Here is a 57,671-nt window from a genome sequence, read left to right as displayed (position 1 = left end):
CCGACGTCGCACGCACCGCCAAGGTCTCGAAGGCGCAGGCCGCGCGCGCACTGGGTGGATACGGCGCCGTCAGCGAGCCGGTGCGCACCAAGGTCCTCGCCGCTGCCGAACAGCTGAGCTACCGGCCGAACGCGCTGGCGCGCAGCATGAACACGGGGCGGTCGCAGACCATCGGCGTCGTCATCGGCGACGTGGAGAACCCCTTCTTCGGGCTGGCCACGCGGGGCCTGTCCGACACCCTGCGGCAGAACGGCTACGACGTCGTGCTGGCCAACACCGGCGAGCGCGTCGACGTCGAACAGGACGCCGTCCGCGTCATGCTGGACAAGCGGGTAGACGGCCTGGTCGTCTCACCTGCCAGCTCGCTGCACGTGGACCACCTCTCCGGCGTCCTCGCCTCGGGGCGCCCCATGGTCTTCCTAGACCGCAGCATCCCGCGTCTCGGCGTGGACTCGGTGGAGGTCGACCTCCGCGGCCTCGCCCGGCAGGCGACCCGCGAGCTGATCGAGCTGGGTCACCGGCGCATCGGCTTCCTCTCCGCCGTCGATGCACCGTCGGATACGTACTCGCCGGACATCGAGCTCTCCAATTCGTCCGTCGCCGAGCGGCTGGCGGGCATTGTCGAAGCATGCGGAGAGGCCTCGATCGAGGTGGACCCGGCCTGGATCCGACTGAACCTCCCGACCCCCGATTCGATCAGCGCCGCGACCCGCGCGATGGCCTCCCTCGAAAATGCGCCGACGGCCGTCATCGCCTCCGACAGCATGGTGGGCCTCGAGGTCCTCACCACCCTCCGGGCCGACGCCGTGCGCGTACCGGACGAGGTCTCGTTCCTGATGTTCGACGACATGCCGTGGTCGTCGCTGATCGACCCGCCCATCACGGTCATCTCCCAGCCGGCCTACGACATGGGCGTCCTGGCGGCGCAGACGCTGCTCGCACGCCTGGGGAACCCGCAGATCGAGGCCGCGCGACACGTCCTCGAAGGCCGAGTGGTCCACCGCGAGTCGGTGGCGCGCGTTCCAGTGCCCCGGCCGGCCGGAACTCAGGGCGCCGCGTCCACCACCTGAACCGCGGAGTTCCCGCCCATCGAGTCAGCTCACCCATCCTGCAGTCGCGTTGATGGGATGAGGAACCGGCTCACTCAATTCGCAGTCGTCCTGGTTTTGTCGATCCCCGTCACATCAGAATTTCCCGAGATCGTCGCTCTCATGCCATTGGAGCACGCCCCGGCAGGCCTTTCACGCCCTCTTGCGACACCAGACCTCCGTCGATTTGCCGCAAACGCCCACTATTCAAACGCTAACTAGACACCTTTTGATTGACAGAAATCATAAGTCGCTCTTAGTGTGGCCTACGTCACCCACACCTGAATAGAGAGAGTCCTCCATGCATCGATGTAACTCGAGACCGGCACGGCTGCTCGTCGCCGGGATGACAGCAATGGCCCTATCGGCTGCCGGATTGGCGTCGGCTGCCGTGCCCGCGCTCGGGGTATCGCCTGCCGCGGTCGGACAGACGACCGCAGACGAACCGCCGCAGGAACCCGGCATCACCCTCCGCACCTTCGACCTGCAACAATCCCTCGAGGCACTGTGCACGCTCAAGAGCGGCCAGACGCCCAATGTGGACAAGCTCATGCCCACTGTCGACTGGAGCACGGCCGGGGACTTCGGCCTCGAGGACAACTTCCTGACGCATGCAGTGGGAACGCTCCACGCCCCCGTCGCCGGCGAATACACCATGCGCCTCACGAGCGATGACGGTTCGCGCCTGTCCATCGACGGTTCCGTGGTCGTGGATCATGACGGGTTGCACGGTGAATCATCGAAGGAGGCCACTGTCACCCTGACGGAGGGGCCGCACGAACTGTTCATCGAGCACCTCGAAGCCGGAGGCGGCCAGGCGCTGCGACTCGAATGGATGGTGCCCGGCACGGATTCATTCGTTCTCGTACCCACCGAGGCCCTGTCGACGGAGGCGGGCGTCGTCCGCGTGACGGCACCCGGCACCAAGTACTGCGAAGGCTCCGATGACACCGCGGGCGATGGGCTCGGGCTCGATGCGGTACACCCTTCATTCGAACTCATGGACCTCCGCCCGGAGGGCTTCGAGCCGATGGTGTCCGGCATGGACTGGACCGAGGACGGGGACCTCGCCGTCCTGACGTCGGGTTCCGTCAGTCCTGTGGGCTGGGTCGAGGATCCGGAACCCGGTGAGATCTTCCTGCTCGACAACGCCACCGGCGATACCGACCCGGCGGACATCACCCCCACCAAGGTCGCCACCGATCTGTTCAATCCGATGGGCATCGCCGTCATCGACGATTCGATCTTCGTCTCGGAACGCGATGGCCTGATCGAGCTCACGGACCCGGACGGGGACGGATTCTACGATGACCGTTCGACGCTGGCGGAATGGCCCTTCGGAGAAACGTTCCACGAGTTCGCGTTCGGTCTGCTCCACGACGAGGAGTCCTTCTACGTCAACCTCTCCGTAGCAATAGACTTCGGAGGAGCGACGTCGAATCCGCAGCCCGCGTCCGACCGCGGCACGGCCATCAAGATCGACCGCGAGTCCGGCGAGATCGAGTATGTCGCGGGCGGGCTCCGCACTCCCAACGGAATGGTGTTCGGACCCGACGGGGAGCTCTTCGCCATGGACAACCAGGGCGGGTGGCTGCCCAGTTCCAAGCTCGTCCACGTCGAGGAGGGGCGGTTCTTCAACCACTTCACGACGCCGGCCGGACCCTTCGACGACCAGCCCGTCACCGCTCCGGCGCTCTGGATCCCGCAGAACGACATCGGCAATTCGCCAAGCGAGCCCGTCCTGCTGGAAGAGGGAACGTACACGGGGCAGATGCTCTTCGGAGACGTGACCTACGGCGGCTTGCAGCGAGCTGCCCTCGAGAAAGTCGAAGGGGAGTACCAGGGCGCGGTCTTCCGATTCTCGGCCGGGCTCGAAGCAGGCGTCAACGCAACGTCGATCGGGCCTGACGGGTCCATCTACGTGGGCGGCATCGGGGAGGCCGGCAACTGGAGCGAATCCGGCAAACTGCGGTACGGCCTGCAGAAGCTGGCCCCGACGGATGCCGAGACCTTCGACTTCCTGGACATGAGGGTCCTCGAAGACGGATTCGAGCTGGAGTACACGCAGCCGTTGTCCGACGAGACCGTGCAGAAGATCGCCACAGACGCGGCTGATGCATTCCAGGCAACGCAGTGGAGGTACGTACCGACCCAGCAGTACGGAGGCCCCCGGGTCGACGAGGAGAAGGTGTTCATCACGGACGCCGAAGTCTCTGCGGACCGCAAGAAGGTGCGGGTGACGATGGATGGCCTCAAGCCGGACCGCGTCGTCCACCTCCGTTCACCGCGTTCGTTCACCGACGTCGACGGGCGCGAACTGTGGAACACCGAGGCCTGGTACACGCTCAATGAAATCCCCGGATACGTGTCACCCGCCGATCAGGGTTACCACGAGGCCGAGGAATCCGTCCTGACCGGATCCGCAGGAATCGCGGCCGAGCACAACGGCTATTCGGGTACCGGTTTCATCGCCGGCATTCAGTCCGTCGGCGCGGGCGCCTCCTTCGAGGTGGAAGTCGAGAAGGCGGGCTCGCACCCGGTCAACCTCCGGTACGCCAATGGCCCGCATCCGGTTGAGGGGACGAAGTCGATGTCCCTCTACGTCAATGGCGAGAAGGTCGGCCCGTGGGAGTTGCCGAGCACCGGCGATTGGAAGACGTGGGATGTTGCGACACGCAACGTCGACCTCCAGAAGGGGACGAACACCATCGCCGTGCGGTATGACGACGGCGATGACGGCAACGTGAATCTCGATGTCCTCTCGATGGGAGAGCAGTCCGATCTCTGCACCCCTGTCGAACCCGACGAAGGGTACACCGCCCTCTTCGACGGCACCCTTGCATCGTTCGCCGATTGGAGCCTTGCGGGCGCCGGCTCATTCGGCCGGTACGAGGACTGCTCATTGAGGACATCGGGAGGCATGGGCCTGCTCTGGCACACGGCCGAGGAGTTCGACTCCTACAGCCTCAAACTCGACTGGAAGTTGACCAAGGACGACAACGGCGGAGTGTTCCTCGGGTTCCCGGACCCCGGAAACGATCCCTGGGTCGCAGTCAATGAGGGCTACGAGGTTCAAATCGATGCCAGCGATGAGCCGGACCGCACAACAGGAGCGGTATACACGTTCCAGGGCGCGGACGAAGCAGCCGTGGAGGAAGCGCTCCTGCCGGTCCCGGAGTGGAACTCGTACGACATCCAAGTCGACGGGGAGCAGATTCGGATTCATCTCAATGGCGTGCTGGTGAACGACTTCACGAGTACGGATCCCGAACGTGATCTGGCAGGGTTCATCGGCATTCAGAATCACGGTGCAGGTGAAACCGTTTCCTACCGGAACATCCAGGTCAAACCCCTCGGGGAAGAGGAGCCTGCAGGTGAAGAGGCGGTCCTCGATGTCCAAGTCGCACCGCCGATCGTCAAGAGCGGCAAGGACACCAGGGTCACCGTTCGGCTGGCCAGCGAAGCCGAGACTCCGACGGGCGCAGTGGAAGCAACCCTGGGAGATCAGACGGTTTCTGCCGACGTCGTTCGGGGACGCGCGGTGCTCATTGTGCCGACCGACGATCTGGCAGCAGGCAGTCATGACATAGCCGTCGAGTACCTGGGAGACGAGACCCATGCAGCAGGATCTGCCACAGGGGAGGTGACCGTCCGCTAACGCGACTCGAGTCCTGCGCCAAGACGAAGCGCGCAGTGAAGGCGATTGCCGCCCCTCCGATGCGGAGGGGCGGCAATCGCCTTTTCCCGCGCCCGTCCCAGCACGACGGCCGCGTTGACGGGGTGCGGCCCCGCCTCCGGAAACCGCGATTTCTGCCGACTGGATCCCGCCCGAGTCGGTGGCGCACTGGCTGTCAGGGTTCTCGAGTCGTCGCATATCGCTGCACGGGTCCCTCGAGTAGTCAACCAGTGCTGCGCCGCCGTCTCCAGTCGTCAGCCAGTGCTCTCGAATCGCGAATATCCGCGCTCAGTAACGACTCGCGCGGGAAAATCTCGCCCAGCGACGACTCGCGCACGGACGGACCGGTCTACATCGCCCGGACCAGCCTGCACAGCACGAACTCGTCTTCCCAGCGCAGACCGCCCGCGGCACGGCCAGCCCCCTCAGTCCCCGGGCTACATCCGGTTCTTGGTGCGCCCCGTCGCCGGCGCCGTCCAGGGATCCTCCGGCCACGGGTGCTTCGGGTAGCGCCCCCGCATCTCGGCGCGCACCTGCGCATACGGCCCCGACCAGAACGAGGCTAGGTCGCCCGTCACCGCCAGCGGCCGGCCCGCCGGCGAGAGCAGGTGGAAGAGCACGGGCACGCGCCCGTCGACCAGCGCGGGCGTCTCCGCCCAGCCGAAGCACTCCTGCAGCTTCACCGCGACGACCGGGTGATCGCCCGCAGGGGGCTCACCTGCATCGGGATCCTCAGCACCCTCGCCTTCGACCTGCGGGTACTGCACCCGCGCCGTGTTCCCGCTGGGCACGCGCATCCGCTCTGGTGCGAGCTCGTCGAACCGGGACGCCGCCGGCCACGGCAGCAGGCGTCGCAGCGGGTCGGTCAGGTCGATCCTCCGGGCGTCGGCCCCGCCGGCCAGCCGGTCGATCTCCGGGGCGAGCCACTCGTCGAGCCGCTCCAGCAGGGCCTCCTCCCCCACGTCCGGCCACGGGTCCCCGAGCACGCCGTGCAGCAGGCCCATCCGCCGGCGCAGGGCATCGGCCGCGTCGGAGAACCCGATGACGTCGAGCCCCTCGGCCCGCAGCGCCCGCGCCACGGCCCCGCGGGCCTGCTTTCGGTCCGCCTTCACGGGCGTCGACTCGAGCCGGATCGCGCCCAGCCGGCGTTCGCGCCTCGCCCGCACCCGGCCGCCGTCGAATCCGGCCTCGACCCGGTCGGTGAGCAGGTGGGCGCCGGCGTCCAGGGCCACGTCCTCGGCGATCGGCGCAGCCGCCCGCAGCAGCGCCCGGCTGCCCTGGCGCGCGACCTCGGCGGCGGCGAGCCACTCGTGCCCGGACAGCGCGCTGCCCGGCGCGAGCTGCGCGCGCGTGCCGGAGGCCAGCAGGTACTCGTTCTCGCCGACGCGGCGCGCGATCCACTCCGGGTTCGCCAGCGCCGCCACCCGGCCGGTCTCGTCCCCGCCGGCGGCGCGCCCCGGCTTCTCGGGTACGACGTCGGCGGCGAGCCGGACGAGGCGCCGCACCTCGTCGTCCCAGCGCTTGCGCTCGGGGCCGCGCGAACCGCGCAGGCCGGACAGCGCCCGGGCCAGGTCGCCGCCGGCCGGGCCGATCCCGTAAGCGCGCAGGTCCCCCGCCAGCAGCGCGACCACCTCGGCCGCGGCCCGCAGGCCGACCCGCCCGGCGCCGTCGAACAGGGCGCGTGCCAGGCGCGGGTCGGCCGGGACGGAGGCCAGGCGACGGCCCTCATCGGTAGCGTGCCCGGCCTCGTCGAGGGCGCCGAGTCCGCGCAGCACGAGCTCGGCCTCGCCCAGCGCGGGGGCCGGGGGCGCGTCCGGCAGCGGCAGGTCCCGGCCGCCGGGCGACCCCCAGCAGGCCAGGGTCAGCACGGCCTGCGTCAGGTCGGCCGTCTGGATCTCCGGGGTGATGTAGGCGGGCGCGGCGGCGAAGGTCTTCTCGTCGAAGCAGCGCACCACGGTGCCCGGCCCCTGCCGGGCCGCGCGGCCCGCGCGCTGCTCGCAGGCGGCCCGCGACGCGGAGACCGTGACGAGCCCGCTCATGCCGCGGGCGTCGCGCCGCGGCTCGCGCGAGAGACCGGAATCGATGACGAGCCGCACTCCGGGAACGGTCAGCGAGGATTCGGCCAGCGCGGTCGAGACGACGATGCGCGGGCGGTCCCCGGGGCCGCGGCCGGAGACGGCGCGGTCCTGCTCGGCCGGCGGCAGCTGCCCGTGCAGGGCCAGGATCTCGGCGTCAGGGGCCCGCCGCTCCAACGCGGAGACGACGTGGGAGACCTCGCGGGCGCCGGGCACGAACACCAGCGCGTCGACGCCCGGATCCGCCGCCAGGGCCTCGGCGTGGGCGCCGGCCGCGGTGGCGGCCACGTGGTCCAGGAAGTCGCGGCGCACGCCGCGCTCGTCCAGGCGGTGGCCGGCGCCGGACGGTCCGCGGGAGGCACGGGCCGCCGGTGCCGACGGCATCGGCGCCCAGCGGACCTCGAGCGGGTGCAGCACCGAGGGCGAGTCGACCACGGGGGCCGGGGCGCCGTCGTCGTACCGGCCCAGCAGCGACGCGAAGCGGGGCGCGTCCACGGTCGCGGACATGGCGACGACCCGCAGGTCGCCGTCGGCGCCGCCGCGCAGGGCGTGCACGTCGGCGAGGATGCCGAGCAGCAGGTCGGTCTCGAGGGCGCGTTCGTGCACCTCGTCCATCACGACGGCGGAGACCGACTCGAGGCCCGGGTCCGCCAGCAGGCGGCGCAGCAGGATGCCTGCGGTGACGAACTCGATGCGGGTGGACGCGCTGGTGCGGGACTCGCCGCGGACGCTGTAGCCCGCCAGCTCGCCGACGCGCGTCCCCGTCAGGTGGGCCAGGCGGCGGGCCGCGGCCCGGGCGGCGACCCGGCGCGGCTGGGTGACGACGACGCGGCCCGGGGCGCCGTCGGCTGCCGCCAGCTCGGCCACGAGCGGGGGCACCAGGGTGGTCTTGCCCGTGCCCGGCGGCGCCTGGACGACCGCGCGGGAGGCCGGCCCGGACAGCGCCGAGCGCAGTTCGGCCAGGGACCGCGCGAAGGCGAGTCCCCGGCCGATGTGCTGCAGGTCGAAGCCCTGCACGACGTCTCCGATGCTGCGCTAGAGGATGACGCCGATGGCGTCCTCGAGGTACGGCGCCGGGTCGGCGTCGTCGGAGAGCGCCCACAGGACCCATGCGGAGTGGATCACGGAGATGATCGCGGCGCCCAGGTAGGCGGCGCGCGGCTGCTCGACGCCCGAGCGCTGCAGGTACTCCGAGATGATGCGGCCGCGATCGGACAGGAAGCTGTAGCCGTAGCCGGCGAGCTCGCGGTGCTGGTCCGTCAGGCGCAGGCGGATGCGTGTGACCTCGGCGTCCACGTCCTCGGAGCCGGCCCGGGCGTACTCGCGGAGCGTGTCGAATGCCGACTCGGTGTCCTTGGCCTTCTTGCCCTCGAGCATGGCGGTGGCCTTGGAGCCGACGGGGAGGTTGCCGCCCCAGACGAGGTCGGCCTTCGAGGCGAAGTAGCGGTAGAGGCTCTTGCGGCCGATGCCGGCCGCCTTGGCGACCTGCTCCATGGTCACGGCGTCGTAGCCGAACTCGTCGAACAGGCGCAGCGCGCAGGCTGCCGTCGCATCCGGGTCGATGACGGCGGGGCGGCCGACGTTGCGACGAGGCTTGCCGTCTTTGCGATCGCGGTCCGGGGAGAGGATTGCAAATGGCTTGATGCGGTCTGCCATGTGGGGTGTGTCCCTTCTTGATCTCGCCTCGCGCAGTGCGGAAGCCGCGAGGACTGCAGGTGAAGAGTCGACCGGATTCCGCGCGGACGCGCAATTGACGACTCCCGTTCCTCAAGAGTCGCGATCCCCCGACGTCCCTGTGAGTGTCATTATTGTGCACATTCTGGAGCGTTCGACACAAGCCGGAATCGCACAACGTGTCTTAACGTTACCGTTATGTAACATCGAATTTCACCCGCCCACCTGAATCGTGATAGTGATCCGCGTCACCAGCCCCTCGCCGTGTGCCTCGTAGTGCGGACCCGCGCGATCCCGGCCCGTCACCGGCACTTCACCGGCGCCGCCGCCGCGCCGCCCACAGTGGCCGGCGGCTTCAGCCGGCGCGCGGGGTCCCGCCCCGGGCCTCGGCGCGGTCCGGCGCCGGACGGCGTACTTGCGCGAGTCTTGAGGATTGCGCGGCGCTCGAGGCGGCTGCGGCGGGAGCCCGGGACACAGCAGGAGCCCGGCAGGAGCCCGGGACACAGCAGGAGCCCGGCCGCATCCGCACTGGATTCGACCGGGCTCCTCCGTGGCGCTCCCCCTGGCTCGGGTCGCCGCGCGTGCTCCTAGAGATCCGCCAGAACCGACCCCGGGTTCTCGATCGCGTCGGCAACGTAGCGCAGGAAGCCGCCGGCCACCCCGCCGTCGCACACGCGGTGGTCGAAGGCCAGCGTCAACTCGGTGACCTTGCGGACCGCCAGCTCGCCGTCCACGACCCACGGCTTGTCGATGATCCGGCCCACCCCGAGGATCGCGGCCTCCGGGTAGTTGATGATCGCGGCCGATCCGTCGACGCCGAAGACGCCGTAGTTGTTCAGGGTGAACGTGCCGCGCGTCAGCTCGGTCGGCGTGCACTTGCCGTCGCGGGCGCGGCCCGTCAGCTCCCGCACCTGCGCGTCGAGCTCGCGGGCGCTCAGCGCCTCGGCGCGCTCGATGCTCGGCACCACGAGCCCGCGGTCGGTCTGGGCGGCGAAACCGAGGTTCACGCCGTCGAACCGGACCAGCTCCTGGCCGCCTTCGACGTTCTCCACCCGGGCGTTGAGCTCCGGGTACTTGGCCAGGCCGGCCACCGCGAAGCGCGCGATGAACGCGAGCAGCCCGGGCGCGCCGGCCGGAGCCGACTTCAGCGAGGCGCGCAGCTCGAGCAGCGCCGTCGCGTCCACGTCGACCCACACGGTCGCCTCGGGGATCTCGGTGCGCGAGCGCGTCATCGCGGCCGCGATCGTCTTGCGCACCCCCTTGACCGGGATCCGCTCGGCGATGCCCAGCCCGGTCCGCGCGTCGGCCTCGCCGGATGCCGCACCGGAGTGCGCGGCGGCGGTGCCCGGCACGACGGCGGGGCGCCCCGCCGTCGTCTCCTCTGAGGGCGCCTGCCCGTCGGCGGCCGCGATGGCCGCCTCGACGTCGGCGCGCAGGACCAGGCCGTCGCCGCCGGTGCCGCGCAGGGAGGCGACGCTGAGGCCGTGATAGCGGGCGAGGCGGCGCACGATCGGGTTGATGACGCGCGGGGCGAGACCCGGCTCCGCGTCCGCGGCGGCCACGGGCTCGGCCGGTTCCACGCCCGCCGGCAGGGGGCGCGGGTCGACCGGGTCGCGGTAGGTCTTGGGCATCCGGCGGCGGCCCTTGGCCCCGGCGCCACCCGGGGTGCCGTAGCCGATCAGGACGTTGCCGGACCCGGAGTCGGCCTCCTCCTCGGCCGGCCCCCCGGCCTCGGCGGCCGCCGCCGGGGACGCGCCAGCGCGCTCCTCCTCGCGGTAGGACTGGGCGGCGGCCGGCGCCTCGTTCGGAGCCTCGGGCGCCTGGGCCGCGGGCGCCTGCACGCTCGAGCCCTCGGGCAGCACGGCGATGAGCGGCTTGCCCACCTCCAGGGTCTCGCCCGGCGTCCCGAAGAGCTCCTGGACCACACCGGCGAACGGGCACGGGACCTCGACCGACGACTTCGCGGTCTCGACCTCGGCGATCGGCTGGTCGACGCGCACGGTGTCGCCGACCGCGACGTGCCAGCTGAGCAGGTCGGCCTCGGTCAGGCCCTCCCCCAGGTCGGGGAGCAGAAAGGTCTTGACGGACATGTTCAGGCCTCCCACTGCAGTTCGTCGACGGTGTCGAGGATCCGGTCCACGCTCGGCAGGAAGAACTCCTCGAGCTTCGGGGCCGGGAACGGCACGTCGAATCCGGTCACGCGGAGCACGGGCGCGGCCAGCGAGTGGAAGCACCGCTCCTGGATGCGGGCCACGAGCTCGCTCGCGACCGAGGCGAAGCCGGGCGTCTCCGCCACGACGACGGCCCGTCCGGTCTTGCGCACCGAGGCGGCGACCGTGGCGTCGTCGAGCGGGACGATGGTGCGCAGGTCGACGACCTCGATGCTGCGCCCCTCCTCCGCCGCGGCCTCGGCGGCGGCCATGGCGGTCGAGACCGACGGCCCGTAGGCCACGAGGGTCGCGTCCGTGCCCTCGCGGGCGATCACGGCCTTGCCTTCGGAGCGCGAGGCGGGCGCGCCGCCGTCGTACTCCGCGCGCAGCGCGTCGAGATCGAACCGGTCCTTGGACCAGTACAGCTTCTTCGGCTCGAAGAACACCACCGGGTCGTCCGAGTCGATCGCCTCGCGCAGCATGCGGTAGGCGTCCGCGACCGTCGCCGGCGCGTAGACCTTCAGGCCCGGGGTGTGGGCGTAGTAGGACTCGGAGGAGTCGCAGTGGTGCTCGACGCCGCCGATGCCGCCGGCGTACGGGATGCGGATGACGATCGGCATCTTCAGGGCGCCGCGCGTGCGGTTGTGCATCTTGGCGATGTGGCTGAAGATCTGCTCGAGCGCCGGGTAGGCGAAGGCGTCGAACTGCATCTCGACCACCGGGCGCATCCCGTTCATCGCCATGCCCGCGGCCATGCCGGCGATGCCGGACTCGGCCAGCGGGGTGTCGAAGCAGCGGTGCTCGCCGAAGCGGTCCGTCAGGCCGTCGGTGATGCGGAAGACGCCGCCGAGCGTGCCGATGTCCTCGCCGAACAGCACGACGTCGTCGCTCGCCTCCAGCGCGTCGGCCAGGGCCGTGTTCAGGGCCTTGGCGAACGTCACCGGCTGCGGCTGCGAGGCCTCGGCGTTCTCGGCGGCGCGCTCGGTCGCGCGGGCGGTGGCCGCGCTGACGTTCCCGTTGGCGTCGGAAGAGGTCGTGACGGTCATCGGGTGGCCTCCGTATCGGTTGCGGCGTCGCGGGCCAGCTCGTCGACGAGGCGGGCGCGCTGTTCGTTCAGCTGGGTGGTCGGCTCGGTGAAGACGAACCGGAACAGGTCCTCGGGGTCCGGGGCGACGTCCTCGTTCATCCCGTCGCGCAGGCGGGTGGCCATGGCCTCGGCGGCCTCGGAGATCCGGGCCTCCGCCGCGTCGTCGAGCACCGACTCGCTCTGCAGGTAGGCGCGCATGCGGGTGACCGGGTCCTTGGCCATCCACTCCTGCACCTCGGCGTCCTGGCGGTACCGGGTGGCGTCGTCGGCGTTGGTGTGCGCCTGCATGCGGTACGTGTGGGCCTCGACCAGCAGCGGGCCGTGGCCGTCGCGGGCCAGGCGGACGGCGCGGCGCAGTACGGCCAGCAGGGCCACCAGGTCGTTGCCGTCGACGCGTTCGCCGGCCATGCCGTAGCCGACCGCCTTGTGCGCCAGCGACGGGGCCGCCGTCTGGTGCGCCAGTGGGACCGAGATCGCGTACTGGTTGTTCTGGACGAAAAAGATCACCGGGAGCTTGAACACCGCGGCGAAGTTCAGGGCCTCGTGGAAGTCGCCCTCGCTGGTGGCGCCGTCGCCGCACATCGCCAAGACAACGGTGTCCTCGCCGCGCAGCTTGGCGGCGTGCGCGACGCCTACACCGTGCAGCAGCTGGGTGGTCAGCGGGGTGGACTGGATGCCGACCTTGTACTTCTTGGGGTCGTAGCCGCCGTGCCAGTCGCCGCGGAAGAGCGTCATGGTCTCGACGGGGTCGATGCCCTTGGTCATCACGGCGACGGAGTCGCGGTAGGTCGGGAACATCCAGTCGTCCTCGCCGAGACAGAGGGCCGCTGCCACCTGGCAGGCCTCCTGGCCGTGGCTCGACGGGTAGACCGCCATCCGGCCCTGCCGGACGAGCGCCGAGTTCTGGTCGTTGACCCGGCGGCCGACGACGAGCGCCTCGTAGGCGGCGAGCAGGTCGTCGCCCTCGGGCAGCGGGTACTCGTGGCCCGGGGCGGTGCCCTGCTCGGCCACGGGCCGGATGGCGCCGGTCTCGTCGAGGATCCGGATGGAGCCGTCCGTCGGGAGCAGGTAGTCCTCGACCGAGATCCCGAACTTGCGGGCCGTCTCGTCGAGATAGGCGGCGCGTTCCTCCTCGCGGGCCTCGGCGCCGATCGGTGGCGTTCCCATGTCATCTCCTTCGCTGGCTTGAATGCAATCGAGCCGGCGGGCATGACGCAGGCCACACCGCACGGCGTTCTTGCGATCAAGTATGCGCTCAAGCCACCACTTTGTATCCGGTTTCCGGCCCAAGTTCAGAAGATTGGATACAGGGAAGGTATTCTTGGAGACAGATCGTCACCGTGAGCGGCGTTACAGGAGACGGAGTAGACGACTTGCAGCCCGTTTCACGGCGCCGTCAAGGAGAACCAGCGAAGGAGAGCCATGCAACCGCACCCCGTCCCCCTCGACGCCACGGACGAGCGCATCCTGGCCGAACTCTCCCGCGACGGGCGCCAGTCCGTCACGGCCATCGCACAGAAGGCGCACGTCTCCCGGGCGCACGCGTACTCGCGGATCAACCGCCTCCAGGACGAGGGGGTCATCACCCGCTACACGGCCGTGATCGATCCGGTGAAGGCGGGGCTGACGGCGTCGGCCTACGTGACCCTGAAGCTGCGGCAGCACTCGTGGCGGGAGATGCGCGAACGCCTCAGCGCCATCAAGCAGGTGCACCACATCGGCCTGGTGGGCGGGAACTTCGACGTCATCCTGCTGGTCCGCGGGCGCGACAACGCCGAGTTGCGTCAGGTCATCTTCGATCAGCTGCAGAGCATGCCGGGCGTGCTGGACACGCAGACGTTCCTGGTCTTCGAGGACGTCGACACCCGCTACTAGAGGCGGGGAGCAGGAGAAGGGGGATACACGACGGGGCGGAACGAGCCGAACCAGAGGGGGGTATGGCTGGCTCGCCCGCCCCGTCATGCGGATCCCCTGGCCCGAAACGGGCGGGGGCACGATTTAACGCGCTCCCTAGATACTGGCAAGTAGTTGAAGGCGCACGGGCCCATGCGGCCCCTGTAGCCCCGTATTTCACCCCCGAAATCACCCTTCCGTCCCGTTGAAGAACGGAAAGGGCGGTCGCGTCCCGGCATGTTCCCCGGGACGCGACCGCCCTCCACAACTCCCCCGCCACCGGCACGAACCCGCCGGCAGGAGAACAACCACCGACCCCCTAGGCCGGGGTGATCAGGCCCTTGGCGCCGGCACGGGCCGCCTCGAACCGCTTGGACACATCGGACCAGTTCACGATGTTCCAGAACGCCTTCACGTAGTCGGCCTTCACGTTCACGTAATCCAGGTAGAACGCGTGCTCCCACATGTCCAGCATCAGCAGCGGCGTCGACGCCACCGGCACATTGCCCTGCTGATCGTAGAGCTGCTCGATCACCAGGTTCCCGCCCAGGCCCTCGAACGACAGCAGCGCCCAACCCGAACCCTGCAGGCTCATCGCAGCAGCGGTGAAGTGGCCCCGGAACGCGTCGAACGAGCCGAACGCGTCGTCGATCGCGGCCGCCAGCTCGCCCTCCGGCTTGTCCCCGCCCTCGGGCGAGAGGTTCTGCCAGAAGATCGAGTGGTTCGTGTGGCCGCCCAGGTGGAACGCCAGATCCTTGGAGAGCTTCGGAATCGCACCGAACTCGCCCTTCTCACGTGCCTCGGCCAGCTGCTCCAGTGCAGTGTTGGCACCGGCGACGTACGTCGCGTGGTGCTTCGAGTGGTGCAGCTCCATGATCCGAGCGGAGATGCTCGGCTCCAGCGCCGCGTAATCGTAGTTCAGCTCGGGGAGAGTGTACTTCTCGGTCATGCCCGTTCCTTTCGTCGATCCGCGGCCGCTTCTGCGCCCGCGGCGTGGCGGGACCCGGCTTGCCCGGGCGACCCGCCCACAACTTTGGGTGAAAGCGCCGGGTGCGCCGGCGCCGTCGTTCTGAATGTACCTTCAGACCTTGAATATCAGCCTAGTCAGACCTCGTCCCGAGACTGAATCAATGACGTCTCGGTGAGTCGGTGGAAGGCTCTGTTGTGATAGACCATCGGCTCGCTGTGCTCGCCGCGGAGGATCTCCAGGACCTCGGCCGCGACGAGGATCGAGCTGCCGACCGGCACCCGTTCGATCACCCGGCAGCGCAACGCCCAGGGGGCGTCCTTGAGCACGGGCTCGCCGGTCGCGGCCGGCTCCCAGGTGCCATCGGCGAAGCGCTCGGTGCCCGGGGTCGCGTAAGCCTTGACCGTGTCGATGTGCGCCGCATCCATCAGGTGCACGACGACGGTGTCCGCCGCGGCCACCCGTCCGGCCGAGTGCCCGCCGGACACGGAGAACGAGAGCGCGGGAGGGTCCGCGGAGACCGACGCCACCGACGAGGCCGTGATGCCGACCGGCTCGGGGTCCGCCGCCGTCACGATGGCGACCCCGGCCGGATGGTGGCGGAAGGCGACCCGGAAGAGCTCGTTGGTCACATGCAGAGGGTGCTGGGGCTCGGCGCCTTCCGCCGTCGAGCCTGCTGCGGATTCGGTCGGTGCGGTCATTCACATACCTTCGTTGGTCGGCGTCCGAAGTGTTGTTCGGATACCCCCGACGCTAAAACCTCAACCACAGTTGAGGTCAAGGCGCGGGACGTGGATGTGAGGCGAAGCACACTCCGCTGCCCGGTTGGACGTAGAGCGGTGGCGCCCTCGGGTCCCACCGGATACACGTCCAGCGCTGGTGCGCCCGGCCTGACCGGCTAGACATCCAGCGCTGGTGCGCCCGGCCCCTGTTCGCCGAGCCGGTCGCGGGGGTTCGCCATGGTGCAGCTCGTCAGCGACAGGCAGCCGCAGCCGATGCAGCCGTCGAGCCGGTCTCGCAAGTGCTCGAGGCGGACGATCCGGTCCTCGATCTCGTCCCGCCAGGCCTGCGACATGCGCTGCCAGTCGGCGCGGCTGGGGACGCCGCCGCGGGGCAGCTGGGCGAGTGCGTCGGCGACGGTGCTCAACGGGATTCCGGCCCGCTGGGCGGCCCGGATGACGGCGACGCGGCGGAGGATGGACCGCGGGTAGCGCCGCTGGTTGCCGGAGGTCCGGCGGCTGTGGATCAGGCCCCTGCGCTCGTAGAAGTGCAGCGCGGAGACGGCCAGCCCGCTTCGATCGGCGAGTTGCCCCACGGTCAGTTCGTTCACGTTCGGGTCGCTGACGTTCGAGTCGCCGTCTTTCGAGTCGCTGGCGTTCAGATCGTTCACGTTCCGGTCGTCGATGGTGGCCCCGTCCACTCTCCGCTCCTTTCCGGGCCGAGCAGCTTCGCTGGGGCCCGCCTCGCGCATGGCGCGGGTGTTGCCTTGTGCGGGGACTGCAATGTGCGCTTCCGGCCTGCTGCGGCCCCCTGCGTCTTGCACCCTACTCCCCCGACCCGATCCGGGTGGACGCCGGTCCAGGCAGGGCCGGAGCGGGGCCGCCCGACCGGGCAGGGTGGGCGCGGGCCGGACGGGGCTGGCGCCGGCGGAGGAGGAGCCTGGCCAGAACGGTCAGCTGGACCCGGGTCAGAACGGGCAGGGTTCCATGAAGGCTGCCAGGCTGCGCTCGAGCCGGGCGACGATTTTCTGGAACTCTTCGTCGTCGGCCCGTTGCCGGACCTCGTCAGGCGGGTCGCCAAAGCTAATGGCGGGTTCGACCATGAAAAGCTGAGCCGTGGGCTCGCCGGTGTCCACCTCCCGAGTCCTGGGCGACGGCGGGGCTAGGGGCCAAGCCGCCCAGGGTGCGTCGGGCAGAGTGGTTCGCCGCGTGCCCCAGTAGGTGTCGACGATGAGCGTCCCGTCAGGTTGGAGGTCATAGCCCAGCAGTCCCCACGATTTGAGGCGGTGGCACCGTTTGCAGATGCTGACGAGGTTCTCAAGGGATGTCGGGCCGCCGTCTTGACGCTCGATCACATGGTCGGGCTCGCAGGCCGTGGCCCGCCGTCCGCATCCGGGGACCCTGCAGGTCCTGTCGCGCAGTGCGAGCGCCCGGCGCATGGCCCGGGTGGGCGAGTAGGCCTCCGTGTCGAAGGCGGTGATCGCACCGGTCCACGGGTCCGTGACAACGCGGGTCCACGTGGTGGCCTGCGGCAGGATCGCCTCCAGCTCGCCGAGGCCGAAGGCGCCGAAGCGTTCTGCTTCGGGCAGGTCTGCACCAGGCGCGAGCGGTTCGCCGACTATGGAGCCCTCGCCCTGGCCGGCTGTGAAGCCTTCACCTTCGCCGGCGGTGATTCCTTCGCTTCCGCCCGTTTCGGGTGTTTTCCGCCGGGCGCCGCCCGGGCCAGACATGCCGTTCGGGCCGTTCAGGCCCGGGAACACGGTCGCAGGCACGGTGACGGTGACTGCGGGCTTCACGTTCTGCAGACCCACCGCTTCGGGTCCGGAGAGGAGGATGTCGACGAACGCGTCCGCGCGTACCTGCGCTGAGGTGCGCTCGTCTTCATCCCCGTCAGCGGCATCCCGGTGCTTCTGCAGGGCCGCGAATTCCGCCAATCGGCGGTCGATGGCCTCGGCGGCGACGGTCGGGATGTAGGCGTTGACGTAGCACATGCCGTCCTCGTCGGCGTCGATGGCGACGAACCGGCGGTCGCTCGCCCGGCGGTGGCGTTCGGTGAAGGATTCGTCGAGTTCTTTCTCGATCCGGCGCTTGCCGTACCTCTCGAGCTGTCCGGGGGTCTTGCCGCGGGAGCGCTCGAGCAGGTCGCCGCAGAACGACTGCCGGCGCCGACGGCATTCCCGCCGGCTGGCCTCCACCCGGCGCTCGTACTGCTCGAGCTCGGCCGGATCGTCCGTGACGGGCTCATCGATGCGCTCGGGCTCGATCTTGACCGCGAGGTCCACCATGGACCGCGCGTGGGCGGGCCCCACCACGCCGGCGGCCATCCCGTTCAGAACATCCGGCAGGTCATCCGCGAGCGTGCGCGCACGACCTGCTTCGCGGGCGGCCGTCATCCGGGCGATGCCGCGCACCGACGCGATCTCCTGGGCGACCACCTCGGACGGGGCGTCGTCGACGAGGCGGCCCGAGCCCACCGACTTCCGCATTCCGGGCGAGGACCGCCCGAGCTCATCGAGGTCGGCGGCGAGGCGCTCCCGGGTCGCGTCTTCCAGGGCTGCCGCGGCCTCGAATCCGGCTGCTTCTGCGAACCGGCGCAGCTGCTCGGCGAATTCCAGCAGCCCCGAAGGGCCCAGTGCCGCGACCGCTGCTTCGAGGGCCGGGGCGCCGACGAGGGCGCCCGCGTCACCGGACGCAGCGGGCTCCGCCGCGAGGATCATATCCCCGAGGCGGAGCCTGATTTTCTGCGTCTGGACCATAATTAATTATAGAACGAAGATTCGATCAATGGAATGCCTGAGAAGACCTGATTCGAACTGTTTCCGCGCATCGACGCGCCCGGCAGCAGCGTCCTCACGAGACTCGACGCTACCCTCTGAGACCTACAAAAAGGCCAACAGATGGAGATTCTCAGCTCCCTGCGGCCCCTTCCGGACTGGCTGGCACCGGGCCTCAACTCACGAAGCCGGCTTCGTTCGCGCCGCTGGCATCAGTTCATCGCCACCGGAAAGCGCACGCCCCTGCTTCCGCATGAACCCGTAGGGGAGGTCCTGCCCCGGGCCGCCGGCACCAACGGGTGGCTCCTGCACGGATCGCAGGTGGGCGGCCTCCGCCTGGCCTCCCCCGGACCGGGACTCCTCCCGTCAACGGCCCGTGAACTCCGGCTTCCGCTTCTGCTGGAAGGCAGCGAATCCCTCGGCGTAGTCCTCCGTGTCGCAGAGATCCGCCTGGGCCTGGTTCTCGTCGGCCATCGAGGCCCACAGGCCCAGACGCTGGTCGCGGATCTGCGCCACCAGCTCTTTCGAGGCCCGGAACGCGCCGGTGGCCCCGGACGCGACGCGGGCGACGATCTCGTCGGTGCGCTCGAACAGCTCGTCCGCGGCGAAGGACCGGCTGAACAGCCCCTGCGCCACGGCCTGCTCGCCGCTCATCAGCTCCGCCGTGTAGATGAGATCCAGCGTCCGGTGCGCGCCCAGGCGCTCGGTGAACAGCCAGTGCCCGCCCGAGTCGAGCGTCGCGCCGAGATTCGCGAACGGCGAGCCGATCTTGGCGCTGTCGGCGACATATACGACGTCGGTCGCGATCGCCAGGCCGAGCCCGACGCCGAGGCACGCTCCCTGCACGGCCGCGAACGTCGGCGCAGGGAACGCCGCCATTTTCTCCAGCACCGGCTGCACGGTGCCGCCCAGATACCCGATGACGTCGTCATCGGCCGGGACGACGCCGGAGATGTCCCGGCCCGCGCAGAAGCCGCGCCCCTCCCCCTTGAGCAGCAGCGCCCTGACCTCGCCGCGCTCGGCGGCCGCCGCGGCGTCGTCGTACGCCTGCGACAGCTCGGCGAGAGCCGAGACGTCCAGGGCGTTCATCTTCTCGGGTGCGTTCAGCGTGACGGTCGCGATGCCGTCCGCGATGTTCAGATCGATCACGATGGCTCCAGTGGTTGCGGGTGGGTGCGGGCCGGGAGGTTGAGTCGGGCGATAGTGGACGACGACGGCGGGTGCCGTGCCGGGGCCGGGTCAGGCGTCGAAGTCGACGCTGACGCGGTCCGTCGTCGGGCGGCTCTGGCAGGTGAGGATGTAGCCGGAGTCGACCTCGTCCTCCTCCAGCGCGTAGTTCTCCGCCATCTTGACGTCGCCGCCGGTGATCTTGGCGCGGCACGTGCCGCAGACGCCGCCGGCGCACGCGAACGGGACGTCGGGGCGGACGCGCAGGGCCGCGTTGAGGATGGTCTCGTTCGCCGCGACGGGCGACTTGACCTCGCCCGAGAGGCCGTCGAGACGGAACTCGATCTCGAAGTTGTCGCCGTCGTCGTCCGCCTGGACCGGGCGGCCCACGTGGCCCTCCGGCCGGGTCGGCTTGCCCGTGGTGAACAGCTCGAACCGCACGCGCTCCGGGTCGACGTCCTTGCCGGTCAGGGTGTCGCGGACGAGCTGCACCAGCTCGAACGGCCCGCACAGGAACCACTCGTCGACCTGGTCCGTGCGGATCACGTTCTCCAGCAGCGCGGTCAGCTTCTCGGCATCAATCCGGCCGGAGAGCAGCGGCGAGATGCGCTGCTCGCGGGAGAGCACGTGGTGCAGCGCGAACCGCGACGGGTACCGGTCCTTCAGGTCCGCGAGCTCCTCGAGGAACATCACGTCCATGGCGGCCCGGTTCGCGTAGATCAGGTCGAACCGCGTGTTCTCGTTCGCCGCGAGCACGGTCCGGGCGATCGCCAGCACCGGGGTGATGCCGGAGCCGGCGGCGACGGCCACGAAGGTGTCCTCGGTGTCGGTGTCGATCAGCTCGGGATGATTCAGCCCGGTCATCTGGTGCTTCGAGATGAACGCGCCGGTCGGGCTCATCACGTCGATCTTCGCGCCGGCGGCGAGCTCCTCGTTCGCCCACGTGGAGAAGATCCCGCCGAGGTCCCGCTTGATGGCCACGCGGATCTCCCCGGGCGTCGGCTCGGCGCAGATCGAGTAGCTGCGGCGGATCTCCTGCACCTTGCCCTCGGCATCCGGCAGCTCCTTGCGCAAGGCCACGTACTGCCCGGGCAGGTAGTCGAACTCGCCCTCGAGCGCCTCCGGCACCGCGAACGTCACCTCGATGGCGTCCGCGGTCAGCCGGCGCACCTCGGCGACGTCGAGCGTGTGGAACGCCGCGCGGCGGCGGCTTGTTGCAGTCTCAGTCATGACAGAACCTTGAAGTAGTCGAAGGGCTCCAAACACTCCCGGCACTGGTACAGCGCCTTGCAGGAGGTCGAGCCGAAGCGGGAGAGTTCCTTGGTGTCGAGCGAATGGCAGTGCGGGCACTTCACGGTCATCCCCACGGTGACGCGGCCCTTGTGGCCGGTACCGGTGGGCGGGGCGATGCCGTACGCCTCGAGCTTGGCCTTGCCCGATTCGGTCATCCAGTCCGTGCTCCAAGCGGGCGTGAGTACGAGCTCTACGCGCACCTGGACGCCGTGCTTCGCGAACGCGTTCTCGAGGTCCACCTGGATGGTGCCCATCGCGGGGCAGCCCGAGTAGGTGGGCGTGATGGTGACGACGACGGCGTCGTCGCCCTCGCGTCTCACGTCGCGCAGGATGCCCAGGTCCTCGATCGAGAGCACCGGGATCTCGGGGTCGGTCACCTGCGCGGCGATCGCCCACAGGTCGGTGTCAACGCTCTGTTCTGCCATTCCTCTTCCTTTTCCGGTGGCCTACCAGGTGGCGCCGGGGTGCTTGCGCGCCAGGACCTGCATCTCGGCGAGCAGGTAGCCCAGGTGCTCCGAGTGCTCGCCGTGCCGGCCGCGGGACATCGCGTCGGGCACCTGCGGGACCTCGAGCCCGGCGTCCGCCAGGACGGCGGAGATCTCCTCGTCCCACGCCGAGCGCAGGGTGGAGGGGTGCACGCCGGCGTCGCCGACGTCGTCGTGCAGCTGCTCGTCGGCGAACAGCTCGCCCACGTACGGCCACAGGTCGGCGAGGGCGACGCGCATGCGGCGCGCCGACTCCTCGGTGCCGCGGCCGAGGCGCAGGGTCCACTGGATGGCGTGGTCGCGGTGGTAGTCGACCTCCTTGACGGCCTTCGCGCAGACGGCGGCGATGGTCTGATCGCTGGACTTCGTCAGCTCCGTGTAGAGCAGGTTCTGGTAGACGGCGACCAGCAGCTGGCGGACGATCGTGACGGCGAAGTCGCCGTTCGGCTGCTCGACCAGATGCGCGGAGCGGAACTCCTCCTCCTCGCGCCAGTAGGCGAGCTCGTCCTCGGTCTTGCCGAGGCGCTTGCCGGCGTAGATCAGGAACGAGCGGGCGTGGCCCAGCTGGTCGAGCGCGATGTTGCCGAGCGCGACGTCCTCCTCGATCTCCGGTGCACGCGAGATCCACCAGGACAGGCGCTGGGCGAGGATCAGGGCGTCGTCGCCCAGCTGCAGCGCGTACTCGGCGACGGCGTCCGACGCCGGCCCCTCGCCGGCGACGGCGATGTCCTCCGGGCGCAGCGCGTTGCCCGGGGTGACGCGGGTGGCGGACGCGGTGACGTCGCCGAACGAGGCGAAGTCGTCCTCGATCCCCTCGGTGATGTGGGTGTTCGAAGAACTCACAGGTGCTTCACCCCTTCACTCTTGGTGTAGTAGGTCGCGTGGCGGTAGTCCTTGCCCTTGGGGGACTCGAAGAACTGGTCCTTGGAGTCCGGGTCCGAGGTGATGATGTCCGCCGACTTCACGACCCACAGGGACACTCCCTCGTTGCGGCGCGTGTAGAGGTCGCGGGCGTTGCGGACGGCCATCTCGGCGTCGGGGGCGTGCAGGGATCCGGCGTGCACGTGGGAGAGGCCGCGGGAGGAGCGGACGAAGACCTCGAAGAGGGGCCAGCTGTTGTTCTCGGTCATGGTCAGGCCACCTTCTCTGCTTGTTGTGCCGCGTAGGCCGCGGCTGCTTCGCGCACCCAGGCGCCGTTCTCGTGGGCCTCGCGGCGGCGCGCCAGGCGCTGCACGTTGCACGGCCCGTTGCCGGAGATCACGGCCTTGAACTCGTCCCAGTTCAGCTCCTTGTGGATCCACTGGCCCGACTCCTCGTCGAAGCGCAGCTCGGGATCCGGCAGGGTCAGGCCCAGGACCTTGACCTGCTCGACGATCATGCCGACGAAGCGCTGGCGCAGGTCGTCATTGGTGAAGCGCTTGATGTTCCAGGCCATGGACTGCTGCGAGTTCGGCGAATCCCCGTCCGGCGGGCCGAACATCATCAGGGACGGCTCGTAGAAGCGGTCCACGGCGTCCTGGGCCATCTGCTTCTGCTGGTCGCTGCCGTTCGCGAGCTCGAGCAGGATCTCGAAGCCCTGGCGCTGGTGGAAGGACTCCTCCTTGCAGACGCGGACCATGGCCCGGCCGTAGGGCCCGTACGAGGCGCGGCAGAGCGGCACCTGGTTGGCGATGGCGGCGCCGTCGACGAGCCAGCCGATGGCCCCCATGTCGGCCCAGGTGCGGGCCGGGTAGTTGAAGATCGACGAATACTTGGCACGCCCGGAGAGCAGCTGGTCGTTCAGCTCGTCGCGCGGGGTGCCAAGGGTTTCGGCGGCCGAGTACAGGTACAGGCCGTGCCCGGCCTCGTCCTGGACCTTGGCCATCAGGATCGCCTTGCGCTTCAGGCTCGGGGCGCGCGTGATCCAGTTCGCCTCCGGCTGCATGCCGATGATCTCGGAGTGCGCGTGCTGGGAGATCTGGCGCGTGAGGGTCTTGCGGTAGCCCTCCGGCATCCAGTCCCGCGGCTCGATGCGCGAATCCTTGGCGATGATCTCGTCGAAGTGCGCCTGCCCGGCGCGCTCCGCGTCCGACGGCACGGCCGACAGGTGGGCGCCCTTGCCCTCCGCCGGCGCTGCCGCCTGCTTGGTGTGGTGCTCAGCCATCGTTACCTCACTCGGGATTTATTTACTGACCGTTCGTTCAGGATATGCGGTCGGGGCCGAGTGGTCAACACCACACACCGCCGGGGCGCGAGCGGTACCGGGTCAACGCCGTCGACAGGCGGTGGCGGACCGCGATGCGGGGATTCCGCGGGGCCGGCGGACCCCGCCCGCAGCGGGTCGGCGCGGGTTACGCCATGCCGCTATGGGCGAACACGCGGCGCCCGCCTGCGCGGAATCGACGCTGCTGCAGTTGAATGGGTGCATGAGTGAACCCACGCTGTCCGCCAGCTCTCCCGCCGAGCGCGGTCCGTCCCACGCGGAGCTGGCCGCCGCTGCCGCCACCACGACGACGCCGCACGCCGGCACCGCTCCCCCGCTCGCCAAGAAGGTGCCCGCGGAGCGCACCCACCACGGCGACACCTTCGTCGACGACTACGAGTGGCTGCGCGACAAGGAGAACGCGGAGGTCATCACCCACCTCGAGGCCGAGAACACCTACTCGGAGGCGGTCACGGCCCACCAGCAGCCGCTGCGGGAGAAGATCTTCGCCGAGATCAAGGCCCGCACCGAGGAGACGGACCTCTCCGTCCCGGCCCGCAAGCGCGGCTGGTGGTACTTCACCCGCACCGAGGAGGGCAAGCAGTACTTCGTGCAGTGCCGCGTCGCCGCCGCCGACACCGGCGACCTGCGCGCCGACTGGACCCCGCCGGTGATCGAGAGCGGGACCCCGATCGACGGCGAGGAGGTCCTGCTCGACGGCAACGCCGAAGCCGAGGGCCAGCCGTTCTTCTCCCTCGGCGGCATGGCCGTGTCCGAGGACGGGAACCTGCTCGCCTACGCCGTGGACAACGCCGGCGACGAGCGCTTCACCCTCCGGATCAAGGACCTGCGCACGGGCGAGCTGCTGCCCGACACCGTGGAGAACGTGTTCTACGGGCTCGTCTTCTCGCCGGACGGCGAGCGCATCTACTACACCGTCGTCGACGACACGTGGCGCCCCCACCAGATCAAGATGCACACCCTCGGCACGGAGGCGGGCGACGACGTCGTGCTGTTCGAGGAGGACGACCCCGGGATGTGGACCGGGTTCGACCTCTCGCCCGACCGCACGGAGCTGCTGGTCTCCGTCGGCAACTCCGAGTACGCCGAGACGCACACTCTGGACCTGACGGACCCGGCCGCCCGTCCCCGCCTGCTGCTCTCCCGCGACGAGCACGTCCTGCACGGCATGGACCCGGTGACGATCGACGGGCGGCGGCACTACGTCGTCACGCACAACGGCGGGCCGGCCGTCGAGCGGGCCGTGAACAACATGGTCTCCCTGGTGCCCGGCGCCGAGTTCGAGAAGCCGTTCGCCGAGCAGGCGTGGGCGACGGTGCTCGACCACCGCGACGACGTCAAGATCGAGGGCACGGCCGTGACGCGCACCCACCTGCTGGTGGCGCTGCGCCGGGACACGACCGAGCGCGTGCAGGTGCTGCCGGTGCAGGGCCTGGGCACGGCAGCGCAGGCCGAACCGGTGGAGCCGGGCTTCGACGAGGAGCTCTACACGGCGTCGCTGGCCGGGGCCGACTACGAGTCGCCGATCGTGCGGATCGAGTACACGTCCTTCCTGACGCCGCCGCGCATCTACGACTACGAGCTGGCGACCGGCGCGCTGACCCTCCGCAAGGAGACCCCGGTCCACGGCTACGACGCGTCCGACTACGTCGCCGAGCGCGACTGGGCGGTCGCCGCCGACGGGACCCGGATCCCGGTCACGATCATGCGCCACGCCTCCGTGAAGGCCGACGGCACCAACCCGGCGCTGGTCTACGGGTACGGCAGCTACGAGCTGAGCATGGACCCCGCCTTCGGCATCCCGCGGCTGTCCGTGCTGGACCGCGGCGTGGTCTTCGTGATCGCGCACGTCCGGGGCGGCGGCGAGCTGGGCCGCACCTGGTACGACGACGGCAAGAAGCTCGCGAAGAAGAACTCGTTCACCGACTTCATCACCGTCACCGAGCACGTCGTGAAGGCCGGCTGGGCGGCCCCGAACCGGGTGGCCGCGATGGGCGGGTCCGCCGGCGGGCTCCTGATGGGCGCCGTCGCGAACCTGGCGCCGCAGCTGTACCGCGCGATCGTGGCGCAGGTGCCGTTCGTGGACACGCTGACGTCGATCCTCGACCCGGACCTGCCGCTCTCGGCCCTCGAGTGGGAGGAGTGGGGCAACCCCATCGAGGACGCGGCCGTGTACGAGTACATGAAGTCGTACACTCCGTACCAGAACATCGCCGCGGTGCCGTACCCCAAGATCGCGGCTGTCACGAGCCTGAACGACACCCGCGTCCTCTACGTCGAGCCGGCCAAATGGGTACAGAAGCTGCGCGAGGTCACCACGGGCACGGACCCGATCGTGCTGAAGATCGAGATGGACGGCGGCCACGGCGGCGCCTCGGGCCGCTACGAAGGCTGGAAGGACCGCGCGTGGGACTACGCGTACGTCCTCGACGCCCTGGAGGCGACCGAGAAGCTCTAGGACCGCGGGGATCGGTTTCCCCGGTGACCTGCCACCCCCCAACCCCCGGAATCGACCCCGCGGGGCATGTCAACCATTGGGAGCCCGCACAAGCCGACGGCCCGGCGCCACCACCAGGTGGCGCCGGGCCGTCGGTATTGCGCTCCCCGTCCTCAGAGATTGATGACCGTCTCCGCCAGGAGCACGGCCGCGATGAAGGTCGAGGAGAACGTCACCATCGCGACGATCACGATCTTCCAGTTCAGCGTCTTGAGCGCCTTGACGTCGCGCCCCAGGTTCAGGCCCAGCAGCGCGATCGATGCAAGCCCGACGAACAGCGCATCGAGGTGCCCGGTGGCCGCGACCACGGCCGGGGCGGTGGGCATGAACGGCGCCGAGACGAGCGTCGCCAGCGCCAGGACCCAGACGCTCGGCGGCACCGAGCGGAACTTCCGCGCCAGGAGGAACGCCACTGCGGTCAGTCCGCCGAGGACCAGGATGCCGGCAACGTCAGCCCACCGGAAGGTTCGGGTTCCCACGAAGTTGAGCAGGAGGCCAACGGCCAGCGAGACGCCGAACGCGAAGACCCAGATCCTGGGTTTCATCCTCACCTCCGGATCAACGACGACGGCCGACACGTCCACATCCCGGTCGCGCTGGCGGGCGGCGTCCGCCTTCCTGCCCTTGATCCGGCGTCCCTCGTCGTCCCGGCCGAAGACCTTGGCCCAGAACTTGTAGAGCCGCTGCGCCAACGGCAGCGAGAGGAAGACACCCGCGTAGAAGCCGACCAGGTTGGTCACCAGGTTGGACAGTGCAGCAAGCGCCAGGATCTCCCCCGCGCTCTCCGGGTAGATGATCGACAGTGCGGCGACGCCGCCCATCATCATGGAACCCGATCCGAGCCCCAGTCCCAGCGCCAGCGAACGGGGATCGAAGAATCCGGTGCCGCCCAGCACGCCGGCCAGCAGGGACACGAAGACGGCCCCGAACACGCTGCCGAGCAACCACACGGAGAATACGCCCCGGTAGATGGGGGATTTCACGCCGAACTTCTGCAGGGCGTAGGCCAGGTACGACTCGCGGTCGATCGCCCACGTGGCGCCGATCGCGACGCGCCCGAGGCCCAGCCCGACGGCCACCGGCAGCGCGAGGAGCACGGTGCCGAAGATGTGGCCCACCTCCTGCAGCAGGATGGCGGGACCGATGTCGGTCAATTCGGACAGTGCCGGCCCCACGTTCACGCCGAGGGCGGCGAGGAACAGGACGATGCTGATGTCGAGCAGCACAGAGGAGACCGCCCGGCTCTGGCCCGACAGCGGCTTGAGGCGCTGCACGCCGATCACGGCGCCCATCAGGACCGCCCACAGGATGGGCATGAGGACGATCGCGGCGCTGCCCAGCTCGATCTTGTACGTTCCGAGCAGGATGGCCCCGACGCAGATCGCGGTGGACAGGAGGATCATCGCTCCCCACTGCCGCGCCGTGGGGGTGAACAGTTTCGACCGGGCGCGCGTCGATTCGTCAGCGGCAGCCGCCGCGTCCACCGCTGCAGTGGATTCGTTCTCCATGGTCCGTGCCTCTCGCCGATACTGGCCGTCGAAGGCCAGAACTCCAGATTTGGTATACACGAGTGTAAGCTGGATCACGTCGCCGGACAAGGGTCTTGGGTTGAGATTGCAGGCTCTGCAGCACTCACAAGCCTCAACCGCCTCGCCCCGAACCCCGCGTCAGGCAATTTTGGAATACTAAACTACGGCTCTGGAGGAATCTTGATCACGCAGCTCAGCGCACAGTACATTCTCGGATTCGATGGAACGCAGCACGTGCTGATCACCGACGGGCACGTCGTCGTCCAGGACGACCAGATCCTCTACGTCGGCACCGGCTACGACGGACCCGTCGACGAGCGCCGCGACTACGGGCAGAGCCTGATCGCCCCCGGGCTGATCGACCTCGACGCCCTGACCGACATCGACCACATGATCATCGACTCGTGGCCCTCACCGGAGACGGCCCCGGGGCTGCAGTGGTCCCGGGACTACTTCCAGCACCGCCGGCACGACGTCTTCACCCCGGAGCAGCGGCAGACCGTCCGCCGGTTCGCCCTGGCCCAGCTGGCGCTGCACGGCGTGACGACGTACATGCCGATCGCCTCGGAGATCCACAGCGCCTGGGCCGAGACCTTCGAGGAACTCCAGGGCATGACCGAGACCAGCCTGGAGATCGGTCTGCGCGGGTTCCTGGGACCGGCCTACCGCTCGGGCGTCAACGTCACCGACGAGGACGGCGGGCGGGTGGTGCTCTTCGACGAGGAGGAGGGGCGGCAGGGCTTCGCCGACGCGCTCCGCTACCTCGACTACGCCGCGGAGCTCGACCACCCGCTGGTGACCGGCGTCCTGCTCCCCTGCCGGATCGAGACGCTCTCCGACGAGCTGATGCGCTCCACCGCCCGCGCCGCCGTCGAACGCGACGCGCTGGTCCGCCTGCACTGCCTCCAGTCCCCCGCCGAGGACGGCTTCCTGACGGAGCTCACGGGCCGGACCACCTTGGAGCAGCTGGTCGACACCGGCCTCCTCGACGCCAGCCTCCTCATCCCCCACGGGATCGTCATCGACGCCAAGGCGCCGGAAGCCACGCGGGACGGCGGCCCGCTGGACCTCCTGGCCCGGAACGACGTGAGCATCATCCACTGCCCGCTGACCAGCTTCCACTACTCCAAGGCGCTCAGCTCCTTCGACGCGTTCAAGGCGGCCGGGATCAACATGTGCCTCGGCACGGATTCCTTCCCGCCGGACCTCATCAAGGGCATCGACGTCGGGACGCACCTGGCCCGTCTGGTCGAGGAGCGTCTGGACGCCGGCCGGGTCTCCGACTTCTTCGACGCCGGGACCCTCGGCGGAGCCGCGGCACTGCGGCGCGACGACCTCGGGCGACTGGCCCCCGGCGCCCAGGCCGACCTGATGATCGCGTCCCTGGCGGACTTCCGGGACGGGGCGGTCGAGGATCCGCTGCGCACGCTCGTCCTCAACGGGTCCGCCCGCAACGTCACCGACACCTTCGTGGCCGGGCGCCCGGTGGTGGTCGACGGCACGCTGCCGGGCATCGACCTGGACGGGCTGCGAGCCGAAGGGCAGGCGCTCTTCGAGCAGATGGTCGCCGCCTACTCCGAACGCGACCACCTCCGCCGCGGTGCCGACGCGCTGTTCCCCGGCACCTATCCGGCCGCGGCCGGGTCCAGGGAACCCGCCGCTCAGTAGCTCTCGGCGACCGAGAGGACCTTCAGCCCGTCGGCGACCACGCGGCCGTCGTGGATCACGGTGCGGTCGGCACCGCGGTCCATGACGGTCGAGGCGAGCGTCTCGCCGTCGACCAGGACCAGGTCGGCCCGGTCGCCGGCGGACACCCCGGGCCGGTCCTCCAACGAGGACAGGCGCCGCACGTCGCGGCTCATGATCGAGGCGCCGCCGATCGTCGCCACGGCCAGCGCGTGCCCGATCAGGTCGTCCCGGCGGAACCCGTTCACGAACGCCAGTTGCCACGTGCGATCCAGGAGGTCGCAGTTGCCGTAGGGGCTCCAGTAGTCGCGCTGGCCGTCCTCGCCCAGGCCGATCCGCACGCCGGCCCGGGTGAGGTCGGCGATCGGCAGGTGGTCCGTGATGCTCGGCGCCACCGTGGTCCACGAGATGTCCAGCTCGGCGAAGAGCTCGACCAGCCGGCGGGTCGTCGCTTCGTCGACGCCCCCGAGCCCGAAGGCATGGGAGATGTTCACCTTGCCCTGCATCCCCAGAGCACGCGTGCGTTCGGCGATCAGATCGGTGGAGAACACGCCCATCGTGCCCAGCTCGTGGAGATGGATATCCACCTCCACCTGGTACTTCTCGGCCAGGCCGAAGACGGAATCGAGGTGGCGGACCGGGTCGCGGTCCAGCGCACAGGGGTCGATCCCGCCCATCACGTCGGCCCCGGCCTCCAGCGCCGCCTCGAGGTACTTCTCCGTGCCCGGCTCCCGCAGGATCCCGGCCTGCGGGAAGACCATGATCTGCACTTCGGCCTCGTCCGCGAACTTCTCCTTCGCCGCGACGACGGCCTCGTACTTCTCGAGCTTGCAGTCGACATCGACCTGCGCGAAGGAGCGCACCCGCGTGGTGCCCCGGGCGATCATGCGCTCCAGGGTGCCCGCCACACGCTTGGGCAGGGCGATCTCCGCCTCGCGCCAGTTCTCCCGGTCGTTGCTCATCATGGCCCAGACCCCGGGCCCGCCAGTGTGCTCGCGGAACGGCAGCCCGATCCGCGTCGAATCCAGGTGCACGTGCACGTCGGAGAAGGAGGGGATCAGGAGGCGACCCCTCCCCTCGACGTCGGACGCCTCCAGCGCGCGCCGGGGGTCGTGCGCGGTGACCGCTGCGATCCGGTCGCCGTCGAGGTAGACGTCACTGGGCTCTGCGGCCCACGGGCGGACATTGCTGACAAGCACGGAGAATCCTTCCGACAGGTGATCCAGGCGACACTAAAACTGTATACCAGAAGCGCCTGGACCGAAGGTCCCAAACCGCCCGCGCGTGATCGGCCGCCGCCTCGAGGAGCCCCGCGTGCGCGCTCGCGCTAACTCGACATGTCGACGTCGTACCCCAGACCCAGCTCGCGGGCCCGGTCGTAGGCGAGCCGCCCGACGGCGAGGTCCTGCAGGCCGATGCCCACCGAATTGAACAGCGTGACGTCGTCCTCTCCCCTGCGCCCGACGACATCCCCGCTGATGACCTGCCCGAGCTCGCCGGCGATGTCCGACTCGCCGATGGCGCCTTCGGAGAGCGCCAGCAGGTACTCGCCGGATTTCGCGGCGGCGGTCCCCCGGTGGTCGACGAACACGCGGGCCCGCGCCATGCCGGCGGAGTCGATCTCCCGCTCCCCGGGGCGCGGGCGCGCCCCGACGGCGTTGATGTGCTGACCGGGCCGGAACCATTCGCCACGCACGATCGGCTCGACCGACGGCGTCAGGGTGCAGACGACGTCGCTCCCGGCGAAGACCGCCTCGATGCTGCCGGCCGCTTCGACCTCCACGCCGTGGTGCGCCACCGCCACCCGGAACTCCTCCACTCGCTCGCTGGTGCGGGACCAGACGACGATCCTCTCGATCGGCAGGACGCAGAGCATCGCCTCGACGTGCGCCACCGCGAGCGCGCCCGCGCCGACCAGGCCCAGGACCCGGGACCCCGGCCGGGCCAGGTGCCTGCTCGCCACCGCACTGGCGGCGGCCGTGCGGATCCGCGTCGGCACCCGCCCGTCGAGGATGGCCAGGGCCTCGCCGGTGACGTGGTTGCTGAGCATGATGGTCGAACGCTGCGTCGGCAGCCCGCGCCCCGCATTCGAGGGGATGTCGGCCAGGAGCTTCACCGATGCCATCGCCTCCACCGCGGCCAGTCCCGGCATGACGACGAAACTCGAATCGGCCGGCGGGACCTGCATGGCCACGGGAGACGGCTGAGCGGCGGACCCGCGAGCGGCGTCGCCGAAGACACGCTCGATGGCAGCGACGGTGGAGGGCATGTCGATCGCGGCCTGCAGTGAAGAGGCATTCAGAATCAGGGTCATGGAACCAGCCCTCCCGGGGACAGTGTGCTTTCGGACCATCCTACCCTAATTTGGTATTCCAAATGAATCTGCGACACCTGCGCTTCCGGGCGGCAGAGCCCCCTCCTGTCGCCCCGCCGGGCGGGGCGCCGACGTCGTGTTCTTGCTTTTCACCCTTGACCTGGGTCACACTTTCGTTATTACCTAATGATCGTTCGGTAAATAAAACGAGGAGGACCGCCCATGACGGAGGCCACCACCGAGACCCCCGCGCCGGGCTCGGCCCCGGGAGCGCCCGGCCACGACGACGCCGCCGGCCCGCCCCACCCGATCCTCGAGGGCGACCGCACGGCGAGCTGGCTCGGCCTGAAGGTCCGCCGCCTCGACGACGGCCACGCGACCACCACCATGACCCTGCGCGAGGAGATGCTCAACGGCTTCGGCATCGCGCACGGGGGCATGATCTTCGCGTTCGCCGACACGACCTTCGCCCTCGCCTGCAACCCGCACACGGGCAGCGCCGACACCATCACCGTGGCCTCCGGCGTCGACGTGAACTTCCTGCGCGCCGGCATCCCCGGGCGCACGCTCACCGCGGTCGCCAACCGGCGCCAGCAGAGCGGCCGCAGCGGACTGTACGACGTGCAGATCCTCCAGTCGGTCCCCGGCGGCGACGACGAGGTCATCGCCGAGTTCCGCGGCCGCTCACGCACCATCCCCAAGCGCTGAACCGCCCGCGCCCCACCCGACCACCACGCCAGCAAGACAGAGGTAAGCAGCAATGACGCAAGCAGCCGCCGAAACCACCACGCCGGACCTTCCGAACCCGCTGGATCCGGAGGAGACGATGAGCCGCGACCAGATCGAGTCGCTGCAGCTGGAGCGGCTGCAGGAGACGGTCGCCTACGCGTACAGCCGCGTGCCGCTGTACAAGGAGAAGTACGACGACGCCGGCGTGCACCCGTCCGACCTCAAGGAGCTGGGCGACCTGGCCAAGTTCCCCTTCACCGAGAAGGAGGACCTGCGCAAGACGTACCCGTTCGGCATGTTCGCCGTCCCGCGCGAGGAGGTCGCCCGCATCCACGCCTCCTCCGGCACCACGGGCCGCGCCACAGTCGTCGGCTACACCAGGGGCGACCTGGAGAACTGGGCCCGGCTCGGCGCGCGCTGCCTGCGCCTCTCCGGTGTGAAGCCGGGCTGGCGCGTCCACAACGCCTACGGCTACGGACTCTTCACCGGCGGCCTCGGCGCCCACGCGGCGGCCGAGCAGCTCGGCGCCACCGTGATCCCGATGTCCGGCGGGCAGACGGAGAAGCAGATCACGCTGATCCAGGACTTCGCCCCGGACGCGATCCTGTGCACCCCGACCTACCTGCTGACGATCGGCGACGCGATGCAGCGCGCCGGCCTCGACCCGCGCGCGACCTCGCTGAAGAAGGCCGTCCTCGGCGCCGAGCCGTGGACCGCCGAGATGCGCCGCGAGCTCGAGGACATGTTCGGCATCGACGCGTGCGACATCTACGGCCTGTCCGAGGTCATGGGCCCGGGCGTCGCCGGCGAGTCGGACCAGCTCAAGGACGGCTCCCACATCTGGGAGGACCACTTCCGGCCGGAGATCGTCGACGCCTTCGACGAGACGCAGGTCCTGGGCGACGGGGAGCACGGCGAGCTGGTCTTCACATCCCTGACGAAGCAGGCCCTGCCGATCATCCGCTACCGCACCCACGACCTCACTCGCCTGCTGCCGGGCACCGCCCGCGAAGGCCACCGCCGCATGGGCCGCATCACCGGCCGCAGCGACGACATGATCATCCTGCGCGGCGTCAACCTGTTCCCGACGCAGATCGAGGAGCTCATCCTCAAGGTCGACGGCCTCTCCCCGCACTTCCAGCTGGAGATCACCCGCCCCGGCCGGATGGACCAACTCGCCGTGCGGGTCGAGCGCCGCGACGACTGCACCTCCGACCGCGCCGATGCGGCCGGGTCGGAGCTGCAGAAGCTGATCAAGATCCACGTCGGCTCCTCCTGCCGGATCGACGTCGTCGATCCGGAGACCCTGCCGCGCTCGGTCGGCAAGCTCAAGCGCATCCACGACCTGCGCGACAAGTAGGCCGCGCGAGCGCGTGAAAGGATAGAGCCCATGCCCACGACGACTGATACCGAACCCGGCCGGAGCGACTCCGCCGCCGGTGGCGCGCGCCGCGGCCGGCCGGGCTACGACCAGGAGACCGTGCTCAACATCGCGGTCCAGGTCTTCAACAAGCACGGCTACGACGCCACGTCGATGGGCACGCTGGCCGAGAACCTCGGCATCAGCAAGTCGGCGATCTACCACCACGTGCCGTCGAAGGGCGACCTGCTGCGGCTGGCCCTCGATCACGCGCTCGCCCCGCTCGAGGCGGTCGGCGACGACGAGCGGGCCCGCACGGGCAGCGCGGGCGAGCGGCTCGAGTTCTTCCTGCGCGGCACCATCCGCGTGCTCATCGAGCGCCAGTCCTACGTGACCCTGCTGCTGCGGCTGCGCGGCAACACGGAGGTCGAGCGGAGCGCGCTCGAACGCCGCCGCGCCATGGACCGACGCCTCGCGGAGCTCGTCGTCGCGGCGCAGGAGGAGGGCTCGCTGCGCGGGGACATCGACCCGCGCACCACCACCCGCCTGCTCTTCGGCACCATCAACTCGCTCGTCGAGTGGTACCGCCCGGACGGCCCGGTCACCGCCGAGAGCCTCGAGGAGAACGCCATCGGCATGATGCTCGACGGCCTGCACACCCGCGACAAGTAGACGCGTCGGTTCCGCACAGCCTTCACCGGTAGGATGGCTCGTCGTGGATGAGCTCTTCAGTACCCTTTTCAACCAGCCCTTCGGCTCCGACTCCGGAACCCAGGTCGCGCTCGCGGCGATCAGCACCCTGCTGACCGCGGTCGCCCTCATGCTGCTGGCCCACCGCAACGACCTGGGCTGGTGGGTCCAGATCCTCGCGGTCTTCGCGGGCCCCCTCGTGCTCGCGCTGTCGTTCGGCTACGAGGGCCTCGTCTTCGCGGTGCCGGCGCTCGCGATCGCGGCCTACGGCCTGTGGCGCTTCAGCTCCTTCGACCTCCGCGGCCGCTTCACGCGCGACGTCGGGCGCGCACCGTTCGCGCTGCCGCAGCTCGTCTGGGGCGCAGTCCTGGCGCTCCTCCTCACCGCAGCCCAGTGGGGCCCGTTCCTGTTCAACGGCTACGCCTTCCAGCCCTCGACCGGCCGCATCTGGCTCGCCTACGCGGCCACCGCCGTCGTCACAGCCGCGCTCGTCGGCGTCGCGAACGGCGTGCGCTTCGCCTGGCTCGCCGTCGTCGCCGGCTCCGCGGCCAGCGTCGCCACGCTCTTCTCGGGCACGCCCGCGTTCGGCACGCTGCTCGCGCTGGTGCTGCAGCTGCTCGTCGCCGGCTACGGGTACTTCGTCTGGGGTGCGCTGCGCCCGGCGGGCGCCGCGAACGCGGCGTCCGGCGCCCGGGACCAGCACGACGACGGCTCCGCGGCGGCCTACCCGCCGAGCCCCTACCGCGACTAGGATCACGCCGGCCCCCGCTTTTCGTCACAGTGCCACACGCTGGTTAGCCGTAGCCGCGCCGCTCCGGTAGCTTGAAAGTCATCCCCGACTTTCAAAGGCGAAAGGCCCCATCAACATGACTGAAACGCTTCCGGCTCCTCTGGCCGGATCCGTCGACACCCCGACCAAAACCGCCGGCCACGTCATCGTGGACACCCTCGAGGCGCACGGCGTGAAGCGCACCTACGTCGTCCCCGGGGAGAGCTACCTCGACGTCCTGGACGGCCTGCACCACTCGGAGATCGACACAGTCGTGTGCCGCCACGAGGGCGGGGCCACCTACATGGCCGAAGCCGACGGCAAGATGCACCCGGTCCCCGGCGTGGCGATGGTGACCCGCGGGCCCGGCGCCGCGAACGCCCACGTCGGCCTGCACACCGCGTGGCAGGACTCCACCCCGCTGGTCCTCTTCGTCGGCCTGATCCCGTACGAGCACCGCGAGAAGGAGGCCTTCCAGGAGTTCGACCCCAAGGCCTGGTTCGGCACCGGCGCCAAGCGCGTCATGGTGCTCGACCACGCGGAGCGCGCCTCGGAGATCGTCGCCGAGGCGATGTTCGCCGCCGTCTCCGGCCGTCCCGGCCCCGTCGTCGTCGGGCTGCCCGAGGACATCATCAAGAAGCAGGTCCCGGCCCGGCTGCACCCGCCGATCCCCGTCGCCTACGGCGGCATGACCGTGACCGACTGGAAGTCCCTCAACGAGGCACTGAAGGAGTCGGAGAAGCCGCTGTTCATCTTCGGCGGCAACGACTGGACCGACGAGGGCGCGTCCGAGTTCACGAAGTGGCTCGAAGCCCACCACATCCCGGCCGCCGCCGAGTGGCGGTGCGAGGGCACGGTCCCATTCGACTCCCCCTCCTACGTGGGGCCGATCGGCTACGGCCGCCCGAAGCCGACCTTCGACCTGCTGGAGGAGACCGACCTGCTGGTCTTCGTCGGCACCGTCCCCGGCGATGTGATTACCGACGGGTTCAACATCCGCCAGAACTGGGACCAGAAGAACTTCCTGGTCACGATCGACCCGGCGCTGCGCGGCCGCTCCGGCCCCGTCTCGCACCAGATCGTGGCCAAGCCGGACGTGTTCGTCCGCGACCTCGTCCGCATGGAGCTGGACGTCAAGGACTCGTGGAAGGAGTGGACCAACCGGATGCGCGGCGAGCAGGAGAGGTTCGCCGCCCTCCCGGATCCCGCCCCTGGCGACGGTGCGGCGCGGATGGCCACGCTGATGGCCAACCTCGTCCCGAAGCTCCCCCACGACGCCATGGTCACCTTCGGCGCCGGCGAGCACACCAACTGGGCGCACCGCTACTTCCCCACCAACGGCTACGCGTCGATGCTCTCCGCCCGCAACGGCTCCATGGGCTACTCGATCCCGTCCGCCGTGGCCGCCTCGCTCAGCTACCCGGAGCGCACGGTCGTCTCGATCGCCGGCGACGGCGAGTTCCTGATGAACGGCCAGGAGCTGGCCACCGCGGCCCAGTACGGCGCGAGGCCGCTCGTCGTCGTGATGGACAACCAGGAGTACGGCACGATCCGCACCCACCAGGAGCGCGACTACCCCGAGCGGATCTCGGGCACCCAGCTGCAGAACCCGGACTTCGCCAAGATGGCCGAGGCCTTCGGCGGCTTCGGCGTGCGGGTCGAGGCCGACGCCGACGTCCCGGCCGCCGTGGAGGCGGCTCTCGCGGCGAACCAGGCCGGCACGTTCGCCCTCATCCACCTGATCGTGGAGCAGCGCGTCAAGGCGTACTGAGCCTGACCGCGGTGCAACGTGCAGCGGCCCCGGAACGTTGATTCGTTCCGGGGCCGCTGTCTATGTGCGCCTATTCTTTGGCCGACTTCTCGGAGTGTTCCGTGTCATCGTTGTGGGGGTCTGAGGACAGGTCGAACGGGTCGTCCGTGTATTCGGGCTCGGTGCCCGCGACGGGCTCCGGAACCATGACCGCGTCCTCCGCGGTCCCGGCACGACGGCGACGCATCCACTCTTCGGGCGGCAGGACGCGCAGCCAGCGGCGCGTCTGCAGTGGCGGCAGTTCGCCCGCATCCTCCTTCAGCGCCCGGAGCATGTTGCCCATCATGAGGAAGCCGAGCACGAAGAACGGCAGCCCGACCACGGTGATGAAGTCCTGCAGGACGGACAGCCCCTCGTCCCCGGACGCGATGAGCAGGGCCGCGGCGACCAGGCCCACCGAGAACGTCCAGAAGACGCGCTGCTTGGTGGGCGCCGGATCCTCGTGGCCGTTGGTCATGGTGTCGAGCACCAGGCCGGCGGAGTCCATGGAGGTGATGAAGAAGACGGCCACCAGGACGATGCCCACGAACGAAGTGAGCGTGGCGAGCGGGAAGTTCGTCAGGAACTCGAACATCGCGCCGGGGATGTCCCCCTGGTCCACGACGCGCTCCACCAGCCCGCCGTCGCCGTTCATCTCGATGTCGAACACGCCCATGCCGAAGATGCCGAACCACACGATGGTGAAGAGCGTGGGCAACCCGAGGACGCCGGTGATGAACTGCCGGATGGTGCGGCCCTTGGAGATCTTGGCGATGAAGATGCCGACGAACGGCGACCAGGTGATGGTCCAGGCCCAGTAGAAGACCGTCCAACTGCCCTGCCAGCCCGTGTCGTGGAAGGTGTCGTTCCAGAACATGAGGTCCGGCAGCATGAAGAGGTAGGTGCCCGCGCTCTCGACGGTGCCCTTGATCATGACCAGGGTCGGGCCCGTGATCAGCACGAACAGCAGCAGCCCGATCGCGACCAGGATGTTGATGTTGGACAGGACCTTGATGCCCCGGTTCAGGCCCGCCGCCACCGACAGGATGGCCACGCCCGTGACGACGGCGATGATGATGATCTGGGCTCCGGCCGACTCGCTGATGCCCAGCAGCTCGGACAGGCCGGCGTTGATCTGCAGGGTGCCGAGGCCGATCGAGACCGCCACGCCGAGCACCGTGCCGACGATCGCGACGACGTCGATCGCCCGCCCGATCGGCCCGTGGATCTTCTCGCCGAGGAACGGCTGGAACATCGAGCTGACCCGCGGCGGCAGGCGCCGCTTGTGGATGAAGTAGGCGAAGGCCAGACCGGGGAGGGTGAAGATCGTCCACGTGTGCAGGCCGAAGTGGTAGAGCGTGAAGCCCATCGCCTCCCGCGCGGCCTCGATGCTCGACGGTTCGACGCCGGCCCGCGGCGGGTTCGCGAAGTGGTTGACCGGTTCCGCGACCGCCCAGAACATCAGGATCGTGCCGATGCCGGCCGCGAAGAGCATCGCGAACCACGCCTTGTCCGAATGCTCCGGCCCCTCGTCCTCCTCGCTGAGCCGCACCCGCCCCCAGCGGCTGATGGCCAGATAGATCAAGAAGAGGAGGAAGACCGAGACGCCGAATATGTAGAACCAACCGAGGTTGGTCAGCAGCCAGGTGGATGCGGCGCCGAAGGCGTTCCCCATCGGTTCCACGAACGCGATGGTGAGTGCTGCGAAGACCACTACGATTCCGGCTGAAACGAAGAAGAGGAAGGAGCTCGTCTGCAGCCCCCACCGCTTGGCCAATCTTGACAGCGCAGTCATGCTGTTCACCTCAGATGTCGGTTGTCAGAACACTGGTCCCTAGTCAACCTAGCGATATCCGGGTCGCATCTCCACCTTAAACGCCGAAAGCGGCGCCGGTTCCGCAGGGACCCGGCGCCGCTCGACTCGTCGGTCAGCCCCAGTTCTTGTAGGTCGTGTCCTCCTTCTCGACCAGCGTGAGGACGTCGTAGTTCGCGACGATCTCTCCCTCCTGGTTGTGCAGGACCGCGTCCCACGCGACCTCTCCGTACTCGTCGGTCACACGCGGGGTGATCTTCTTGGCCGTGAGCGTCACGCGCACCGAGTCCCCGGCGGCCACGGGGGTGATGAAGCGCAGGTTCTCGAGCCCGTAGTTCGCGAGCACGGGGCCCGGCGCCGGCTCGACGAACAGCCCGGCCGCCCACGACACGAGCAGGTAGCCGTGCGCGACCTGGCCCGGGAAGAACGGGTTGGCCTCGGCCGCCTTCGCGTCGGTGTGGGCGTAGAAGGTGTCGCCCGTCTCCGCGGCGAAGTCCAGGATGTCCTGCAGCTCGACCTTCCGCAGGTCGGAGGCGTACGCGTCGCCGACCCGCAGCTCGGCGAGCGACTTGCGGAACGGGTGCACGTTGGCCGGGTCGGCGCCGAACGTCTCGCTGCCGGCGATCCGGCGGTCCGCTCCGGCATGCCAGACGCCCGTCACCGCCGTGAGGAGGTTCGGCGAGCCCTGGAGGGCGGTGCGCTGCATGTGGTGCTTGACGGAGCGGATGCCGCCGAGCTCCTCGCCGCCGCCGGCGCGGCCGGGGCCGCCGTGGACGAGCTGCGGGACCGGCGAGCCGTGCCCCGTGGAGGTCCGGGCCGTCTCGCGGTTGAGGATGTGCACGCGGCCGTGGTGGCCGGCGATCCCGACCGTCAGCGCGCGGGCCGTGTCCGGGTCGTTGGTGCAGACGGTCGCCACGAGCGAGCCGGCGCCGCGGGCGGCGAGGCGGACGGCGTCGGCCACGTCGTCGTAGCCGAGCACGCTGGTCACGGGGCCGAAGGCCTCCTGCGAGTGCACGGCCTCGGCGTCGACGTCGTCCCACGTCAGCAGCAGCGGCGACATGAACGCCCCCGCCGGCACGACGGCGTCGTCCCCGCCCGCGGTCCGGACCACCGGGGCGTCGAGCGTGCCGTAGGCGAGCTCGCCGCCGGCGGCGAGCATGGACTCGACCGCGCTGCGGACGTCGCGGAGCTGCTCGAGGGACGCCAAGGCGCCCATGGTGGTGCCCTCGGCCCGCGGGTCGCCGACGACGACGCGCTTCGCGATGCGCTCGGAGATCGCCTCCACGACGGCCTGCTCACGGCCCTTCGGGACGATGGTCCGGCGGATGGCCGTGCACTTCTGTCCGGCCTTGACGGTCATCTCCGTGACGACGGCCTTGACGAACGCGTCGAATTCCGGGGTGCCCGGCTCGGCGTCGGGGCCGAGGATCGCGGCGTTCAGCGAGTCCGTCTCGGCGGTGAGGCGGACGCCGCCGTCAATCACGTTGGTGTGGGACTTCAGGCGCTGTGCCGTGCTGGCCGAGCCGGTGAAGGAGAGCATGTCGCGGTAGTCCATGACGTCCAGCAGCTCGCGGGCCGAGCCGGAGATGAGCTGGATGGAGCCGGCCGGGAGGATGCCGGAGTCGATCATGAGACGCACGCAGGCCTCGGTGAGGTGGCCGGTCGGGGTCGCGGGCTTGACGATGGTCGGGACGCCGGCGACGAACGCGGGGGCGAACTTCTCGAGCATGCCCCAGACCGGGAAGTTGAAGGCGTTGATCTGGGCGGCGACGCCCGGGATGCGCGTGTAGACGTGCGTGCCGAGGAAGGAGCCGTCCTTGGAGAGCAGCTCGGCCGGCCCGTCGAGGACCACGTTGTTGTTGGGCATCTCGCGGCGGCCCTTCGAGCTGAACGTGAAGAGCACGCCGATGCCGCCGTCGATATCCACCATGGAGTCGATCTTGGTGGCGCCGGTGGCGAAGGAGACCTCGTAGAGCTCCTGGCGGCGTTCGTTGAGGAAGAGCGCGAGCTCCTTGAGCTTCAGCGCGCGCTCGTGCAGGGTCAGCTTGCCGAGCTCGTCCTGGCCGACGGTGCGGGCGTGGTCCACCATGCTCGCCAGGTCGAGGCCGTCGGAGCCGAAGCGGGCCAGCAGCTCGCCGGTGTTGGCGTCGAGCACGTCGGCTGCGCGACTGCCGTCCGACGGCGTCCACCACGCATCCTTCACGTAGCTGGGGACGATCGGGGCTTCCTGGGCGGCGGGGGCCGTATGGGTTGTCATCGGCGACAATTCCTTCCTGAACGATCGGTCAGTAATCAGAACCCAGAGTAGCAGGGATCACACGATCGGCCCAGCGTCCGCACACCGGAACTGAACGCGACGAGGCCGCGCCGGCCCGGGTCCTCCCGGGCCGGCGCGGCCTCGTCGCACCTCGATGTCCGTCAGCCGCGCCAGGTGTCGCTCAGCGCGAGCGACCCGTCGGATCCGACCGTCGCGACGCGGTTGTCGCCGGACTCCCAGACGGCTGTGCCGCCGTCGTACTTGACGTACTTGTACTCGAACGTCGTACCGGCGGGCAGGTCGACTGCGCCGGTCCACTGCGGGTAGCCGTCAGCTGAGAGGACGACGCCGGCGGCCGGGTCCCAGTTGCCGAGCTCGCCCTGGTCGCCGACGATGCGGACGTCCTGACCCCAGGTCGTCTCGGCCTGCACGGAGACGCTCACGTCGGCGGTCTCCTCGCCGTCGCCCGGATCGGTCGTCGTGCCGCCCGGGGCGCCGACGTGCAGGGCGAGCGCACCGTAGGCCGGCAGGGTCGCGGTGAAGGTACCGTCGGCGGCGACCGTCACGGTCTGGGTGCAGTCGCCGGAGGCGATGACGTCGCAGTACTCGCCGGCCGGGAGATCGCTCGTGTAGGTCCGACTCGCCTCGTACCCGTTGTTATTGATCGCGACGTAGCCCTTGTCGCCGCGGCCGTAGGCGATGTGGTTGCCGCCGTCGTCCCACCAGCGGGTGACCTCGGCGTCGCCGACGGTGTTGTGGAAGCCGACCATGCCCTGGATCTCGTCCCAGCGCTGCTCGCAGGTCCACTGCCCCGAGTCGCACTCGGCGTCGGCGACGGAGTCGGCGGTGGCGCCGGGCGCCCCCGCGTCGAAGTCGGAGAACTCGTAGCCGGAGTAGACCGTCGGGGAGCCGTACGGCCAGGAGAGCATGAAGGTGTTGGCGAGCGTGTATTTGGCGCCCCACTGGTAGCTCATGGACTCGCCGTTGCGCTCCGTGTCGTGGTTGGAGACGAACACGCCGGCCCGGTCGGAGGGGAGCTTGTTGTCTCCGATGTAGCGCAGGTTCGCGATCTGCCCGTCGAAGTCGTGCTTGAGCTGGCGGGCGTAGTCGAACTCGTGGGAGTCGCCGCTGCCGAGGTACTCGTCCTCGGTGATGGGCTCGCCCGCCGCACCGATGACCTCGTGCACCCAGTAGACGTCGGAGTTGACCATGCGGGACTTGATGGCCTCGAGGTCCGCCGCGGGGACGTGCTTGGACGCGTCGATGCGGAAGCCTGCCACTCCGAGGGAGACGAGGTCGTCGAGGTAGTCGGCGATCGTCTGCTGCACGTACTCGCTCGAGGTGCGCAGGTCCTGGAGACCGACGAGCCGGCAGTGCTGGACCTCCCAGCGGTCCGTGTAGTCGTCGATGTTCTCGCGGCAGTCGTTGAAGTCCTGGGCGGAGTAGACGGGGAAGTCGTCCTCCGCGTACCAGGACCCGGCCGTGCCGTAGCCGGACTGTCCGGCACCCGTGGTGTGGTTGATCACCGCGTCCGCGATGACTTCGACGCCGACGCCGTTGCAGGTCTGCACCATGTTCGCGAATTCGGCGCGCGTGCCGAGCTTCGACTCAACCTGGTAGCTGACCGGTTGGTAAGACGTCCACCACGTATCGCCCTGAATGTGCTCGGCGGGCGGCGAGACCTGGACGTAGCCGAAGCCCGCGTCGCCGATCGTGGACGCACACTCCGCGGCGACCGCGTCCCAGGTCCACTGGAACAGGTTCAGCACCACGTCGCGCCCGCCGTTATCCGGCGTCGCGGCCGCCGTCGGCGCCGCGCCGCCCAGCAGTCCCGCTGCCATCGCGCCGATGGCCCCCGCGGCGGCGAGCGCTCTGGGCAAACCCCCGCCGGACCGACCGCGACCGCGCGACCCGCTCCTCCTGCGCCTGGACCGTTGACCTTCCTTCATGGATACAGCTCCTTTGCTTTGATGCGTCTGCCCGCCCGGAGGGCCCGAGCAGCACGCCACCCCTCGACACGAAGGCCGATTTATTGTGACGCAGAGCACAAACTGTAAGCGCTTGCGCTCTTGACGTCCAGAGCTCGATCCTCATGATCGGCATGTCAAGCCTTAAATTTAGATGATTATGGGCACCTCACACCCGCCTCGAACCTCGCCGACCAGAGGATTAATGAAAACGATTTCACCCAGTGAAACCACTTCCAGCGCCGATAGGTCGGGCGAGTGCCGGCATACGCTGCCGTACGAGCCAGTGATTGACTTAAGTCAAATAGTGGTGTTCCACTGATTGAGATGCCTCAATCACATGCCTTCGCAGACCGGTCAGCTGACTGGAATCCACTGGACGACGCACTGGGTCCGGGCCAGCGCTTCTCGACCTGGCCCAGCGTGGAGAAGCTCCAGCGCGGGCCGGCGCCCTACCCCGAGTTCGTCATTGAAGATGCCGGGGCGATCGATACCGACCTGGGCGTCCTCAAAACCGGCAAGGAGGCCGACGTCTTCCTGCTGGAACGCGCCACGTCCACCGAATCGGCGCTGCTCGCGGCGAAGCGATTCCGGGACCTGCAGCACCGCAGCTTCCGCCGGGCCGCCATCTACAACGAAGGCCGCGCAGTCAAGCGATCCCGCGATGCCCGCGCCCTCAACGCGGGAACGGCGTTCGGACGCAGGGTCGAGGCGGGCCGCTGGGTCGCCGCCGAGTGGAACTACCTGCGCATGGCGTTCGAGGCCGGCGCGCCGGTCCCCTACCCGGTCCAGTGGGACGGATTGGAGATCCTCATGGAGTTCATCGCCGACCCACAGAAACCGAGGGCCGCGGCACCACGCCTGCATCAGGTGCGACCGGAACCGGAGCTGGCGGCCTACCTGTGGGAACAGCTTGTCGATGCGATGCGAACCCTGGCCTCATTGGGATTCGCTCACGGGGACCTCTCCCCCTGCAACGTGCTGGTGGCCGGCGAACGCCTCGTGGTCATCGATCTGCCGCAGCTGGTGGACCTGGCAGGCAATCCGCGCGGCATCGAGCTGTTGGCGCGCGACTGCCACAACATCCACACCTGGTTCGCCTCGCACGGGCTGCCGGAGTCGGCGCCACTGGCGGACCCGGACGAGCTTCTCGCCGATCTCGTGGGGTACGCCTGGTGAGCCCGAGTCGGCGCGTGCCGAACTAAGCGTCCGCCACGTGACGGGCGAGCCGCTCGCGTAGCCCGTCCATCAGGATGCCCAATCCGACCTCGAACGCCTGCTCATTGCGGACCCGCCCGGGCGGCCCGGCGCCGAGGAGGCGGCCGAGCGTCTTCGTCGGACCGGACGGCTCCCACACGGCGTCCGGCGCCGCATAGTCGAGGCCGGAACCGAGCGCGAAGGCATCGAGCAGCTGGACGAGTACCAGCACCTCGGACTCCGGGAACCCAGCGCGGACCAGGTGGGTCGCCTTGAGATCGTAGGAGCGGATCACGCCCTCGTCGCGAACCGTGCTGGTCGCGATGAGCGGGACGACGTGCGGGTGCTCGGTGTACATCCGCCGCTCTGCCCGGATCATCGACTCGAGCACCTCACCCCATTCCGCGTCGGTTCCCGCTTCGGCGAGATACTGCGCGGCGAGTCGGCCGCGGACCAGCTCGATAATCTCGTCGACGCCGTCGACGTGGTTGTACAGCGACGGGGGCTTAACCCCGAGGCGGCGGGCCACAGCATTGAGCCCGAAGGGCTGGCCGGAGTCGATCAGCTCCACGGCCGCGTCCGCAATTGCGGCGGTCGACAGCCGCGCCCTCACGGGTCTACCCACGTTCTCCTCCTCACCGTCCCGACGGCCCGGGCCCGGCGCCGTCGCCCCCACGCTACCCGCCGGCTCGGCTGCGGCCGCACGCGACGCCTCGATTCCACGGGTTTTCATTTTCGGTGACCTGCGTCATACTCTTAAAAACTAATGCCATTAGCTATGGAGCCGTCATGACCCTCACACCCGCCGATCCCCGCCTGCCAATGCGCCTGGGCACCACGTCCGCGACCTTCCTCATCGGCATCGCCGGCTACCTCGGCGTCAACCTGTCGCCCTACATGATCACCGCGCTCCAGGACGCTGCTGGCCTCTCCTTCCTGTCCGCGGGGTGGGTCGTCACGGGGGTGCTCCTGCTGACCGCCGTCGTCGGGCTCGCCGTCGCACCGTGGTGCGCCGGGCCCCACTGGCACACCGTCGCCCGCTCCGGTCTCACGCTGGGCCTGGCGGCCTTCGGAGCGGCGGCGTTCGTTCCCGCCCCGGGCGTCGCGATTGCGGGCCTGCTCGCCGGCGGCGCCGGAGTCGGCTGCGCAGTGGCCGCATCGGGCGCCGCCTTCGCCGCCTTCCGCGACCCGGACCGCATCGCCGGGTTCAACGGCCTCGCGAACCGCGGCGTCATCACCGTCGTCCTCGCCGTGATCCCGGTCCTTGGCGTCGCACCGATCAACGTCTTCGGGTCGCTCGCGCTCTTCTGCGTCATCGGGCTGGCCCTCTCGCCCTGGCTCCCGAAGGCGCCGACGACGTCCACCCCCCAGCATCTCCGGCGTCTCCGAAGCTCTGCCCCTGCCCGACGGGCGCCGCTCGGGCGATCCGGCGCCGCGCAGCGACCGCCGCCTACTGGCCGCCGGCCTCGTCCTCCTGGTCACGTTCACCCTGTGGGCCATCAGCGAGGACTCCCTCTGGGCGATGGCCGGGGCCGTCGGCGAGATGCAGGCCGCGCTCACGCCGGCCGGCCTGGGCATCGCATTGAGCGGCGCGACCGCGGGCGGTCTACTGGGATCGATCGGTCTGATGATCATCGGAGACCGGCTCGGCCGCGCCGTCCCGCTGGTCGTGCTGCTCGTTGCCGGTGGCGCCCTCAAGGCCGCCACGGGTTTCGCGGATTCCCCGACCGCGTTCATCGTCGCCTTTATCGCCTGGAACACGGTCTACGCCCTGTGCTTCATGTACTTCGTGGCCGTCGCGGCAGCGCTCTCGGCCGACGGCCGGTGGTCCGGCCCCCCTGCTGGCGACGTACCTCGTGGGGTCGGCCCTCACCCCGATCATCGGCGCCTCTCTACTGGAGGCCTTCGGACCTGAGGGGTTCACCATCGCGCTCGGCATCACGAGCGTTGCCCTGGCCGTCCCCACCGCCGGCGTCGCCGCGCTCTCGACGCGGATCAGCCGCGCCGCGGCGGACAACAGCTCGGAGCCGCCCGCCGGCCCGGCACAGGACGACGACGTCCGCCGCGCCGCCCAGCCGACCGCCTGACACCCGTAGAACGGAACACCATGGAACAGACCCTCTACCGCAACGCCCGCATCTTCACCGCCGAGACCGGCGCCGAGGCCCCCACGGCCCGGGCCACGCTCGTCGAGGACGGCCGGTTCGTCTTCGTCGGCGACGAGGACCGCGCGGCCGAACTCGCCCGGGCCGACGCGAGCACGGTCGATGTCGGTGGCCGCGTGCTGGTCCCCGGATTCATCGACGCCCACATCCACCTGCTGATGACCGGCCAGGCGCTCGGCAAGGTCGAGCTGACCTCCGCCCGGAACCTGGAGCAGATCCTGGAACGGATCGCCCGCGCCCGCGCCGAGGATCCCTCTGCGGCGCGGGTCCTCGGTCGCGGCTGGCTCTTCGATTCCGTCCCGGGCGGGACCCCGACGGCGGCGATGCTCGACGCCGTCGCGCCGGATATCCCGGTCTACCTCGACGCCAACGACCTGCACTCGTGCTGGGTCAACACGGCCGCCCTGGCCGAGCTTGGGATCACCGACGAGACGCCGGACCCGATCGGCGGGCGGATCGTCCGCGACGACGACGGGCGCGCCACCGGCCTGCTGCTCGAGACGGCCGCGACGCAGTTCGTCTGGCCGTACCTCGAGGCCCACACGACCGACGCCGACCGCGACGCGGCCCTCGACCGGGCGTTCGACGCCTACCTCGCCGCGGGCGTGACCGGCGCCGTCGACATGGCGTTCGGCGAAGGTGACCTGGCCGCCGTCGAACGCGCCCTGGCCCGGCACGGCGGGGACCTGCCCGTGCGCCTGGCCGCGCACTGGCTCATCGACAACCACGGCGACGCCGAGCGCAACACCGCGCAGATCCGGCGCGCGGCGGAGCTGGCCGGGCGCGACTTCGGCGGCTCCTTCCGCGTGGTCGGGGTCAAGTTCATCTCCGACGGCGTCATCGACGCGTGCACCGCCTCGCTCGGCGCGCCCTACACGGACGGCACCAACGCCGATCCGATCTGGCCGCTGGAGGCGCTGCGGCCGGCCGTCGTCCAGGCCGACCGGCTCGGCCTGCAGATCGCCGTGCACGCGATCGGCGACGCGGCGAGCACGAACGCGATCGACGCGCTCGAGCACGCCGTCGCCGCCAACGGGGAGCGCGAGCGCCGGCACCGGATCGAGCACCTCGAGTACGCCGCCGAGGGCACGGCCGAACGCCTGGCCGCCCTGGGGATCACGGCGTCGATGCAGCCGGTGCACACCGACGCCGCGGTCCGCCCGAACTGGGACGCCATGCTCGGCGCGGAGCGCGCGGCCCGAGGCTTCGCGTGGGGCGAGTACGAGGCCGCCGGCGCGCTGCTCGCGTTCTCGACCGACGCGCCCACCGCCCCGCACGACGCGCTGGGGAACATGTACGTCGCCACGACGCGGCACTCGGCGCTCGACGCCTCCTTCGCGCCGGTCGAACCCGAGCAGGCGCTGCCGCTCGCGAGCGCGATCGGCCACGCGACCCGCGACGCGGCGATTTCCGTCGGCGACGGCGCGGACCGCGGCATGATCGCCGCCGGATACCGGGCGGACTTCGCGATCCTCGACGCGGACCCGTTCGCCGACGGGCCGCAGTCGCTGCTGGCGTCCCGGATCGTCGCGACGTTCGTGGGCGGGCGCGAGGTGTTTTCTGCCGCTGAGCCCGCGCGGCTCTGACCGGGCGCCGGCAAGAGGGCGGGGAGCGGGTCGCCCAACAGCGATGACCTGCAAAAACCGGGGCTGAAACTCAATCGTTCGCCCGATTCTTGCAGGTCATCTGGCCGCGGGCGGCAGGGACACGAACCCGCCGGTCAGCCGAGCTCGGGCGTGCGCGGCGGGACCATCCGCCGGTCCCCCGTCGCCTCGAACGCGGCGGCCAGGGCGAGCAGCGCGTTGTCGTCGTACGCGCGGCCCGCGAACGTCAACCCGACCGGCATGCCGATGTCCGCCATCGTCCCCATCGGCACGGTCACGGTCGGGATCCCCAGGTGGCGCGGGACCAAGTTGCCGTTCGCGACCCACACGCCGTTGCGCCAGCCCGCCTCCGCGGAGGCGGGGTTCACGTCCATGTCGGCGGCCCCCACGTCGGCCACGGCGGGGAACACGACGGCGTCGAGCCCGCGGGCGTCCATCCACTCCTCGAGGTCGACGCGGCGGGTCTCCTCGAGCCCGCGCACGCCCGCCTCCAGCTCGGGGATCTGCGTCACGTCGGTCACCAGGTGTTCGGCCGCGTGCGCCGGGTAGGACGCGATGTCGTCGTCGAACCCGTGGTACCGGTCCGGCAGGGCGCCGTCGGGGTGCGGGAAGATCCGCTCCCCGTCGACGTCGGCCAGGCGGTTCAGGGCGGGGTCGCCGTTCGCCCGCAGGAAGTCGTCCCAGCCGAACACGGACAGGTCCACGATCTCGCGCTGCAGGTACTCGGGGCTCACGAGCCCGCGCGTGGCGATGGTCGGCGCCCCGGGCCGGTCGCCCTCGTAGTTGGTCACCACGGGGAAGTCCACGACGACGACGGTCGCGCCCGCCGCCTCCAGATCCGCGCGCGCCGCCTCCCAGAGGTCGATCGCACTCGCCCGGGTCTCGATCCGCTGCCCCGTGGAGCCGCCGATGCCGCGCACGCCGTCGAGGCCGCGGAAGGCCGGGCCGGTGCCCGCGTCGTCGTCCTGGTTGATGTACATGGCGGGCACGCCGATGGTCCGGCCCGCCAGCGGGGAGGCGGCGCGGGTCCCGTGGCCGGAGGTGCCTTCGTCGTGCCCCGCCGAACCCGCGAGCGCGGGGTAGGACGCCGGCCGCACGGCCGAGGCCGCCGGGATCTCGACCCACGGCTGCACGCGCCAGAAGTCGCCGCGGGTCTCGGCGTCGTCGGCGACGATCACGTCGAGCACTTCGAGCAGGTCGGCCATCGTGCGGGTGTGCGGCACGACGACGTCCATGGTCGGCACCAGCGGCCAGTTGCCGCGGACGGAGACGACCCCGCGCGAGGGCGTGTAGGCGCACAAAGCGTTGTTGGAGGCGGGCGCGCGGCCCGAGGACCACGTCTCCTCCCCCAGCCCGAACGCCGCGAAGCTCGCTGCGGTGGCCGTGCCGGACCCGTTGGAGGAACCGGAGGCGAAGGCCGAGGTCAGCCAGTCGGCGCTGTACGGGCTCTCGGCCCGGCCGTAGACGCCGCGCTGCATGCCGCCGTTGGCCATGGGCGGCATGTTGGTCAGGCCCAGCAGGATGGCGCCGCCGGCGCGCAGGCGGCTGATCGTGAACGCGTCCCTCTGCGCCACCAGTCGCTCGAACGCCGGCGAGCCGGACGCGACCGTCAGCCCCCGGGCCATATAGGAGTCCTTCGCGGTGTAGGGGATGCCGTCCAGCGGGCCGAGCGTCTCGCCGCGGGCGCGGCGCGCGTCGGAGGCGGCGGCCTCCTCGAGCGCGAGGTCGTTGCGGACGACGACGGCGTTCAGTTCCGGGCCCGACGCGTCGTACGCGTCGATGCGGGCAAGGTAGGCCTCGACCAGCTCGACCGCGGTGACCGCGCCGGATCCCAGGTCGGCGCGTAGCTGGGCGATGGACGCCTCAACGACTCGGTAGCGGCTCACGGTTCTGCTCCTTCGACTCTGCACGGGCTTCAAACGCCGAGCTTGGGCTGCTGCTGGGTGATGCAGTGGATGGCGCCGCCGCGGTCGATCACGGGGCGGATCGGGACGGTCACCACGCGCCGGCCCGGGTAGGCCTCGGCGAGGAGCTCGGCCGCGGCGGCGTCGGCGCGCGCGTCGCCGTACCCGCACGCGATGACCCCTCCGTTGACCACCAGATGGTTGACGTAGGACCAGTCGACGAACCCGTCGCCATCCCGCAGGGTCGACGGGGCCGGCACGTCGAGGATCTCGAACGGGTTCCCGGCCGCGTCGGTCTGGTCGGCGAGGAATTCGCGCAGGGCGCGTGAGACCTCGAAGTCGGGGTGCTCCGGGTTCGTCTGGTGGTGGAGCAGGAGGCGCCCGGGTTCGGGGAGCGTGGCGACCATGTCGACGTGCCCGCGGGTGCCGAAGTCCTCGTAGTCGCGGGTCAGTCCCCGGGGCAGCCAGATCGCCTTCGACGTGCCGAGCGTGCGGGCCAGCTCGGCCTCGACGAGCTCGCGCGTCGCGTACGGGTTGCGGCCCGGGTCCAGCTGGACGGTCTCGGTCACCAGCACCGTGCCGGCGCCGTCGACATGGATCGCGCCGCCCTCGTTGACCAGCAGCGACGGCACGCGCTCGGCCCCGGCCGCCTCGGCGACGAACGCCCCGATCTTCGCCGACTTGTCCCACTCCGCCCACGCCGGGGCGCCCCAGCCGTTGAAGATCCAGTCGACAGCGCCGAGCACTCCCGGGCGTTCGTCGTCGAGAACGAACGTGGGGCCGACATCGCGCATCCAGAACTCGTCCAGGGGCGCCTCGAGCAGATCGATCCCGCTCCCCAGGAGGTCGCGCGCCCGGCCGGTCTCGCAGGGGTCGACCACCATGGTGACCGGTTCGAACTCGGCGACGGCGTGGGCCACGGCGGTCCAGGCCGCGTAGGCCTCGCCGGCCGAGGCGGCGTCGTCGCCCAGCGTGGTTCCGGGGCGCGGGAACGCCATCCAGGTGCGCTCGTGGTCGGCTGTTTCTGCGGGCATGCGCCAGCTCATGCTGCGGTCTCCATTCGGTGTGCGTCCGGCGCACCGGCGCCGGGACGGAGTGAGGGGTTCTTGAAGGGCGCGGTGGTGCGCCAGAGGATCGCGTAGACCGCACCTCCGATCACGGGGGCGAAGACCGCGGAGAGGTCCGCTCCGCCGAGCGCCGCGGCGACCGGGCCGACGAAGAGGGTCGAGTTCACCAGCAAGAGGGACACGGAGGTCCCGACGACCATCGCGGCGATGCCCGGGATGAAGTAGCCGCGGCTGTACCAGAAGTCGCTTCCCCGGGACTCGTCGTTGAGCGCGACGCCGTCGTACCGGTTGCGGCGCAGGAGGATGTCGACGGCGTAGACCGCCACGAGCGGGCCGAGGACGCTCACGCTCAGCTCGAGCGCCGCGTTCAGGGTGTCGAGGAAGCTGGGTGCCGCGAAGACGAGCCAGCCGGCCATGGCGGTGGCGGCGGCGCCGGTGACGACGACCGTGGCCGCGCGCGGGAGCTTCACGCCCAGCCCCTGTGCGTAGAGCCCCGTGGAGTAGGCGACCAGGACATTGTTGGTCACGGTCCCCAGGAAGACGACGAACAGGAAGACGGGCGTGAACCATCCCGGGACGATCTCGGAAATGGTCTGCTGCGGGTCGGTCATGTCGATCGCGGTCGCGGCGAGAACGCCGAGGGAGCCGATGACGGCGGAGGGGATGAAGCCGCCCAGAGCGGTCCACCCGATCACGCCGCGACGGGGCGTGGACTTCGGCAGGTAGCGCGAGTAGTCGGCGCCGGTGCCCCAGGACAGCGGGCCGGCCGCGACGATGGCGTAGCCGAGCGCGATCAGCGCCCAGCGCTCGCCGGCGGGCATCTCCGGGGCGGTGTAGGAGAAGTCGGCGGCGGTCAGGACGAAGTACCCGAGCACCACGAATGCGAGCGCGAGGGCCGCCGAGAAGTAGGGTGCCAGGGCCATGATCGTTCCGTGGCCGTAGACGCTGAACACGAAGCTGAGGAAGGCGACGACGAGCAGGACGCTCCATTGGCCGACGACGCCCGGTTCCACGCCGATCAGCGGCAGCAGCGCGAGGGCGGCGAAGGTGCCCACCGCGATGTTGATGACCTCGTAGAAGAGCCCGATGAGCACGCCCAGCGCGCCGCCGAAGATGCGGTTGCCGCGGATGCCGTACATCGCCCGCATGATGGTCACGCTGGGCGCTCCCGCGGCCGGGCCGCTGACGGCCAGCCAGCCGACGACGGCCCACCACAGGTTGCCGACCACGGTGACGGCGAGCGCCTCGACGACCGAGAGGCCGAGCAGCACCAGTCCGCCGCCGATCACGAAGTAGAGGTAGAGGACGTTCGCGCTCATCCAGATCCAGAAGAGCGAGACGGGCGACCCGCCGCGCTCGGACGGCGCGATGTAGTCGAGGCCGTGCTGCTCGACGTGGCCGGGAGCGTTGGCCGGCGCGGTTCCGGACGCGACGGAGGGGGCGCCTCCGGGTGGTCTGGTCAGTACTTCGTTGCCCATGCGTGGGGTCCCGTCGGTCTGCGACTTCTTATTGACCATGTGATCAACAACTCGATGTGACCGTAGCTACACTGGACTGACCATGTCAAGAGCCACCAGTCGCAAGCCGCCCGCCCAGCGGTCCGCCGAGATCCTCGACGCCGCCATCAAAATCGCGTGTGACGAGGGGCTTTCGGCGGTCAAACTGCGCTCGGTCGCCGCCGGCGCATCTGTCGCCCCGGGTCTCGTGGCGCACTATGTTTCGAGCATGGACGACCTGGTCGCGACGTGCTTCGAGCGGATCACGCGCGCCGAGCTCGACGAGGTCCGCGAGATCCTCGCGACGGCGCCGACGCCGGCGCGCCGGCTGGCCCAGCTCCTGGCCACCGTGTTCGACGCCACCCGCGACGACGTGACGCTCGTCTGGGTCGAGGCGTGGACGCTGGGCCGGTCCAACGAGCGGCTCGCGGCGCGCGTCCGCGACGTCATGGACGACTGGCACGCCGCCCTGCGCGAGGTCGTCGAGGCCGGTGCCGCCGCCGGCGAATTCGACATCGCCGACCCCGACGAGGTGGCCTGGCACCTGCTCGGGATGATCGACGGCCTCAACGCCCAGGCCCTGGTGCACTGGCGGCCGGCCGCGACGCGCTCGGGCGTCCTCGGCCACCTCGTCGAGCGCCTGCTCGGCACGGAGCCCGGCGCGCTGACACGCCTCGCCGCCGGCTGACCTCCGGTGGACTTCTCCGCAGACGCGGTTGGCCGGCCGTTCCTCGCCCGACCGCTGCCGACGACAGTCTCCCGGCGGTCGAGCAAAAGTCGTATGGTATTAATCATGATCCCAACGCCTCGCACCATCGCGCTCCGGCAGTCGCTGGCGGAGAACCGTGCGGGAGTTGACGCGCTTCTCCTGCGCTACGGTGCGACTTCGCCGCGCCTCTTCGGATCCGTTGCGCGTGGGGACGCCCGGGCGGACAGCGACGTCGACCTTCTCGTCGACCTCGCCCCAGACATGGGGAACCCGTTGATGCGCATTTCGGGCCTGGGCGAGGAACTATCTCAACTTCTCGGGACCCGAGTGGACGTCGTCACCACAGACCTGCTCCGGACACGAGTCTCCCTCACCGCTCGCCGAGATTCGATACCCCTGTGACGCGAGATGCTGACGAGCGAATCGACGACATACTGAATGCCGTCGAACGGTGCCGGACATACCGACCCTGGTTGGTTTCAACCGACGAGGTCGCCCACCCGATGGCCTACGACGCCGTACTTCGCAACCTCGCCGTCATCGGAGAGGCCGCCCGTGCACTCCCGGATCACGTACGCTCCGATCACCCCGAGATCCCGTGGCCGGCCATCATCGGCCTCCGAAACGTCGTGATACACGAATACTTCCGCGTTGACGAAAGCGTTATCACAGCGGTCATCGACGAGAACCTGCTCCCGCTGGCAGCCGCGCTGCGCCCCTGAGAATCCTGACAAGCCACCGGAGCACGGGAAGCGAACACGAGGGCCAGACCGAGCAGCGCCACGGTCTCGCCCACGACGGCACCCGCCAAAGTGCCAACCGAGGGACGGGCGCCGCGCGATACTCACCTTGCCCCGGTTCTCATCGCCTCGAGCCGCGCGCGGACGGCGGGACGCTCCTCGGCAGCCAGGGCCGCGCGCAGCGAGGCCGCGATCGTCTCGTCGATCCGCACCCTCTCCCCCGACTCGGACGAGGCGATCGCGGCCTCGACCATCGCCAGGCTGCGCGCGTTCTCCGCGGCCGCCGTCTCCGGGACGCGTCCCGTCCGCAGGCAGTCGACGAACTCGGCGAGCGCGCCGGCCGTCTCCTCCGCCCGCGGCTCAAGCGCGGCGGTCGACGGCGCCGCGGGCGGCTCGTGCGCCACGGGCGCGGCGTCCCCGTCCCAGCGGGCGGTCCCGCGCTCGGCGCTGATCCTCCACCGCCCGTTCCAGCTGGTCTCCTCCCCCGGCGCACACCAGCTGCCGGCGTAGACGAACCGCGCACCGGAGGCGAACTCGAAGATCGCCGACGCGTTGGCGGCGCCGCGGTACCAGGACCAGCCCGGGTTGTGCTCTTCGCAGTACACGGCCACGGGGTCCGCGCCGATCAGGCGGCGGGCGGCGTCGAAGTGGTGGATGGCCATGTCCACCAGCAGGACGTGGTCCATCTCCTCGCGGAAGCCGCCGAAGTGCGGGGCCTTGAAGAACCCGCAGTCCACAGTCCCGATCTCGCCGAGCTCGCGGACCTGGGCGGCCAGCGCGTCGAGGGCGGCGAAGTAGCGGCGGGACTGGCTGATCATCAGCAGCTGCCCCGCCGCCTGCGCGGCCGCGGCCTGGCCGAGGGCCTCGGCGACCGTCGGCGCCGCCGGCTTCTCGCACAACACCGGGAGCGACGCGAAGAGCGCCTCCTCGTTCACCGGGCGGTGCGCCGCGGGCACCGTCACGTTGACCACCGCATCGGCGCCGGAACGGGCGGCGACCTCGCCCACGGAGCGGCCGGTGACGACCTCGTCCACCCCGTCGACGCCGGCGGCGGCGAGTGCGGCGAGCGCGTCACGGGCGACGTCGAGATCGAGGTCGACGACTCCGGCGAGCTCGACGTCCGGATTCCCGGCGATGGTCTTCAGCCAGGCCCGGCCCATCCCGCCGGCGCCGACCTGGACGAGGCGCAGCGGGCGGTCGGCGGGCCGGGTCTCGAACGGGCTCAATTCTCCATCGCCCCCTCGTACCCGTGGCCGTTGTAGAAGTCCTCGCGGTCGTAGCGCAGCAGGGTCGGCGTGGCACGCTCGGGGCGCAGGCTCTTGGCCCACTCGACGCCGTTGGAGATCACCCGGCGCACCTCCTCCTGGTGGTAGACCGGGTAGTCCTGGTCGCCCGGGCTGAAGTAGAAGATCCGCCCGTGGCCGCGCCGGTAGGTCATGCCGGAACGGAAGACCTCGCCGCCGGTGAACGTGGAGAGGAAGACCAGCTCGTCGGGGGCGGGAACGTCGAACTGCTCGCCGTACATCTCCTGGGCCGGGATGGTGAAGGGGTGCGGGATGCCGCGGGCGATGGGGTGCGTGGGGTCCACGGTCCAGACCAGCTCGCGGTCGTCCTTCGAGCGCCAGCGCAGCGTGCACGTGGTGCCCATCAGCCTGGTGAAGATCTTGGACCAGTGCCCCGAGTGCAGCACCAGCAGTCCCATGCCGGCCAGGACGTGGCGGTGCACCCGTGCGACGATCTCGTCGTCGACCTCGGCATGGGCGGCGTGCCCCCACCAGACGAGGACGTCGGTGTCGGCGAGCAGCTCCTCGGTGAGCCCGTGCTCGGGGTCGTCGAGGGTGACGGTCTGCACGCGGGCGCGCTCGCCCAGGTTCTCCTCGATGCCCTCCTTGATGGTGGTGTGCATGCCGTCGGGGTAGATGTCGCGCACCTCCTGCTGGGTCTGCTCGTGGCGGTTCTCGCCCCAGACGACGACGTTGACGGGATATTCAGGCGTGGTGGTGCCGTTCACGGTGTACTCCTTGATCGAGGTGTTGGTTCATCGGACCGGCCGCGGCCGGTCCGGTCGGTGGGAAGGACGGGTACGACGCCGCCGCTCGCCGTCTACTTGACCGCGCCGCCGGTTGCCCCGGCGGCAATGAATTTCTGGGCCAGAAGCAGCAGCACGATCGCGGGCAGCGAGGAGAGCACGGCCGTGGCCATGACGGCTCCCCAGTTGGAGACCTGCGTCCCGAGGTACTGGTAGATGCCGAGCGTGACGGGCCGCAGCTCGTCCGTGGTGGTCAGCGTCAGCGCGAAGAGGAAGTCGCTCCACGCGAAAAGGAACGCGAACAGGGCGGCGGTCACGACGGCGTTGCGCGAGACCGGCAGCGCGATCGAGACGAAGGCCCGCACGTGCCCGGCCCCGTCGACGCGGGCCGCCTCGAGGATCGACGGCGGCAGCCCCTGCATGAAGGCCCGCAGGATCAGGATTGCGAACGGGATCGAGTGCGAGGCGTCGGCGAGGATGAGCCCCGCCGTCGTGTTCAGCAGGCCGAGCGTGTTGTAGGCGGCATAGAGCGCGTTGGCGATGACGATGCCCGGGATCATCTGCGCGATGAGGATGACCAGCAGGGCCGCGTCGATCCAGCGGTAGCGGAACTGCGCCAGCGCGTACGCGGCCGGGGTCGCGATCGCGAGGGACACGACGACGGCCCCGAGCGAGACGATCAGGGACGTCACCAGGTTCGGCCCCTGGTCGGCGATCGCGGTCGCGTACCCGTCGAAGCTGGGGTTCGTCGGGAAGAACGCCGCGTTGAGGGTGTTGCCGGAGGGCTGCAGCGAGGCGTTCACCATCCAGTAGACGGGGAAGAGCATGACCGCGACGAAGACGGCTCCGAGCACGGTGTAGCGGAGGTCCTTGCGGGAACGGACGGAAGCCGGCCGGAAGTCGGCGCGTTGTGCGACGGGGGTTGTCACTTCGGTACTCCTTTCTAATTGGCCGACCGGCGCGTGGTGCGGAGGTAGACGAGCGCGAAGACGAGCGAGATCAGGATCAGGACGTTGCTGAAGGCGGCCCCGACGCCGAACTCGAAGTCCACGAAGGACGACTGGTAGGAGCGGATCGCGATGGTCTGCGTGGCGTTCGCGGGTCCGCCGTTCGTCAGGCCGAGGATGATGTCGATGACCTTGAGCGTGTAGACCACGCCGAGGATCAGCACCACGGAGATCACGCCCTTCAGGTTCGGCAGCGTGATGTGCCAGAAGGCCCGCCAGCCGGTGGCCCCGTCGAGCGCGGCGGCCTCGTACTGCTCCTCCGGGATCTCCTGCAGGCCCCCGTAGAGGATCGTGACGTTGAACGGGATGCCGACCCAGATGTTCACGAGGATCACGGCGGTCAGGGCGAGATCCGGGTCCGTCAGCCAGGGGACGGCGTCGAGCCCGACCGCCTGCAGCGTCTGGTTGAGGACGCCGCCGTCGAGCTCCATGATCGAGCGCCAGGTGGCGCTCGCGACGATCAGCGGAAGCAGCCACGGCAGGAGCAGGACGGCGCGCATGAACCCGCCCAGCGGGAACTTGCGGTGGAAGAAGACGGCCAGGGCCAGGCCGATCGCGAACTGGCCGGCGATCGAGCCGAACGTGAAGACCGCGGTGTTCCACAGGGCCGGGACGAAGAGCTGGCTGCTCATCGCGGTCACGTAGTTGGCCAGGCCGACCCACGGGGCCTCTCCGGTGAAGAACGTCTGGGTCGTGTACTCCTGGAACCCCATGATGATGTTCTTCACCACCGGGTACCCGAAGAACAGCGCCACGTAGACGGCCGCCGGGACGACGAACATGAACTTGACGACGTCGTCGCGCCGGATGCGCCGGGCGCGGGCCGCCGGTGGTGCCGCCCCGCCGGCGCCACGCGCGGATCCGGCCGCCGTGTCCGCCGCCGGGGACGTGTGCGTCTGGCTCATCGGATCAACCCTGCTCTGCCTGCTCGAAGGCCTCCTCGACCGAGACCTGGCCGGTCAGCGCGAGCTGGATGCCGGTGTACATGGTCGTCGCCGTCTCCGGCCACTCGGTGCCGAGCTGGCCGGTGCGCGAGCGGGCGTTGCGCACCTGGTCGGCGAAGGCCTGCATCGACGGCACCTCCGCGACGTAGTCGTCGATC

General features: G+C 70.0%; 47 protein-coding genes (2 of these 47 running past the window's edge). 17 read left to right on the top strand and 30 right to left on the bottom strand.

Features of this window, described 5'->3' with window-relative positions; translation table 11 throughout:
• Positions 1-1,070: the 3' portion of a LacI family DNA-binding transcriptional regulator gene (locus tag IE069_RS04870; protein WP_189348971.1), read on the top strand. 37 nt of this gene lie to the left of the window's left edge; only the last 1,070 of its 1,107 coding nucleotides appear in the window; its start codon lies off the left edge, out of view; it ends in the stop codon at positions 1,068-1,070.
• Positions 1,071-1,443: 373 nt separating this feature from the next.
• The gene (locus IE069_RS04865; protein ID WP_229790952.1) at positions 1,444-4,746 is read left to right on the top strand and encodes a 3-keto-alpha-glucoside-1,2-lyase-like domain-containing protein; all 3,303 of its coding nucleotides are present in this window, start codon (positions 1,444-1,446) and stop codon (positions 4,744-4,746) included.
• Between the two features lie 455 nt (positions 4,747-5,201).
• On the opposite strand, the gene hrpB is transcribed toward IE069_RS04865, so the two are convergent.
• The 5 genes from hrpB to pdhA all read right to left on the bottom strand — a co-directional run bounded on the left by hrpB (position 5,202) and on the right by pdhA (position 12,917).
• On the bottom strand, positions 5,202-7,856 hold the full coding sequence (hrpB, locus tag IE069_RS04860) for an ATP-dependent helicase HrpB (RefSeq protein WP_229790951.1): 2,655 nt from the start codon (positions 7,854-7,856) through the stop codon (positions 5,202-5,204).
• 18 nt (positions 7,857-7,874) lie between these two features.
• Positions 7,875-8,495, bottom strand: a complete 621-nt coding sequence (locus IE069_RS04855) for a TetR family transcriptional regulator (RefSeq protein WP_189348969.1) — start codon at positions 8,493-8,495, stop codon at positions 7,875-7,877.
• A gap of 605 nt (positions 8,496-9,100) precedes the next feature.
• The gene (locus IE069_RS04850) at positions 9,101-10,603 is read right to left on the bottom strand and encodes a dihydrolipoamide acetyltransferase family protein (RefSeq protein WP_189348968.1); all 1,503 of its coding nucleotides are present in this window, start codon (positions 10,601-10,603) and stop codon (positions 9,101-9,103) included.
• 2 nt (positions 10,604-10,605) lie between these two features.
• Positions 10,606-11,709 carry an alpha-ketoacid dehydrogenase subunit beta gene (locus IE069_RS04845; protein ID WP_189348967.1) on the bottom strand — a complete coding sequence of 368 codons (1,104 nt, stop codon included), beginning with the start codon at positions 11,707-11,709 and terminating at the stop codon, positions 10,606-10,608.
• Positions 11,706-12,917, bottom strand: coding sequence for a pyruvate dehydrogenase (acetyl-transferring) E1 component subunit alpha (pdhA, locus tag IE069_RS04840; protein ID WP_189348966.1), 1,212 nt, complete (start codon positions 12,915-12,917; stop codon positions 11,706-11,708). The genes IE069_RS04845 and pdhA overlap by 4 nt, the downstream gene beginning before the upstream one ends.
• 255 nt (positions 12,918-13,172) lie before the next feature.
• Between pdhA and IE069_RS04835 the strand changes: the two genes are divergently transcribed.
• Positions 13,173-13,625: an Lrp/AsnC family transcriptional regulator gene (locus tag IE069_RS04835; RefSeq protein WP_189348965.1), complete on the top strand. Its 453-nt coding sequence runs from the start codon at positions 13,173-13,175 to the stop codon at positions 13,623-13,625.
• 337 nt (positions 13,626-13,962) lie between these two features.
• Here IE069_RS04835 and IE069_RS04830 read toward each other — a convergent pair whose 3' ends face one another.
• The 10 genes from IE069_RS04830 to paaA form a co-directional block, all read right to left on the bottom strand.
• Entirely contained in the window at positions 13,963-14,592 is a 630-nt protein-coding gene (locus IE069_RS04830) for a superoxide dismutase (RefSeq protein ID WP_189348964.1), read from the bottom strand.
• A 155-nt stretch (positions 14,593-14,747) separates the two neighbouring features.
• Positions 14,748-15,311: a flavin reductase family protein gene (locus IE069_RS04825; protein WP_189348963.1), complete on the bottom strand. Its 564-nt coding sequence runs from the start codon at positions 15,309-15,311 to the stop codon at positions 14,748-14,750.
• A gap of 197 nt (positions 15,312-15,508) precedes the next feature.
• The gene (soxR, locus tag IE069_RS04820; protein ID WP_308425372.1) at positions 15,509-16,030 is read right to left on the bottom strand and encodes a redox-sensitive transcriptional activator SoxR; all 522 of its coding nucleotides are present in this window, start codon (positions 16,028-16,030) and stop codon (positions 15,509-15,511) included.
• A 267-nt stretch (positions 16,031-16,297) separates the two neighbouring features.
• Positions 16,298-18,046 carry an HNH endonuclease signature motif containing protein gene (locus IE069_RS04815; protein ID WP_189348961.1) on the bottom strand — a complete coding sequence of 583 codons (1,749 nt, stop codon included), beginning with the start codon at positions 18,044-18,046 and terminating at the stop codon, positions 16,298-16,300.
• A 423-nt stretch (positions 18,047-18,469) separates the two neighbouring features.
• A complete protein-coding gene (locus tag IE069_RS04810; protein WP_189348960.1) occupies positions 18,470-19,252 on the bottom strand; it encodes an enoyl-CoA hydratase/isomerase family protein in 783 nt (260 codons plus the stop codon).
• Between the two features lie 90 nt (positions 19,253-19,342).
• Positions 19,343-20,500, bottom strand: coding sequence for a 1,2-phenylacetyl-CoA epoxidase subunit PaaE (gene paaE / locus IE069_RS04805; protein WP_189348959.1), 1,158 nt, complete (start codon positions 20,498-20,500; stop codon positions 19,343-19,345).
• A complete protein-coding gene (gene paaD / locus IE069_RS04800) occupies positions 20,497-20,988 on the bottom strand; it encodes a 1,2-phenylacetyl-CoA epoxidase subunit PaaD (protein WP_189348958.1) in 492 nt (163 codons plus the stop codon). The genes paaE and paaD overlap by 4 nt, the downstream gene beginning before the upstream one ends.
• Positions 20,989-21,009: 21 nt before the next feature.
• Positions 21,010-21,891: a 1,2-phenylacetyl-CoA epoxidase subunit PaaC gene (gene paaC / locus IE069_RS04795; RefSeq protein WP_229790950.1), complete on the bottom strand. Its 882-nt coding sequence runs from the start codon at positions 21,889-21,891 to the stop codon at positions 21,010-21,012.
• Positions 21,888-22,178: a 1,2-phenylacetyl-CoA epoxidase subunit PaaB gene (gene paaB / locus IE069_RS04790; protein WP_189348957.1), complete on the bottom strand. Its 291-nt coding sequence runs from the start codon at positions 22,176-22,178 to the stop codon at positions 21,888-21,890. Before paaB ends, paaC begins: the two co-directional genes overlap by 4 nt.
• A gap of 2 nt (positions 22,179-22,180) precedes the next feature.
• Entirely contained in the window at positions 22,181-23,191 is a 1,011-nt protein-coding gene (paaA, locus tag IE069_RS04785; RefSeq protein WP_189348956.1) for a 1,2-phenylacetyl-CoA epoxidase subunit PaaA, read from the bottom strand.
• 262 nt (positions 23,192-23,453) lie between these two features.
• Here paaA and IE069_RS04780 point away from each other — a divergent pair, with 262 nt between their 5' ends.
• Positions 23,454-25,709 (top strand): S9 family peptidase, encoded by a 2,256-nt coding sequence (locus IE069_RS04780; protein WP_189348955.1) that lies wholly within the window; start codon positions 23,454-23,456, stop codon positions 25,707-25,709.
• A 152-nt stretch (positions 25,710-25,861) separates the two neighbouring features.
• On the opposite strand, the gene IE069_RS04775 is transcribed toward IE069_RS04780, so the two are convergent.
• Entirely contained in the window at positions 25,862-27,256 is a 1,395-nt protein-coding gene (locus tag IE069_RS04775; protein WP_229790949.1) for a DUF3100 domain-containing protein, read from the bottom strand.
• A gap of 201 nt (positions 27,257-27,457) precedes the next feature.
• Here IE069_RS04775 and IE069_RS04770 point away from each other — a divergent pair, with 201 nt between their 5' ends.
• On the top strand, positions 27,458-28,945 hold the full coding sequence (locus IE069_RS04770; protein ID WP_189348954.1) for a chlorohydrolase family protein: 1,488 nt from the start codon (positions 27,458-27,460) through the stop codon (positions 28,943-28,945).
• Here the strand turns inward: IE069_RS04770 and IE069_RS04765 are convergent.
• Together IE069_RS04765 and IE069_RS04760 are read right to left on the bottom strand one after the other, a co-directional pair.
• On the bottom strand, positions 28,939-30,162 hold the full coding sequence (locus IE069_RS04765) for an amidohydrolase family protein (protein WP_189348953.1): 1,224 nt from the start codon (positions 30,160-30,162) through the stop codon (positions 28,939-28,941). The two genes, IE069_RS04770 and IE069_RS04765, sit on opposite strands and share 7 nt — an antisense overlap.
• A 128-nt stretch (positions 30,163-30,290) precedes the next feature.
• On the bottom strand, positions 30,291-31,277 hold the full coding sequence (locus tag IE069_RS04760) for an ornithine cyclodeaminase family protein (RefSeq protein WP_189348952.1): 987 nt from the start codon (positions 31,275-31,277) through the stop codon (positions 30,291-30,293).
• 222 nt (positions 31,278-31,499) lie between these two features.
• Here IE069_RS04760 and paaI point away from each other — a divergent pair, with 222 nt between their 5' ends.
• The 5 genes from paaI (at position 31,500) to IE069_RS04735 (ending at position 36,596) form a co-directional block, all read left to right on the top strand.
• Positions 31,500-31,985: a hydroxyphenylacetyl-CoA thioesterase PaaI gene (paaI, locus tag IE069_RS04755; protein ID WP_189348951.1), complete on the top strand. Its 486-nt coding sequence runs from the start codon at positions 31,500-31,502 to the stop codon at positions 31,983-31,985.
• A 52-nt stretch (positions 31,986-32,037) separates the two neighbouring features.
• Complete coding sequence (locus IE069_RS04750; RefSeq protein WP_189348950.1) at positions 32,038-33,366, top strand: phenylacetate--CoA ligase family protein; 1,329 nt, start codon at positions 32,038-32,040, stop codon at positions 33,364-33,366.
• Between the two features lie 30 nt (positions 33,367-33,396).
• Positions 33,397-34,038 carry a TetR/AcrR family transcriptional regulator gene (locus IE069_RS04745; RefSeq protein ID WP_189348949.1) on the top strand — a complete coding sequence of 214 codons (642 nt, stop codon included), beginning with the start codon at positions 33,397-33,399 and terminating at the stop codon, positions 34,036-34,038.
• 43 nt (positions 34,039-34,081) lie between these two features.
• Entirely contained in the window at positions 34,082-34,807 is a 726-nt protein-coding gene (locus IE069_RS04740; protein WP_189348948.1) for a nicotinamide mononucleotide transporter, read from the top strand.
• Positions 34,808-34,922: 115 nt separating this feature from the next.
• Positions 34,923-36,596 carry a thiamine pyrophosphate-dependent enzyme gene (locus tag IE069_RS04735; RefSeq protein WP_189348947.1) on the top strand — a complete coding sequence of 558 codons (1,674 nt, stop codon included), beginning with the start codon at positions 34,923-34,925 and terminating at the stop codon, positions 36,594-36,596.
• A 70-nt stretch (positions 36,597-36,666) separates the two neighbouring features.
• Here the strand turns inward: IE069_RS04735 and IE069_RS04730 are convergent, their stop codons facing one another.
• The 3 genes from IE069_RS04730 to IE069_RS04720 form a co-directional block, all read right to left on the bottom strand.
• Positions 36,667-38,409 carry a BCCT family transporter gene (locus IE069_RS04730; protein ID WP_189348946.1) on the bottom strand — a complete coding sequence of 581 codons (1,743 nt, stop codon included), beginning with the start codon at positions 38,407-38,409 and terminating at the stop codon, positions 36,667-36,669.
• Positions 38,410-38,542: 133 nt separating this feature from the next.
• The gene (paaZ, locus tag IE069_RS04725; RefSeq protein WP_189348945.1) at positions 38,543-40,684 is read right to left on the bottom strand and encodes a phenylacetic acid degradation bifunctional protein PaaZ; all 2,142 of its coding nucleotides are present in this window, start codon (positions 40,682-40,684) and stop codon (positions 38,543-38,545) included.
• Between the two features lie 161 nt (positions 40,685-40,845).
• On the bottom strand, positions 40,846-42,564 hold the full coding sequence (locus IE069_RS04720) for a carbohydrate-binding module family 20 domain-containing protein (protein WP_229790948.1): 1,719 nt from the start codon (positions 42,562-42,564) through the stop codon (positions 40,846-40,848).
• A gap of 414 nt (positions 42,565-42,978) precedes the next feature.
• On the opposite strand from IE069_RS04720, the gene IE069_RS04715 reads away from it, so the two are divergent.
• The gene (locus IE069_RS04715; RefSeq protein WP_189348943.1) at positions 42,979-43,830 is read left to right on the top strand and encodes a serine protein kinase RIO; all 852 of its coding nucleotides are present in this window, start codon (positions 42,979-42,981) and stop codon (positions 43,828-43,830) included.
• Positions 43,831-43,852: 22 nt separating this feature from the next.
• Here the strand turns inward: IE069_RS04715 and IE069_RS04710 are convergent, their stop codons facing one another.
• Positions 43,853-44,473 carry a TetR/AcrR family transcriptional regulator gene (locus IE069_RS04710; protein ID WP_189348942.1) on the bottom strand — a complete coding sequence of 207 codons (621 nt, stop codon included), beginning with the start codon at positions 44,471-44,473 and terminating at the stop codon, positions 43,853-43,855.
• Between the two features lie 897 nt (positions 44,474-45,370).
• Between IE069_RS04710 and IE069_RS04705 the strand changes: the two genes are divergently transcribed.
• From IE069_RS04705 to IE069_RS04695, 3 genes are read left to right on the top strand one after another with little or no spacing between them, the layout of a single operon-like run.
• Positions 45,371-45,763, top strand: coding sequence for a hypothetical protein (locus IE069_RS04705; protein ID WP_189348941.1), 393 nt, complete (start codon positions 45,371-45,373; stop codon positions 45,761-45,763).
• Positions 45,705-45,935, top strand: coding sequence for a hypothetical protein (locus IE069_RS04700; RefSeq protein ID WP_189348940.1), 231 nt, complete (start codon positions 45,705-45,707; stop codon positions 45,933-45,935). The genes IE069_RS04705 and IE069_RS04700 overlap by 59 nt, the downstream gene beginning before the upstream one ends.
• Before the next feature lie 20 nt (positions 45,936-45,955).
• Positions 45,956-47,599, top strand: a complete 1,644-nt coding sequence (locus IE069_RS04695; protein WP_189348939.1) for an amidohydrolase — start codon at positions 45,956-45,958, stop codon at positions 47,597-47,599.
• 134 nt (positions 47,600-47,733) lie between these two features.
• Here IE069_RS04695 and IE069_RS04690 read toward each other — a convergent pair whose 3' ends face one another.
• From IE069_RS04690 to IE069_RS04680, 3 genes are read right to left on the bottom strand one after another with little or no spacing between them, the layout of a single operon-like run.
• Entirely contained in the window at positions 47,734-49,503 is a 1,770-nt protein-coding gene (locus tag IE069_RS04690) for an amidase (RefSeq protein ID WP_189348938.1), read from the bottom strand.
• A 29-nt stretch (positions 49,504-49,532) separates the two neighbouring features.
• The gene (locus tag IE069_RS04685; protein WP_189348937.1) at positions 49,533-50,567 is read right to left on the bottom strand and encodes an agmatine deiminase family protein; all 1,035 of its coding nucleotides are present in this window, start codon (positions 50,565-50,567) and stop codon (positions 49,533-49,535) included.
• Positions 50,564-52,066 (bottom strand): purine-cytosine permease family protein, encoded by a 1,503-nt coding sequence (locus IE069_RS04680; RefSeq protein WP_189348936.1) that lies wholly within the window; start codon positions 52,064-52,066, stop codon positions 50,564-50,566. The genes IE069_RS04685 and IE069_RS04680 overlap by 4 nt, the downstream gene beginning before the upstream one ends.
• Before the next feature lie 82 nt (positions 52,067-52,148).
• Between IE069_RS04680 and IE069_RS04675 the strand changes: the two genes are divergently transcribed.
• The 3 genes from IE069_RS04675 (at position 52,149) to IE069_RS04665 (ending at position 53,515) form a co-directional block, all read left to right on the top strand.
• Complete coding sequence (locus IE069_RS04675; protein WP_189348935.1) at positions 52,149-52,772, top strand: TetR/AcrR family transcriptional regulator; 624 nt, start codon at positions 52,149-52,151, stop codon at positions 52,770-52,772.
• A gap of 105 nt (positions 52,773-52,877) precedes the next feature.
• Positions 52,878-53,195: a nucleotidyltransferase family protein gene (locus IE069_RS04670; RefSeq protein WP_189348934.1), complete on the top strand. Its 318-nt coding sequence runs from the start codon at positions 52,878-52,880 to the stop codon at positions 53,193-53,195.
• Positions 53,192-53,515 (top strand): HepT-like ribonuclease domain-containing protein, encoded by a 324-nt coding sequence (locus IE069_RS04665; RefSeq protein ID WP_189348933.1) that lies wholly within the window; start codon positions 53,192-53,194, stop codon positions 53,513-53,515. Before IE069_RS04670 ends, IE069_RS04665 begins: the two co-directional genes overlap by 4 nt.
• 122 nt (positions 53,516-53,637) lie before the next feature.
• On the opposite strand, the gene IE069_RS04660 is transcribed toward IE069_RS04665, so the two are convergent.
• The 5 genes from IE069_RS04660 to IE069_RS04640 all read right to left on the bottom strand — a co-directional run.
• Positions 53,638-54,759: a Gfo/Idh/MocA family protein gene (locus IE069_RS04660; protein WP_229790947.1), complete on the bottom strand. Its 1,122-nt coding sequence runs from the start codon at positions 54,757-54,759 to the stop codon at positions 53,638-53,640.
• Positions 54,756-55,544 carry a ThuA domain-containing protein gene (locus tag IE069_RS04655; RefSeq protein ID WP_189348932.1) on the bottom strand — a complete coding sequence of 263 codons (789 nt, stop codon included), beginning with the start codon at positions 55,542-55,544 and terminating at the stop codon, positions 54,756-54,758. Before IE069_RS04655 ends, IE069_RS04660 begins: the two co-directional genes overlap by 4 nt.
• Before the next feature lie 92 nt (positions 55,545-55,636).
• Positions 55,637-56,389, bottom strand: a complete 753-nt coding sequence (locus tag IE069_RS04650; protein ID WP_189349015.1) for a carbohydrate ABC transporter permease — start codon at positions 56,387-56,389, stop codon at positions 55,637-55,639.
• Positions 56,390-56,505: 116 nt separating this feature from the next.
• A complete protein-coding gene (locus IE069_RS04645; RefSeq protein WP_189348931.1) occupies positions 56,506-57,474 on the bottom strand; it encodes a carbohydrate ABC transporter permease in 969 nt (322 codons plus the stop codon).
• A gap of 4 nt (positions 57,475-57,478) precedes the next feature.
• Positions 57,479-57,671: the final stretch of a sugar ABC transporter substrate-binding protein gene (locus IE069_RS04640; RefSeq protein ID WP_189348930.1), read on the bottom strand. 1,043 nt of this gene lie beyond the right edge of the window; the window shows 193 of its 1,236 coding nt (coding positions 1,044-1,236); its start codon lies beyond the right edge, outside the window; the stop codon is at positions 57,479-57,481.

The sequence above is a fragment of the Zhihengliuella salsuginis genome, from assembly GCF_014651715.1.
GTDB lineage: Bacteria > Actinomycetota > Actinomycetes > Actinomycetales > Micrococcaceae > Zhihengliuella > Zhihengliuella salsuginis.
This window is presented reverse-complemented; position numbering and strand designations above follow the sequence as displayed.

What these genes read in the sequence shown, in the direction of transcription:
- IE069_RS04650 (WP_189349015.1), bottom strand. Translation starts at nt 56,389, where the DNA reads ATGCTCTTCCCCGTCTACTGGATGGTGAACGCCTCGCTGCAGCCCTCC.
- IE069_RS04695 (WP_189348939.1), top strand. Translation starts at nt 45,956, where the DNA reads ATGGAACAGACCCTCTACCGCAACGCCCGCATCTTCACCGCCGAGACC.
- IE069_RS04845 (WP_189348967.1), bottom strand. Translation starts at nt 11,709, where the DNA reads ATGACCGTCACGACCTCTTCCGACGCCAACGGGAACGTCAGCGCGGCC.
- IE069_RS04735 (WP_189348947.1), top strand. Translation starts at nt 34,923, where the DNA reads ATGACTGAAACGCTTCCGGCTCCTCTGGCCGGATCCGTCGACACCCCG.
- IE069_RS04730 (WP_189348946.1), bottom strand. Translation starts at nt 38,409, where the DNA reads ATGACTGCGCTGTCAAGATTGGCCAAGCGGTGGGGGCTGCAGACGAGC.
- IE069_RS04830 (WP_189348964.1), bottom strand. Translation starts at nt 14,592, where the DNA reads ATGACCGAGAAGTACACTCTCCCCGAGCTGAACTACGATTACGCGGCG.
- IE069_RS04780 (WP_189348955.1), top strand. Translation starts at nt 23,454, where the DNA reads ATGAGTGAACCCACGCTGTCCGCCAGCTCTCCCGCCGAGCGCGGTCCG.
- IE069_RS04715 (WP_189348943.1), top strand. Translation starts at nt 42,979, where the DNA reads ATGCCTCAATCACATGCCTTCGCAGACCGGTCAGCTGACTGGAATCCA.
- paaA (WP_189348956.1), bottom strand. Translation starts at nt 23,191, where the DNA reads ATGGCTGAGCACCACACCAAGCAGGCGGCAGCGCCGGCGGAGGGCAAG.
- paaE (WP_189348959.1), bottom strand. Translation starts at nt 20,500, where the DNA reads ATGACTGAGACTGCAACAAGCCGCCGCCGCGCGGCGTTCCACACGCTC.
- IE069_RS04745 (WP_189348949.1), top strand. Translation starts at nt 33,397, where the DNA reads ATGCCCACGACGACTGATACCGAACCCGGCCGGAGCGACTCCGCCGCC.
- pdhA (WP_189348966.1), bottom strand. Translation starts at nt 12,917, where the DNA reads ATGGGAACGCCACCGATCGGCGCCGAGGCCCGCGAGGAGGAACGCGCC.
- IE069_RS04760 (WP_189348952.1), bottom strand. Translation starts at nt 31,277, where the DNA reads ATGACCCTGATTCTGAATGCCTCTTCACTGCAGGCCGCGATCGACATG.
- IE069_RS04835 (WP_189348965.1), top strand. Translation starts at nt 13,173, where the DNA reads ATGCAACCGCACCCCGTCCCCCTCGACGCCACGGACGAGCGCATCCTG.
- IE069_RS04815 (WP_189348961.1), bottom strand. Translation starts at nt 18,046, where the DNA reads ATGATCCTCGCGGCGGAGCCCGCTGCGTCCGGTGACGCGGGCGCCCTC.
- IE069_RS04685 (WP_189348937.1), bottom strand. Translation starts at nt 50,567, where the DNA reads ATGAGCTGGCGCATGCCCGCAGAAACAGCCGACCACGAGCGCACCTGG.
- IE069_RS04645 (WP_189348931.1), bottom strand. Translation starts at nt 57,474, where the DNA reads ATGAGCCAGACGCACACGTCCCCGGCGGCGGACACGGCGGCCGGATCC.
- IE069_RS04675 (WP_189348935.1), top strand. Translation starts at nt 52,149, where the DNA reads ATGTCAAGAGCCACCAGTCGCAAGCCGCCCGCCCAGCGGTCCGCCGAG.
- IE069_RS04865 (WP_229790952.1), top strand. Translation starts at nt 1,444, where the DNA reads ATGGCCCTATCGGCTGCCGGATTGGCGTCGGCTGCCGTGCCCGCGCTC.
- IE069_RS04850 (WP_189348968.1), bottom strand. Translation starts at nt 10,603, where the DNA reads ATGTCCGTCAAGACCTTTCTGCTCCCCGACCTGGGGGAGGGCCTGACC.
- paaB (WP_189348957.1), bottom strand. Translation starts at nt 22,178, where the DNA reads ATGACCGAGAACAACAGCTGGCCCCTCTTCGAGGTCTTCGTCCGCTCC.
- IE069_RS04775 (WP_229790949.1), bottom strand. Translation starts at nt 27,256, where the DNA reads ATGGAGAACGAATCCACTGCAGCGGTGGACGCGGCGGCTGCCGCTGAC.
- IE069_RS04680 (WP_189348936.1), bottom strand. Translation starts at nt 52,066, where the DNA reads ATGGGCAACGAAGTACTGACCAGACCACCCGGAGGCGCCCCCTCCGTC.
- paaD (WP_189348958.1), bottom strand. Translation starts at nt 20,988, where the DNA reads ATGGCAGAACAGAGCGTTGACACCGACCTGTGGGCGATCGCCGCGCAG.
- IE069_RS04670 (WP_189348934.1), top strand. Translation starts at nt 52,878, where the DNA reads ATGATCCCAACGCCTCGCACCATCGCGCTCCGGCAGTCGCTGGCGGAG.
- IE069_RS04855 (WP_189348969.1), bottom strand. Translation starts at nt 8,495, where the DNA reads ATGGCAGACCGCATCAAGCCATTTGCAATCCTCTCCCCGGACCGCGAT.
- IE069_RS04750 (WP_189348950.1), top strand. Translation starts at nt 32,038, where the DNA reads ATGACGCAAGCAGCCGCCGAAACCACCACGCCGGACCTTCCGAACCCG.
- paaI (WP_189348951.1), top strand. Translation starts at nt 31,500, where the DNA reads ATGACGGAGGCCACCACCGAGACCCCCGCGCCGGGCTCGGCCCCGGGA.
- paaZ (WP_189348945.1), bottom strand. Translation starts at nt 40,684, where the DNA reads ATGACAACCCATACGGCCCCCGCCGCCCAGGAAGCCCCGATCGTCCCC.
- IE069_RS04825 (WP_189348963.1), bottom strand. Translation starts at nt 15,311, where the DNA reads ATGACCGCACCGACCGAATCCGCAGCAGGCTCGACGGCGGAAGGCGCC.
- IE069_RS04705 (WP_189348941.1), top strand. Translation starts at nt 45,371, where the DNA reads ATGGCCGGGGCCGTCGGCGAGATGCAGGCCGCGCTCACGCCGGCCGGC.